Consider the following 57,294-nt stretch of genomic DNA (forward strand, 5'->3'; position numbering starts at 1 on the left):
CTGGACGACGCCACCATCGCCAAGTTCCAGCGCGAGCTGTCGGCCATGGGCTACAAGCACCAGTTCATCACCCTGGCGGGCATCCACAACATGTGGCACGGCATGTTCAACCTGGCGCACGACTACGCCCGCAACGACATGACCGCCTACGTGAAGCTGCAAGAGCAGGAATTCGCTGACGCCAGCAAGGGCTACACCTTCGTGGCGCACCAACAGGAAGTGGGCACCGGTTACTTCGATGACATGACCACCGTGATCCAGGGTGGCGCATCGTCGGTGACTGCGCTGACCGGCTCGACCGAGGAAGAGCAGTTCCACTGATAGTGGGCTGCTGTTGAACGAAGGCCCGGGGCTTGTGAAAGCTCCGGGCTTTCTTTTTGACGTGCCTTTGAAAATGCGCCTGGGCTGAGAGGTGTTCGCCACAGCATCTTCAGCGCCCGTGAGACCGAGCGCCGCCCGCTCGGCGCATCGCGAGCTGCGCTCGCCCCTACGTTTGTTTCGGGCCAATTATTCCTATGGGATTTGCGCGCGAACGCCTTGGGGCATGACTCGATATCGTGCCGTACAAACAAGACGGTCGCGTGCGCCTGCCACAGGCGTTACTGGCCAAAAACAAACGTAGGAGCGAGCGCAGCTCGCGATGCGCCGCGCGGGCGGCGCTCGATCTCACAGGCGCCGCATTGCTTTCGCCAAGCCCATGCCAGCCCTAACCCAATCCAAAGGCATCACCAGCAAAACCCAGGATCACGTCTATGCTTGAGGCAGCACAGCAGCAAGGACCGCCCATGCCTCGTCCAAGCCACCTGATGATTCTGGCCCTGGCCGCCGTCGCCCTCTATATATATGCACTGGCCAGCGACAATACCCTGGTCGCACTGCTGGCCAAACCCGTTCCCGTCCTGGCGCTTGTCGCCTGGCTGCGCGGCGCCCCGGCCACACCTTATCGGAAGTGGATCTCGATCGGCCTGGGCTTTTCGGTAATGGGTGACATACTGCTGGCCATCCCCGCCGACCTGTTCGTATTCGGCCTGGCCGCCTTCCTCTGTGCCCACCTGGCTTACCTGCGCGGCTATTGCGGCATTACCCTGCGCCCCGCCCTGCCCGCACTGATCTTCAGCGCCATCACCGGCATCGCGCTGCTCGGCGTACTGGCCAGCCACGGCCTCGGCCCGTTGCTGATCCCGGTCGCGCTGTACGCCCTGGCCATCAGCGCCATGCTCTGGCGCGCCCTGGCCTGTGGCGGGCTGGCCGCAATCGGCGCCTGCCTGTTCGTGCTCTCCGACAGCCTGATCGGCATCGACCGCTTCGTCAGCCCGTTCGCCGCCGCGCCGTACCTGATCATCCTCACCTACTGGCTCGGGCAGTGGGCGATTGCTGCATCAGCCAGTCACCGCTCAACCGATAAAGTATTGACCCAGAGCGGTGCGCGCAGTATCGGAAGCTGCTAGAACAGGAGTCTTTCGCATTTGCAAGTAGAGGGAATCGCCGGATGAACTTTACAAGGCGCAGAACAGCCAAATTACATAGCATCAGGTCAAATGATATTAATTATCATTACGCAACTTGTGATTCGTTACCAGTCGCAAGAAACATAATTAACAAAACCGCACGCAATGCCCGAATTTCAAGGCTTTCAGCCATTTACGAGTGCCTTTTGTTCTTAATCCTACGAATAAATTTGCGACAGAAATTTTACTTGCACCGGGTTTACCCATAAAATCAGCGCGATTGATTCAGCTGCGACATTTGGTCACTGCACCTGCGACACCACGTCGCCGCTCTACTTATTTCAGACTGCAGAGCTGGGTCTCTGTATAAGGATCTCTAGCATGTCCGATTCGGCGGGACTCATCGCCCACAACTGGGGCTTTGCCATCTTCCTCCTGGGTGTCGTCGGCCTGTGCGCCTTCATGCTCGGCCTGTCCAGCCTGCTCGGTAGCAAGGCCTGGGGTCGCGCCAAGAACGAACCCTTCGAATCCGGCATGCTGCCCGTCGGCAGCGCCCGCCTGCGCCTGTCCGCCAAATTCTATCTGGTCGCGATGCTGTTCGTGATCTTCGATATCGAAGCCCTCTTTCTCTTTGCATGGTCTGTGTCCGTCCGCGAAAGCGGCTGGACCGGGTTCGTCGAAGCTCTCGTTTTCATAGCAATTCTGTTGGCAGGTCTTGTCTACCTATGGCGCGTCGGTGCTCTTGACTGGGCTCCCGAAGGTCGCCGCAAGCGGCAAGCGAAGCTGAAACAATGAGGCTTTGGCAATGCAATACAATCTCACCAGAATCGATCCGGATGCGCCTAACGAGCAGTACCCGGTAGGTGAACGGGAAACCGTCACCGATCAGCTGCTAGAGGACCAGGTCCACAAGAACATCTACATGGGGAAACTCGAAGATGTGCTGCGTGGCGCGGTCAACTGGGGTCGCAAGAACTCCCTCTGGCCGTACAACTTCGGCCTGTCCTGCTGCTACGTGGAAATGACCACGGCCTTCACGGCACCCCACGACATCGCCCGCTTCGGCGCCGAAGTCATCCGGGCCTCGCCGCGTCAGGCCGACTTCATGGTCATCGCCGGTACCTGCTTCATCAAGATGGCGCCGATCATCCAGCGCCTCTACGAGCAGATGCTCGAGCCGAAATGGGTCATCTCCATGGGTTCGTGCGCCAACTCCGGTGGCATGTACGACATCTACTCGGTCGTTCAGGGGGTCGACAAGTTCCTCCCCGTGGACGTCTATGTGCCTGGCTGCCCGCCACGCCCTGAGGCTTTCCTGCAAGGCTTGATGCTGCTGCAGGAGTCGATCGGCCAAGAACGACGCCCGCTTTCCTGGGTTGTTGGTGATCAAGGTATTTACCGTGCCGAGATGCCAGCCCAGAAAGACCTGCGTCGTGAGCAGCGCATTGCAGTAACCAACCTGCGCAGCCCCGACGAAGTCTGATCCAGCGACCTGCCGCCCGCTCCCCCTGGAGCCGGCGGCCTGGCTTCATTCTTAACGTTGACCCAAAGCGACCGAGACCATGACAGCGGACAACGCTATTTTTATTCCGCCCTACAAGGCTGACGACCAGGATGTGGTCGTCGAACTGAACAACCGTTTTGGCGCCGAAGCATTCGTCGCCCAGGAAACCCGCACCGGCATGCCCGTGCTGTGGGTCAAACGCGCCCAGCTCAAAGAGGTGCTCAGCTTCCTGCGCGGTGTCGCCAAGCCTTACAGCATGCTGTACGACCTGCACGGCGTCGACGAACGCCTGCGCACCCAGCGCCGTGGCCTGCCGGCCGCCGACTTCAGCGTGTTCTACCACCTGCTGTCGATCGAGCGTAACAGCGACGTGATGATCAAGGTGTCGCTGAGCGAAGGCGACCTGAACCTGCCGACCGTGACCGGTATCTGGCCAAACGCCAACTGGTACGAGCGCGAAGTGTGGGACATGTTCGGCATCGACTTTGCCGGGCACCCGCACCTCAGCCGCATCATGATGCCGCCCACCTGGGAAGGCCACCCGCTGCGCAAGGACTACCCGGCCCGTGCCACCGAGTTCGACCCCTACAGCCTGACCCTGGCCAAGCAACAACTTGAAGAAGAGTCGGCGCGCTTCAACCCGGAAGCGTGGGGCATGAAGCGTCAGGGCGCCAACGAGGACTACATGTTCCTCAACCTCGGCCCCAACCACCCTTCGGCGCACGGTGCGTTCCGTATCGTCCTGCAGCTGGACGGTGAAGAGATCGTCGACTGCGTCCCGGACATCGGCTACCACCACCGTGGCGCCGAGAAAATGGCCGAGCGCCAGTCCTGGCACAGCTTCATCCCCTACACCGACCGTATCGACTACCTCGGCGGGGTGATGAACAACCTGCCGTACGTACTGGCGGTGGAAAAGCTGGCAGGCATCAAGGTGCCGCAGAAGGTCGACGTAATTCGTGTGATGCTGGCCGAGTTCTTCCGCATCACCAGCCACCTGCTGTTCCTGGGTACCTACATCCAGGACGTGGGCGCCATGACCCCGGTGTTCTTCACCTTCACCGACCGCCAGCGCGCCTACACCGTGATCGAAGCGATCACCGGTTTCCGCCTGCACCCGGCCTGGTACCGCATCGGTGGCGTCGCCCACGACCTGCCGCGCGGCTGGGAGAAACTGGTCAAGGACTTCGTCGACTGGCTGCCAAAGCGCCTGGACGAGTACACCAAGGCTGCCCTGCAGAACAGCATCCTCAAGGGCCGTACCATTGGCGTTGCCGCGTACAACACCAAGGAAGCCCTGGAATGGGGCACCACCGGTGCCGGCCTGCGCTCCACCGGTTGCGATTTCGACCTGCGCAAGGCCCGCCCCTACTCCGGCTACGAGAACTTCGAATTCGAAGTACCGCTGGCCCACAACGGCGATGCCTATGATCGCTGCATGGTCCGTGTCGAGGAGATGCGCCAGAGTATCCGCATCATCGACCAGTGCCTGCGCAACATGCCGGAAGGCCCGTACAAGGCGGATCACCCGCTGACCACGCCGCCACCGAAAGAGCGCACCCTGCAGCACATCGAGACCCTCATCACGCACTTCCTGCAAGTCTCGTGGGGCCCGGTCATGCCGGCCAACGAGTCGTTCCAGATGATCGAGGCGACCAAGGGCATCAACAGTTACTACCTGACGAGCGATGGCGGCACCATGAGCTACCGCACCCGGATCCGTACTCCGAGCTACCCGCACCTGCAGCAGATCCCTTCGGTGATCAAAGGCAGCATGGTTGCCGACCTCATTGCGTACCTGGGCAGTATCGACTTCGTTATGGCTGACGTGGACCGCTAAGCATGAACAGCACGCTTATCCAGACAGACCGTTTCGCCCTGAGCGAAACAGAGCGCTCGGCCATCGAGCACGAGATGCATCACTACGAGGACCCGCGCGCGGCGTCCATCGAAGCCTTGAAGATCGTCCAGAAGGAACGTGGCTGGGTGCCGGACGGCGCCATTCACGCGATCGGCGAAGTGCTGGGCATCCCTGCCAGCGACGTCGAAGGTGTAGCCACCTTCTACAGCCAGATCTTCCGCCAGCAGGTCGGCCGCCACATCATCCGCGTGTGCGACAGCATGGTCTGCTACATCGGCGGCCATGAATCGGTCGTCAGCCAGATCCAGAGCGAGTTGGGTATCGGCCTCGGCCAGACCACCGCCGACGGCCGCTTCACCCTGCTGCCGGTGTGCTGCCTGGGCAACTGCGACAAGGCCCCCGCGCTGATGATCGACGACGACACCTTTGGCGACGTGCAGCCTGCTGGCGTCACCAAACTGCTGGAGGGTTACGTATGACCATTACTTCCTTCGGCCCGGCCAACCGCATTGCGCGCACCGCCGAAACCCACCCGCTGACCTGGCGCCTGCGTGACGACGGCGAGCCAGTGTGGCTTGCCGAGTATCAGGCCAAGAACGGCTACGCCGCTGCCCGCAAGGCACTGGGCGAGATGTCGCAGGACGACATCGTGCAGACCGTGAAGGACTCCGGCCTAAAGGGCCGCGGTGGCGCAGGCTTCCCCACTGGCGTGAAGTGGGGCCTGATGCCCAAAGACGAATCCATGAACATCCGCTACCTGCTGTGCAACGCGGACGAAATGGAGCCGAACACCTGGAAGGACCGCATGCTGATGGAGCAACAGCCCCATCTGCTGGTCGAGGGCATGCTGATCAGCGCCCGCGCGCTGAAGGCCTACCGTGGCTACATCTTCCTGCGTGGCGAATACACCACCGCTGCGAAAAACCTCAACCGCGCCATTGATGAAGCCAAGGCCGCCGGCCTGCTGGGCAAGAACATCCTGGGCTCCGGTTTCGATTTCGAGCTGTTCGTGCACACCGGTGCCGGCCGCTACATCTGCGGTGAAGAAACCGCACTGATCAACTCGCTGGAAGGCCGTCGCGCCAACCCGCGCTCCAAGCCGCCCTTCCCTGCAGCCGTCGGCGTGTGGGGCAAGCCGACTTGCGTGAACAACGTCGAAACCCTGTGCAACGTGCCGGCCATCGTCGCCAACGGCAACGACTGGTACAAGTCGCTGGCCCGCGAAGGCAGCGAAGACCACGGCACCAAGCTGATGGGCTTCTCTGGCAAGGTGAAGAACCCGGGCCTGTGGGAGCTGCCGTTCGGCGTCACCGCCCGCGAGCTGTTCGAAGAATACGCCGGTGGCATGCGCGACGGCTTCAAGCTCAAGTGCTGGCAGCCAGGCGGCGCCGGTACCGGCTTCCTGCTGCCCGAGCACCTCGACGCGCAGATGTACGCCGGTGGCATCGCCAAGGTCGGCACCCGTATGGGCACAGGCCTGGCCATGGCGGTGGACGACAGCGTCAACATGGTCTCGCTGCTGCGCAACATGGAAGAGTTTTTCGCCCGCGAGTCGTGCGGCTGGTGCACGCCATGCCGTGACGGCCTGCCGTGGAGCGTGAAGATGCTGCGTGCACTGGAAAACGGGCAAGGCCGTGCCGAAGACATCGAGACGCTGCTGGGCCTGGTCAACTTCCTCGGCCCAGGCCGTACCTTCTGTGCTCACGCACCGGGTGCCGTCGAGCCACTGGGCAGTGCCATCAAATACTTCCGGTCCGAGTTCGAGGCCGGTGTCGCACCAGCATCCGCGGGTGACACCCTGCGCCCAGACCTGGCCAAGCCAATCCAGGCCGGGCCGATCGTGGTCGGCGCATAACAAGATGATTAGGCGGGTGGTCCGTGCCACTCGCCAGCTTGCCGGCAGGCCCGACTCATTCGCGGCGTGTCGCAAGCTCACCGATTTCCATTAGCCACGCCCGCTCACGCGGGCCAACGAAGAACTTTGAACAATGGCCACTATCCACGTAGACGGCAAAGCGCTCGAAGTCAACGGTGCAGACAACCTGTTACAGGCGTGTCTGTCGCTAGGCCTCGACATCCCTTATTTCTGCTGGCACCCGGCGCTTGGTAGCGTTGGCGCCTGCCGGCAGTGCGCGGTCAAGCAGTACACCGACGAGAACGACACCCGTGGTCGTATCGTCATGTCCTGCATGACCCCTGCCTCCGACGGCACCTGGATTTCCATCGAAGATGACGAGTCCAAGGCGTTTCGCGCCAGCGTCGTCGAATGGCTGATGACCAACCACCCGCACGACTGCCCGGTGTGCGAGGAAGGCGGTCACTGCCACCTGCAAGACATGACGGTAATGACCGGCCACAACGAGCGCCGCTACCGTTTCACCAAGCGTACCCACCAGAACCAGGACCTCGGCCCGTTCATCGCCCATGAGATGAACCGCTGCATTGCCTGCTACCGCTGCGTGCGCTACTACAAGGATTACGCCGGTGGTACCGACCTGGGCGTCTACGGCGCCCACGACAACGTGTACTTTGGCCGCGTCGAAGACGGCGTGCTGGAGAGCGAGTTCTCCGGCAACCTGACCGAGGTCTGCCCGACCGGTGTTTTCACCGACAAGACCCACTCCGAGCGTTACAACCGCAAGTGGGACATGCAGTTCGCCCCAAGCATCTGCCACGGCTGCTCCAGCGGTTGCAACATCAGCCCCGGCGAGCGCTACGGCGAACTGCGTCGTATCGAAAACCGCTTCAACGGCTCGGTCAACCAGTACTTCCTGTGCGACCGCGGCCGCTTCGGCTACGGCTACGTCAACCGCAAGGACCGCCCACGCCAGCCACACCTGGCCGACGGCACCAAGCTGGGCCTGGACGCCGCCCTGGACAAGGCCGCCGACCTGCTGCGCGGCCGTACCATCGTCGGTATCGGCTCGCCACGCGCCAGTCTCGAAAGCAACTACGGCCTGCGTGAGCTTGTCGGTGCCGAGTACTTCTACTCGGGCATGGAAGCTGGCGAACTGGCCCGCGTGCGCCTGGCCCTGAACGTGCTGAACAACAGCCCGCTGCCGGTGCCTACCCTGCGCGACATCGAAGACCACGACGCCGTGTTCGTGCTCGGTGAAGACCTGACCCAGACCGCTGCCCGCGTCGCCCTGGCTGTACGCCAGGCCACCAAAGGCAAGGCCGAGGCCATGGCCGAAGCGATGAAAGTGCAGCCGTGGCTCGACGCCGCGGTGAAGAACATCGGCCAGCACGCGCTGTACCCGCTGTTCATCGCCTCCCTGGCTGAAACCAAGCTGGACGACGTCGCCGAAGAATGCGTGCACGCCGCCCCGGCCGACCTGGCCCGCATCGGTTTCGCCGTGGCCCACGCCATCGACCCGAGTGCACCGGCAGTCGCCGGCCTGGACGACGAAGCCAAGGCCTTGGCCCAACGCATCGCCGATGCCCTGGTCGCCGCCAAGCGCCCACTGGTTGTAGCCGGCACCTCGCTGGCCGACCCGGCGTTGATCGAAGCCGCCGCCAACATCGCCAAAGCCCTGAAGCTGCGCGAGAAAAACGGCTCGCTGAGCCTGGTGGTGCCTGAGGCCAACAGCATCGGCCTGGCCATGCTCGGTGGCGAGTCCATCGATGCCGCGCTGGACGCGGTCATCAGCGGCAAGGCCGACGCCATCGTCGTACTGGAAAACGACCTGTACGCCCGCGTACCGGCCGCCAAGGTCGACGCTGCCCTGGCTGCAGCCAAGGTGGTGATCGTTGCCGACCACTCCAAGACCGCCACTGTCGACCGTGCGCACCTGGTACTGCCAGCGGCCTCGTTCGCCGAGGGCGACGGTACCCTGGTCAGCCAGGAAGGCCGTGCCCAGCGCTTCTTCCAGGTGTTCGACCCGCAATACCTGGACAGCAGCATCCAGATTCACGAAGGCTGGCGCTGGATGCACGCCCTGCGTGCCACCCTGCTGAACAAGCCGGTCGACTGGACCCAGCTGGACCACGTTACCAGCGCCTGTGCCGAAGCCGCCCCGCAACTGGCCGGCATCGTCAACGCCGCGCCAAGCGCCGCGTTCCGCATCAAGGGCATGAAGCTGGCCCGTGAACCGCTGCGTTACTCCGGCCGTACTGCCATGCGCGCCAACATCAGCGTGCACGAGCCGCGCACCCCGCAAGACAAGGACACCGCGTTCGCCTTCTCCATGGAAGGTTACTCGGGCTCCGCCGAACCGCGCCAGCAGGTGCCGTTCGCCTGGTCGCCGGGCTGGAACTCGCCGCAAGCCTGGAACAAGTTCCAGGACGAGGTCGGTGGCCACCTGCGTGCCGGTGACCCTGGCGTACGCCTGATCGAGCCGCAAGGCGACCGCCTGAGCTGGTTCAGCGCCATTCCGGGTGCCTTCAACCCGGCCCGTGGCACCTGGACTGCCGTGCCGTTCTTCCACCTGTTCGGCAGCGAGGAAAGCTCGTCGCGCGCCGCCCCGGTGCAACAGCGCATCCCGGCTGCCTACGTGGCCCTGGCCAAGTCCGAAGCCGACCGTCTGGGTGTCAACGACGGTGCTCTGCTGAGCCTGAACGTTGCCGGTGTGGCCCTGCGCCTGCCGCTGCGCATCAATGAAGAACTGGGCGCTGGCCTGGTCGCGTTGCCGAAAGGCCTGGCCGGCATCCCGCCTGCCATCTTCGGTGCATCCGTCGAAGGTCTGCAGGAGGCAGCACAATGAGCTGGTTCACCCCCGAAGTGATCGACGTGATCATCCAGGTCGTCAAGGCTATCGTGGTGCTGCTGGCCGTGGTGGTCTGCGGCGCCCTGCTCAGCTTCGTCGAACGCCGCTTGCTGGGCTGGTGGCAGGACCGCTACGGCCCGAACCGCGTTGGCCCGTTCGGCATGTTCCAGATCGCTGCCGACATGCTGAAGATGTTCTTCAAGGAAGACTGGAACCCGCCCTTCGTCGACAAGATGATCTTCACCCTGGCGCCGGTCGTGGCCATGAGCGCCCTGCTGATCGGCTTCTCGATCATCCCGATCACACCGGGCTGGGGCGTTGCCGACCTGAACATCGGCCTGCTGTTCTTCTTCGCCATGGCCGGCCTGTCGGTCTACGCTGTGCTGTTCGCCGGCTGGTCGTCGAACAACAAGTACGCCCTGCTGGGCAGCTTGCGTGCTTCGGCACAGACCGTGTCGTACGAAGTGTTCCTGGGCCTGGCGCTGATGGGCGTGGTGGTGCAGGTAGGCTCGTTCAACATGCGCGACATCGTCGAGTACCAGGCGCAGAACCTGTGGTTCATCATTCCGCAGTTCTTCGGCTTCTGCACCTTCTTCATCGCTGGCGTCGCCGTGACTCACCGTCACCCGTTCGACCAGCCGGAAGCGGAACAGGAACTGGCCGACGGCTACCACATCGAGTATGCCGGCATGAAATGGGGCATGTTCTTCGTCGGTGAGTACATCGGCATCATCCTCATCTCGGCGCTGCTGGTAACCCTGTTCTTCGGTGGCTGGCACGGCCCGTTCGGCATCCTGCCGCAAGTGCCGTTCCTGTGGTTCGCCCTGAAGACCGCGTTCTTCATCATGCTGTTCATCCTGCTGCGCGCCTCGATCCCGCGCCCGCGCTATGACCAGGTGATGGACTTCAGCTGGAAGTTCTGCCTGCCGCTGACCCTGATCAATTTGCTGGTGACCGCTGCGATCGTGCTCTACAACACGCCAGCCGTCGCGGCCCAGTGAGGATTTGACCCATGTTCAAGTATATCGGCGACATCGTTAAGGGCACCGGCACTCAGCTGCGCAGCCTGGCAATGGTGTTCTCCCACGGGTTCCGCAAGCGCGACACCCTGCAGTACCCCGAAGAACCCGTGTACCTGCCGCCGCGCTACCGCGGCCGCATCGTCCTCACCCGCGACCCCGATGGCGAGGAGCGCTGCGTAGCGTGCAACCTCTGCGCGGTGGCCTGCCCGGTTGGCTGCATCTCGCTGCAGAAGGCCGAGACCGAGGATGGTCGCTGGTACCCGGAATTCTTCCGCATCAACTTCTCGCGTTGCATTTTCTGCGGCCTGTGTGAAGAAGCGTGCCCGACCACCGCGATCCAGCTGACTCCGGATTTCGAAATGGCCGAGTTCAAGCGTCAGGACCTGGTGTACGAGAAAGAAGATCTGCTGATCTCCGGCCCCGGCAAGAACCCTGACTACAACTTCTACCGTGTTGCGGGTATGGCAATCGCTGGCAAGCCGAAAGGCTCTGCGCAGAACGAAGCCGAACCGATCAACGTGAAGAGCTTGCTCCCATAAGGACAGAAAGATGGAATTCGCTTTCTACTTCGCATCCGGGATTGCCGTGGTCTCCACCCTTCGGGTGGTGACCGGCACAAACCCCGTGCACGCCTTGCTTTACCTGATCATTTCGCTGATTTCCGTGGCCATGATCTTCTTCTCCCTGGGTGCGCCGTTCGCCGGCGCCCTGGAAGTGATCGCCTACGCCGGCGCCATCATGGTGCTGTTCGTGTTCGTGGTGATGATGCTTAACCTGGGGCCGGCTTCGGTCGCCCAGGAGCGCGGTTGGCTCAAGCCCGGCATCTGGGCAGGGCCGGTGATCCTCGGCACCCTGTTGCTGCTGGAACTGCTGTACGTGCTGTTCGTCGCCCCGAGCGGCGCTGGCATCAGCGGCACTACCGTGGGCCCTAAAGAAGTGGGCATCAGCCTGTTCGGGCCGTACCTGCTGGTGGTCGAACTGGCCTCGATGCTGCTGCTGGCTGCAGCCGTCACCGCCTTCCACCTGGGCCGCAACGAGGCGAAGGAGTAAATCATGGGTGCTATCCCTCTCGAGCATGGCCTGGCGGTCGCCGGTATCCTGTTCTGCTTAGGTCTGGTTGGCCTGATGGTCCGCCGCAACATCCTCTTCGTACTCATGAGCCTGGAAGTCATGATGAACGCCTCTGCCCTGGCGTTCGTCGTCGCCGGGGCCCGTTGGGTCCAGCCCGACGGCCAGGTGATGTTCATTCTGGTGATCAGCCTGGCAGCCGCCGAGGCCAGTATTGGCCTGGCCATCCTGCTGCAGCTGTATCGCCGCTTCCACACTCTCGACATCGATGCTGCCAGTGAGATGCGCGGATGAACCTTCTCTTCCTGACTTTCGTCTTCCCCCTCGTCGGCTTCCTGCTGCTGTCGTTCTCGCGCGGGCGGTTCTCGGAGAACCTGTCCGCCCTGATCGGCGTCGGCTCGGTGGGCCTGTCGGCTGCTACCGCCGCCTATGTCATCTGGCAGTTCAATGTCGCGCCACCTGAAGGCGGCGCGTACAGCCAACTGCTGTGGCAGTGGATGTCGGTGGACGGCTTTGCGCCGAACTTCACCCTGTACCTCGACGGCCTGTCGGTCACCATGCTCGGCGTGGTTACCGGTGTCGGCTTCCTGATCCACCTGTTCGCGTCCTGGTACATGCGTGGCGAAGCCGGCTACTCGCGCTTCTTCTCGTACACCAACCTGTTCATCGCCAGCATGCTGTTCCTGATCCTCGGCGATAACCTGCTGTTCATCTACTTCGGCTGGGAAGGTGTAGGCCTGTGCTCGTACCTGCTGATCGGTTTCTACTACAGCAACCGCAACAACGGTAACGCGGCACTCAAGGCGTTCATCGTCACCCGTATCGGCGACGTGTTCCTGGCCATCGGCCTGTTCATCCTGTTTGCCCAGCTGGGTACCCTGAACGTGCAGGAACTGCTGGTGCTGGCACCGCAGAAATTCCAGGCTGGCGACACCTGGATGGTGCTGGCAACGCTGATGCTGCTGGGCGGTGCGGTCGGTAAATCGGCCCAGCTGCCACTGCAGACCTGGCTGGCCGACGCGATGGCTGGCCCGACCCCGGTTTCGGCACTGATCCACGCTGCAACCATGGTGACCGCGGGCGTGTACCTGATCGCCCGTACCAACGGCCTGTTCCTGCTGGCGCCGGACATCCTGCACCTTGTAGGTGTGGTCGGTGGCGTGACCCTGGTACTGGCCGGCTTCGCCGCGCTGGTACAGACCGACATCAAGCGTATCCTCGCCTACTCGACCATGAGCCAGATCGGCTACATGTTCCTGGCCCTGGGCGTTGGCGCCTGGGATGCGGCGATCTTCCACCTGATGACCCACGCCTTCTTCAAGGCCCTGCTGTTCCTTGCCTCCGGTGCAGTGATCGTTGCCTGCCACCACGAGCAGAACATCTTCAAGATGGGCGGCCTGTGGAAGAAACTGCCACTGGCCTACGCCAGCTTCGTGGTCGGTGGTGCTGCCCTGGCCGCCCTGCCGATCGTGACCGTGGGTTTCTACTCCAAGGACGAGATCCTCTGGGAAGCCTTCGCCAGCGGCAACACCGGCCTGCTGTACGCCGGCCTGGTTGGTGCGTTCATGACCTCGCTGTACACCTTCCGCCTGATCTTCATCGCCTTCCACGGCGAAGCCAAGACCGAAGCTCACGCGGGCCACGGCATCAGCCACTGGCTACCGCTGGGCGTGCTGATCGTGTTGTCGACCTTCGTGGGTGCCTGGATCACCCCGCCGCTGGCAGGCGTGCTGCCTGAAAGCGCCGGCCACGCCGGTGGCGAAGCCAAGCATGCGCTGGAGATCACCTCGGGTGCCATCGCCATCGCCGGTATCCTGCTGTCGGCCCTGCTGTTCCTGGGCAAGCGCAGCTTCGTCAGCGCCGTCGCCAACAGCGGCATCGGTCGCGCCCTGTCGGCCTGGTGGTTCGCCGCGTGGGGCTTCGACTGGATCTACGACAAGCTTTTCGTCAAACCGTACCTGCTGATCTGCCACATCCTGCGCAAGGACCCGGTAGACCGCAGTATCGGCCTGATTCCGCGGATGGCGCGTGGCGGTCATGTCGCCATGAGCAAGACCGAGACTGGCCAACTGCGCTGGTACACCGCCTCTATCGCCGTGGGTGCCGTGCTGGTGCTCGGTGCCGTGCTAGTGGCTGCGGTATGACAATGAATCTTGCGACTTTGCCAAAGGAAACCAACCCGTCATGATTTTGCCTTGGCTGATCCTGATCCCCTTCATCGGCGGCTTCCTGTGCTGGCTGGGTGAGCGCTTCGGCGCCACCTTGCCGCGCTGGATCGCGCTGCTGACCATGTCCCTGCTGCTCGGCATCGGCCTGTGGCTGTGGGCGACCGGCGACTACACCCTCGCCCCCGCTCCGGGCGCCGAGCCTGCCTGGGCCCTGGAATACAAACTCCAGTGGATCCAGCGGTTCGGCATCAGCATCCACCTGGCCCTCGACGGCCTGTCGCTGCTGATGATCCTGCTCACCGGCCTGCTCGGTGTGCTGTCGGTACTGTGCTCCTGGAAAGAGATCCAGCGCCACGTCGGCTTCTTCCACCTCAACCTGATGTGGATCCTCGGCGGCGTGGTCGGTGTGTTCCTGGCCCTGGACCTGTTCCTGTTCTTCTTCTTCTGGGAAATGATGCTGGTGCCGATGTACTTCCTCATCGCGCTCTGGGGTCATAGCTCGGCAGACGGCAAGAAGACCCGGATCTACGCGGCGACCAAGTTCTTCATCTTCACCCAGGCCAGCGGCCTGATCATGCTGGTGGCGATCCTGGGCCTGGTGCTGGTCAACTACAACACCACCGGCGTGCTCACCTTCAACTACAGCGACCTGCTCAAGGCCGAGCTGCCAGCCGGTGTCGAGTACGTGCTGATGCTGGGCTTCTTCATCGCCTTTGCGGTGAAGCTGCCGGTAGTACCGTTCCACTCCTGGCTGCCTGATGCGCACGCCCAGGCACCGACCGCAGGCTCCGTCGACCTGGCCGGTATCTTGTTGAAGACCGCGGCCTACGGCCTGCTGCGCTTCGCCTTGCCGCTGTTCCCGAACGCCTCGGCCGAGTTCGCGCCCATCGCCATGACCCTGGGCCTGATCGGTATCTTCTACGGTGCCTTCCTGGCCTTTGCGCAAACCGACATCAAGCGCCTGATCGCCTTCTCCAGCGTCTCGCACATGGGCTTCGTGCTGATCGGTATCTACTCCGGCAGCCAGCAGGCCCTGCAAGGCGCGGTGATCCAGATGCTGGCCCACGGCCTGTCGGCTGCGGCACTGTTCATCCTGTCCGGCCAGCTGTACGAGCGCCTGCACACCCGTGACATGCGTCAGATGGGCGGCCTGTGGCACCGCATCGCCTACCTGCCAGCGATCAGCCTGTTCTTCGCCGCAGCATCGCTGGGGCTGCCGGGTACCGGCAACTTCGTCGGCGAGTTCCTGATCCTGATCGGCAGCTTCGCGCACGTACCATGGATCACCGTGATCGCCACCACCGGCCTGGTATTCGGTTCGGTCTACTCGCTGATCATGATCCACCGCGCCTACTTCGGCCCGGCCAAGGCCGATACCGTGCTGGCCGGCATGGACGGTCGCGAACTGATCATGGTGCTGGGCCTGGCGGTACTGCTGATCCTGCTGGGCGTGTACCCGCAGCCGTTCCTCGACACCTCTGCCGCCACCATGAGTGGTGTGCAGCAGTGGCTCGGTTCCGCTTTCACTCAACTCGCTTCGGCCCGGTAAGAGCGCTATGGAATTCACCACTCAACACTTCATCGCATTGGCGCCGATGCTGATCACCACCATCACCACGGTGGTGGTGATGCTGGCGATCGCCTGGAAGCGCAACCACTCGCAGACCTTCCTGCTGTCCACCGTGGGCCTGAACCTGGCCCTGCTGTCGATCCTGCCGGCGCTGAAAGTAGCGCCGCTGGCGGTCACCCCGTTGATCACCATCGACAAGTTCGCCTGCCTGTACATGGCGATCATCCTGGTGGCGACGCTGGCGTGCGTGACATTGGCCCACGCCTACCTCGGCGAAGGCTCCAAGGGCTTCCCGGGCAACCGTGAAGAACTGTACCTGCTGCTGCTGATGTCGGCCCTCGGTGGCCTGGTGCTGGTCAGCGCCAACCACCTGGCCGGGCTGTTCATCGGCCTGGAGCTGCTGTCGGTACCGGTCTACGGCCTGGTGGCATACGCCTTCTTCAACAAGCGATCACTGGAAGCCGGCATCAAGTACATGGTGCTGTCGGCCGCCGGCTCGGCTTTCCTGCTGTTCGGCATGGCCCTGCTGTACGCGGATGCCGGTAGCCTGAGCTTCGACCAGATCGGCAAAGCCCTGGCAACCACCAGCATGCCAAGCCTGGTGGCCCAGCTGGGCCTGGGCATGATGCTGGTCGGCCTGGCCTTCAAGCTGTCGCTGGTACCGTTCCACCTGTGGACCCCGGACGTATACGAAGGCGCCCCGGCGCCGGTCGCCGCGTTCCTGGCAACCGCCAGCAAGGTTGCAGTATTCGCCGTTGTCGTGCGCCTGTTCATGCTCTCCCCTGCTGCCAGCAGCGGCGTGCTGAGCACCGTACTGGCGGTGATTGCCGTGGCCTCGATCCTGGTCGGTAACCTGCTGGCGCTGACCCAGAGCAACCTCAAGCGCCTGCTGGGTTACTCGTCCATCGCCCACTTCGGCTACCTGGTCATTGCCCTGGTTGCCAGCAAGGGCCTGGCCCTGGAAGCCATGGGCGTGTACCTGGTCACCTACGTGATCACCAGCCTGGGTGCCTTCGGTGTCATTACCCTGATGTCCTCGCCTTATGGCGGGCGTGACGCCGATGCCCTGTACGAGTACCGCGGCCTGTTCTGGCGCCGTCCGTACCTGACCGCGGTACTCACCGTGATGATGCTGTCGCTGGCGGGTATCCCGCTGACCGCTGGCTTCATCGGCAAGTTCTACATCATCGCCACCGGCGTCGAGTCGCACCTGTGGTGGCTGGTCGGTGCCCTGGTGATCGGTAGCGCTATCGGCGTTTACTACTACCTGCGCGTCATGGTCACCCTGTACCTGGTCGAGCCTAACCTGCGTCGCCACGACGCCCCGCTGAAGTGGGAACAGCGCACCGGTGGCGTCATGCTGCTGGCCATCGCCATTGTTGCCTTCGTGCTCGGTGTCTACCCGCAGCCGCTGCTGGAACTGGTTCAGCAAGCCGGCCTGCAACTGATCGGCTGATCGGCGATCGCCTCGGCAATACAAAACACCCCGCGTATGCGGGGTGTTTTTTTATCGGCGCATTTATTTGCCTGCCCCCTATGAAGCCTCACTCACCCCGGCTGGCCTGCCCCAGGCAGGGCGGCCTTGCGCAAATCGCCATTGGCCGAAGGCAGGTACACTTCCGGATTGGGCATCCCGCTGGGGGATAGTTCATGGGTCATTTCGAATTCGGCGCGTACTGACCAGCCGCACGCTTCAGTGGTGCATTGCAAATAAGCGATACGCAAGAAAATATGGCGCCCTTCGCTAGTGCGTATGCGCATCCGGCTATGGCAATGCGGGCAAACCAGCTTGTAAGTACTCACGGCAAGTACCTGCTAGCATTGCCCAGGCCAACCTGTGTGTCAGTATTGGCTGCAACTGTGGGTGTATTCTTCAATTTGATGGTTCTCATTGCAGAAGTGCTCCTTAAAACGCAGGGCTGTATTCATAACGAGTAGTTTAAGCCCATGGAATATCATTAAACCAGTCATGGATATTTGTTATGAGTACTCACGTACTTGCTGAGGTGCTCACGCGCCTTAAGCTTCTTACTGGCGCCAAGACTGATGCCGAGCTGTCTCGTGCGTTGTCGGTCAGCCCGCAGACGCTGAGCAGCTGGAAAGTTCGCGACAGCGTCCCATACTCACTTTGCGTAGATCTAGCCAAACAGCACGCGTGCTCGCTGGACTGGTTGCTGTTGGGCGAAGGGGGCCAACGCCCGGTATGCCAAAGTGAGGCAGCCTGGGAGTTCGACATGCTCGACCGGCTGCGCACGTTGGCGCCAGGTGACCGCCAGGCCATCCTGCTGCTCATCAAGGACAAGCAACGCATCCAGCAGCTGGAACAGCAATTGAGCGAACTGACCAGTCACTTGCCCAAAGCCGCCAGCGGCTAACCTCGGCGCCGCCAGCGCTGCATGAGTTCGCGCGGATCGAGCGTATCCAGCCAGACCATGACCTTTAGGCTGATGGGGATCACCACCACGGCAGCAACGAATGCCGCCATGCCACGGGTCAACAAGGGCGCCAATGACGAAACCAGCGGCTCGAACAGGTGTCCCACACCCACGGTCACGAACACCAGCAACAGCTTCTTGCCCAGCGTCAGGCGACTGGTCGCACTGGTGATCAAGCGGTCGCGCGCCGCGCCCACCAGCAAAGCCCCCAGCAGCGCGGCAAACAACACACTGCCATCCACGCTCAGCAGTTCAATCAGCCCCAGGGCCAAGCGGTCGATAACAGATGCCTCAGGCATGAGCAGCCCTCCGACGCACATTGCTCAAACATGAGCTTGCGCCCAGGCTGTACATGACTGCGGCCTCGACAAAGCGGACGTAGCACACCCGCAAAGCGCGCCCTTGGTCATGCCCGGCCACATCCTCCAGGCGCTTGTAGCCCCGCTCTCGCAACACCGCGCGCCAGCGCGCAAATTCCCGCGCTGCATCGATGGCGGCACAACGTGCGGCGACTTCCAGGGCGGCCTCGCTGACGGGCCATGTCAGGTTCAGGCGCTCACGCAGCCTGCCAAGGTCCACCCGTGGCCAGAACGGGTCATGGCTGTCGGCATAACGCGGTAACCTAGGGTCGTAGCTCATACCTTACCCCCTCATTGCTCGGCCAGCATGCCGTAGCGAATGGCCTTGATCACTGCCGCCACCCGGGTAGGCACATCGAACTTGCGCAGGATGTTGGACACGTGGAAGTTCACCGTCGACTCCTTGCATTCAAGGATCCGGCCGATCTCCCACGAGCTCTTGCCGTAGGCACACCACAACAGCACTTGCCGTTCACGTGGCGTCAGGCGAACCGGGGCGTGCGCCGGGGGTTGCTGTGGGTGTAGTGCGTTGTCAGTCATGCTGGTACTCCACGGGTGATTGAGCGAGGCATCGCTGCCGGTCTGCAACCACCTTACGAAGCCCATGCCGCCTCGCTCCACCGGTGCGGCTTGTAAAGAACTTTCGTACAAAAGCGTCTGACGAAAGCAGTGCAAGATTTGCTGAGTTTCTTCGTGCTCCAAGCGGCATTTCGCTCGTCTCAACGCCGTTGTCCATTCGTCTTTCGCCTGGAGTCGTACAATGCGTTCCGTTTTTTCCCCATCGTCCTGCCTTGGCCTGCTGGCTGCCTTTGTTGCCGCCCAGCCCGCCCTGGCAGCATCCTCGGTCGAATTGGGCCAGGTGCTGATCACCGATGAGGAGCAGAACGACCTGACAGCTGCCAGCGAACGCCTGCGGGAGGTGCAAGGCGCCAGCAACCTGGTGGACATGCAAAGCGTGGGGCAAGGCCGAGTGGCCAGCAACCAGGACGTGCTGGCCTACCAACCCGGCGTATTCGCCCAATCGGCGGGCAACGATGGCATCAAACTGTCGATCCGCGGCTCGGGCATCAACCGCGCGCCGGGGGCCCACGGCTCCGGGGTGTACACGATGTTCGACGGCCTGCCACTGACGGGCCCGGGCGGTACACCCTACGAGTTGTTCGAGCCGCTGTGGCTGAGCCGTGCCGAAGTGCTGCGTGGCGCCAATGGTTTCGACCAGGGTGCCCTGGCGCTGGGCGGCGCGATCAACTACGTCACCCACACCGGCTACGACGCCGCGCCGCTGCAGGTGCGCTACGAGGTCGGCAGCCGCGGTTACCAGCACCGGCACATCAGCTCGGGGCAAGTGCTGGACAATCTCGACTACTACGTGGCCCTGACCGACTCGGAATATGACGGGTATCAGGCGCACAGCAGCGGCAGTGCCAAGGGCATTGCTGCCAATGTCGGCTACCGCTTCAACCCGAACCTGGAAACCCGCTTCTACCTGCGCTACCGGGAGACCGAAAACGAACTGGCCGGGCGCCTGACCAAAGACCAGATCAAGCACCACCCGCGTGCGGCCAACCCGGCTTACCTGGCCCGCGACGACAGCCGCCCGCAACCAGGCAGCACCTGGGTGGGCAACAAGACCACCTTCTACCTCGACGACGATGCGCGCCTGGAAGCCGGCCTGGTCTATCACGACTACCCCATGGACCTGCGTGAAGGTCCGATGCGCCTGAAGGTGGCCTATACCGATGTCAGCGGCACGCTGAACTATTTCCGCCGCGACACGCTGCTCGGTCACGAAAGCAAGACCACCATCGGCTGGCGCACCACCAAGCACCTGCCCAACAGTGGCGCTTCACAATTTACACGCGATGGCGATGTATTCGGCGCGCGCACCCGTGACTTCACCTACCAGGGCTCGGACACCGTGCTGCATGTCGGCAACGACCTGGAACTGGTCCCGGACCTGTGGCTAACCACGGGTCTTGCGATGATCTACACCCGCCGCGAAAGTGCCGTGACCTACCCGGCCGAAGGGGGCAAGGTGAGCATGCATGACTGGGACTACGCACCGCGCTTGGGGCTGCGCTACGACATCCGCCCGGACCTGCAGGTGTACGGCAACCTCAGCCGCTCGGTAGAACCGCCACACCCGTGGTCTCTGATCTGGAGCGCGCCCAGCACAGCCGGCAAACAGATCCAGCCGATCGAGATGCAGAACCAGACTGCCACTACCCTGGAGCTGGGCGCGCGTGGCGACTCGGCGCTTGGCCGCTGGGACCTTGCCTGGTACTACTCGCAAGTGCGCCACGAACTGCTGGCCGTGGAGGTGGTGCCTAACTTCACCTCGGAGTTCAACGCCAGCGCTACCGTGCACCAGGGCGTGGAGGCCGGCCTCGACAGCACCCTGTGGGAAAGCGCCGGCACCGGCAAGCTGAGCTTGCGCCAGGCCTATACGTTCAGCGACTTCCACTACCGTGATGACGACAAGTTTGGCGACAACCGCCTGCCCGGCATCCCCATGCACTACTACCAGGCCGAACTGCGCTATGACTGGCCGAGTGGCTTCTATGCCGGGGTCAACACACAAATGGCGTCGAAGGTGCAGGTGGACTATGCCAACAGCTACCACGCCGATGAATATGCCTTGCTCGGCGCGCGCCTGGGCTGGAATTCACCCAAACACGACTGGCAGACCTGGCTGGACCTGCGCAACCTGACCAACAAGCGCTATGCGGCCACGGTGACACCCACCTACAACGATGCCGGCAAGGACAACGCCCGCTCTACGCCGGGCGAAGGGTTTGGCGTTTATGCCGGCGTTTCCTACAGCTTCCGCTAGAACATGCAGCGCACTGTTTCTGCAGGAGCAGCCTTGTGCTGCGAAAGGGCCGGTACGGATCACGCATCAGTATGCGTCTGTGCCGGCCTCTTCGCAGCGCACTGCTTCTGCAAAGACCGCGTCAAACCGCCCTGTTCAGCTTCACCCACGAAGCAAACTTGTCGACAAACGCCTGCAAGAACGGCCGGGTCTTGTCGTTGAGCTTGCCCGAATCGTCGAACAGGCTTGCGGCACCGCCAATGTAGGCTTCGGGCATCTGCATGCACGGCATGTCCAAAAACACCAGCGACTGGCGCACGGCATGGTTGGCGCCAAAGCCGCCAATGGCCCCGGGCGATACACTCACCACCGCCGTCGGCTTGCCACTCCAGGCACTTTGCCCGTACGGCCGCGAGCCCACATCGATGGCATTTTTCAGGCAGCCCGGCACTGATCGGTTGTATTCTGGCGTGACGAACAACACCGCATCACTGCGACGGATCTCCTCGCGAAACCGCTTCCACGCCTCCGGCGGCGCTTCGGCCTCGACGTCCTCGTTGTACAACGGCAAATCGCCAATCTCGACGATCTTCAGGGCAAGGCTGGACGGCGCCAGCTCCGAAAGTGCGCGGGCGACCTTGCGGTTGTACGACTCCTTGCGCAAGCTACCCACGACAACCGCTACCGAATACACCTGGCTCATGGCAATTTCCAACCTTTGCTGGGTAAAGGGACGTTGTAGTTATAGATGACCGTTCCTCGGCGCTTTGGTTTTTTTTCCGCAGGGTGAAAACTTCCGAGGCTGTTCCACGGTCTATGCCTTCAGACATTTTCTACGTAATTCAGAGGTTTCCACCCAAATGGCAGCAGTAATGGTCGGCCAATTCCACGCCCGTGACGCCGAAGGCCGTATCTACCCCGTGCACGAGTTCCAGGAATCAACCCTGCAACTTGACGGCAGCACGCTGGGCGCCCCCATCACCACCTACCGCCTGGCCATCGGCGACAAGGTCAACCACCTCGGTGAAAACCGTTTCGAACTGGCGCGCAGCGGCGTCGAGATCATTCGCATTCCGTGATGCAGTCCACGGTGTAACGGCCGCTCTCGTTCTGCAGGCCATGCACATCGGCGACAAAACCGGGGAAGCCCTGGTTGAATGCCCGGGCAAAGGCCAGGTAATCGAGTATCGAGCGGGTCGCCTCGGTGAACCGCTCGCCCGGCATGATCAATGGAATACCAGGCGGATACGGCACCAGCATCACCGCTGCCACACGCCCCAGCAGCGCCTCGATCGGCACCGCCTCCACCTCGCCACGCACCATCTGGTCATAGGCCCGGGCCGGGCTCACAGCCACCTCCGGCAAGCGCGTGAACAGCCGCTTCAGTTGCTTGGCCGTGGCATTGGCGCGGTAGCAGTCATGCAATTGCTCACACAGGTCGCGCAGCCCCATCCTCTGGTAGCGTGAAGCATCGGCTGCCACCACACTCGGCAGGCAACTGCTCAGGGCTGTATTGCCATCATAGTGGCGCTTGAACTCCAGCAACTCCGTAAGCAAAGTGCTCCACTTGCCTTTGGTAATGCCCATGGAGAACAGCACCAGGAAGCTGTACAGGCCGGTTTTCTCCACCACCAGCCCCCGCTCCCAGAGAAACTTGCTGACCACCGCCGCCGGGATGCCATGCTCGCCCAGCACACCCCCCGCGCTCAGGCCCGGCATCACCAAGGTCACCTTGAGCGGGTCGAGCAGCACATAGTCGTCCCCCACCTCGCCAAAGCCATGCCACTCCGCCCCCGGTTGCAGCAACCAGTCTTGCGCGGCCAGGCGCTGGGTACCTTCGGTGCGCGGCGGCTGCCAGATACTGAACCACCAGTCCTCCGCAGCAATGTGCTCGCGCAGGTTGGCCAGGGCACGACGAAAACTCAGCGCCTCGTCGAACATCTCTTGCAGCAGCGAATGCCCGGCCGGCCCTTCCATCATGGTCGAGGCCACGTCCAGCGAGGCGAGAATGCTGTACTGCGGCGAGGTCGAGATATGCATCATGAACGCTTCGTTGAAGCGGTCACGGTCCAGCTGACGCCTGGCCCCGTCCTGCACATGGATCATCGAGGCCTGGCTGAAGGCGGCCAGCAGTTTGTGGGTGGAATGGGTACTGAACACCAGCGGGCTGTCTGCCGTGCAGGCAGTGCCCATGGCATAGCGCCCGGTGAAGAAGTCATGAAACGCCGCATAGGCGAACCAGGCCTCGTCGAAATGCAGCACCTCGACACTGGCACCCAGGCTCTGCTTGATCATCCCGGCGTGGTAGCACAGGCCGTCATAAGTGGAGTTGGTCACTACCGCCAGCTTGATGCGCTGCCCACGATCGCGGGCAAGGGGGTTGGCCAGTATCTTCGCCGCGATTGCCTCGGGGCTGAATTCGCTGAGGGGGATCGGGCCGATGATGCCCAGTTCGTTGCGCTCCGGGCACAGGTACAGCGGAATGGCGCCGGTCATGATGATCGCGTGTACTACCGACTTGTGGCAGTTGCGGTCCACCAGCACCAGGTCGTCGCGACCGACCATGGCGTGCCAGACGATCTTGTTGGCGGTGGAAGTACCGTTGATGACGAAGAAGGTGTGGTCAGCGCCGAAGTTGCGCGCCGCCCTGGCTTCGGCTTCTGCCAGCGGCCCGGTGTGGTCGAGCAACGAGCCGAGTTCCGGCACGGAAACAGACAGGTCCGACCGCAGGGTATTTTCCCCGAAGAACTGGTGAAAAGCCTGGCCCACCGGGCTTTTATGGTAGGCCACGCCGCCGCCATGGCCCGGGGTGTGCCAGGAATAGTTGGATTGCGCAGTGTGCTGCACCAGGGCCTTGAAGAACGGCGGCAGCAGGCCGTCGAGGTAGGAGTGTGCGGCGCGCGCCACCTGGCGGGCGAGAAACGGCACGGTATCCTCGAACAGGTAGAGGATTCCTCGAAGCTGGTTAAGCTCGCTCATGGCCTCGGCCGGGGCGTTTTCCAGGGTTACCTGTTCACCCAGGGCGAAAATCGGCAGGCTGGGTGCGCGCAGGCGGGCCAGGCGGATCAGCTCGGCCATGTTCTGCAGCAGGTGGGTGTTCTCGCCAACGCCTTCGGCAGCGATCAGCATGCAGGCCAGGCCGTGGTGGGTGGCGGCAACCAGGCGGGCTTCGGCATGGTCGGCGGCGGCGAGAATGGCGAAGCCATCCTGGCGCAGCTCCTCGGCGATGCCCCGCACGCGCTCGCCGGCAACGCTGTCCGCCTTGATGGCGCGGTGGACGATGAGGATCGGGAACTTGAGGTCCTTGTACATCAGGTGGCTACCTCCTCAGGACATTGCGTCCATTTCAGGGTAGTTGAACCTGTGTTCTCAGGGCCGGCGTCTTCGCGGGCACGCCCGCTCCCACAGGGAACCCCACTGCACTCAAGCCTTGCGCAGTACCTGTGGGAGCGGGCGTGCCCGCGAAGAGGCCGGTACAGGCTAAAAATCAGCCAGCCGCTGCCTCGGTAAGGGCCTGCCACATGGAGGGCCCGCCCGCCGACTTGGCGATAGCGGCCAGCCGCTCGGCATGCGCCTCCAGTTCTTCGGCATTGGCCATGATCACCCGCCCCGGCGTACGCCCGACAATCCGGCGGATCTCGCTGCCGCCAGCGCCCTGCCCATCACCCTCGGCGTCTGCGCCATGGCCCGCCAGTGACAGGCTGGTCTGGCCACCGGTCATCGCCAGGTAGACGTCAGCCAGCAGTTCCGAGTCGAGCAATGCGCCGTGCAGCTCACGGCCAGAGTTGTCGATGTCGTAGCGTTTGCACAGCGCATCCAGGCTGTTGCGCTGCCCTGGGTGGCGCGAGCGCGCCAGCAACAGGGTGTCGAGAATGGTGCAATGCTGCGAAATGTCAGCGCGATGCTGCTGGCCCAACAAGGCGAATTCGTTGTTGATGAAGCCAACGTCAAACGCCGCGTTATGGATGACCAGCGTGGCGCCCTGGATGAATTCGAAGAATTCCTCGGCTACATCACCAAACCGTGGCTTGCCGACCAGGAAGGTGTCGGTGATGCCGTGGACGTTGATAGCGCCCTCGTCACTCTCGCGGTCCGGCTGCAGGTAGACGTGGAAGTGCCGCCCGGTCAGGCGCCGACCGAGCACCTCGACACAGCCGATCTCGATGATCCGGTGGCCTTCGCTGACCGGCATACCCGTGGTTTCGGTATCGAGAATGACGAACCGTTTATCTTGCTGCTGCTCCACGCGGGGCGCTCCAACTTGCATCAGTTACAAAGGCCGCGATTGTACCCCAGCTCAACGCTGGGCGCGCACCTCATCGACCCCACGGTTGGCCAGCTGGTCGGCGCGTTCGTTGCCAGGGTGGCCGATATGACCGCGTACCCACTTCCAGCTCACCTTGTGGCGGTTGACCTGCTCATCGAGCTGCTGCCACAGGTCGGCGTTCTTCACCGGCTCCTTCGCTGCGGTCTTCCAGCCGCGCTTCTTCCAGTTGACCATCCATTCGTTGATGCCCTTCATCACGTACTGCGAGTCGGTGGTCAGCACCACCTCGCATTCGCGCTTCAGCGACATCAGGCCCTGGATCGCCGCCATCAGCTCCATGCGGTTGTTGGTGGTTTCACGCTCGCCGCCCCACAGTTCCTTCTCGACGCCCTTGTAGATCATCAAGACCCCCCAGCCACCTGGGCCAGGATTGCCTTTGCAGGCACCATCGGTAAACATTTCGACGCTATCGCTCATGTACCACTCTTGTATTCAGTGCTTGTCAGTTTCAGGATTGACCGCCGTGCGGTTCACCTTGGCCAGCGGCAGCGGCAGCAACTTGCCCATCGGCTCGCGGCGTTCCGGGCGCAACGGCCGCAGGCCCACCACCATCTTGCGCGCCACCAGCAGGTACACCCCGCCACCGGAGCTCTGCCAGCCGCCGGCCATCCGCTCCCAACCTGCCAGGCGCTGCTGCCAGGCCGGTGAAGCAAGCGGCGGACGATAGCACCCGAAGCGGCGTTTCTCCAGCGCGAAGCCCAGCAGGTTGAGCCAGTCGCCTACCCGCGACGGCGAGATGCAGCGCGCCTTGCGCAAGGCACCATGGCTGAAGAAATGGCGCATGCCCCAACTGCTCCACGGGTTGATCCCGACGATCAGCAGGTGCCCGCCCGGGCGCACGGCGCTGGCGGCCTCGCGCAGCAAGCCGTGGGGCGACAGGCTGAAATCCAGGCCATGCTGCAGCACCACCACATCGGCGGCGTGCTCGCTCAGCGGCCAGGCCTGCTCTTCACAGGCAATTTCCACGCCCGGCAGCGGCGCCCCAAGGCGCACGTTGCGTTGCACCTGGGGGGCACTGGGCGGCGGCTCCGCACAGGGGCCGTAGTGCACAAGGTAGCCCCCGAAGAAGCGGCCGAGCTCTTCTTCCAGCAGCTTTTCCTCTTCCTTGAGCATCAGTTGGCCGATCGGGCCATTGAACCACTCACGGGCCAGGCTGATCAGCTTGACCCAGTCCGGGTCAGCCTGGGCAAAAGCTTGGTCGGTCATTGCGCTCTCCCTCGAAGGTTCTCCCACCGCGCCATCGCGGCTAAGATGCCTTCATGTGCCACGCTAGGCGAATCGGATCCGCACCATGATACAGATCGATGCTCTCCCCGCTTTCTCCGACAACTACATCTGGTTGTTACAGGATACTGCCAAACGCCGCTGCGCGGTGGTCGACCCGGGTGACGCCGGCCCGGTGGAACGCTGGCTGTCGGCCAACCCCGAGTGGGTACTCAGCGACATCCTGATCACCCACCACCACAACGACCATGTCGGCGGCGTGGAACGGCTCAGGCAACTGACCAACGCACGGGTGTGCGGCCCTGCCAACGAGCGGATTCCCTGCCGCGACGTGGCCCTGGACGAAGGCGACCAGGTGACGGTGCTGGGCGTGACGTTTCAGGTACTGGCGGTGCCTGGCCACACCCTCGGGCACATCGCATTTTTCACTGAGCAACTGGCAACGCCAGTTCTGTTCAGTGGCGACACCCTGTTCGCCGCCGGCTGCGGGCGCATGTTCGAGGGTACACCCGAACAGATGCAACCGGCCCTCGCCCGCCTGGCGGCACTGCCGGCCCACACCGAAGTGTACTGCGCCCACGAATACACCCTCAGCAACCTGCGCTTTGCCAAGGCGGTGGAACCCACCAACCAGCACGTTCTAAAGCGGTTCGAGGACGTTACCCGTTTACGCGCCGACAATCGCATCACCTTGCCATCAACGATTGGCCTGGAACGCCTGACCAACCCCTTCCTGCGTACCTCTGAAACATTAGTTAAACAAAAAGCAGACGAATGGAAGGGACATCCAAACGACTCGCAGGTCACTGTTTTTGCTGCCTTGAGGTCTTGGAAGGACACCTTCTGATAACCTCAAGATATATCGCAATCGATGGTCAAAGGTTGACCAGGCCCGGAGCGGTTTCTAGAATCGCCGAAATTTTTCGCCCGGATACCTGTCTCAGCCGATGTCTTCCCGTAGCCGCAGAACCTCTCATTCCGTCGCCCTGACGCGCCTGGCCCAAATCAGTGCGCTGGCCCTGGCCGCCACCCTGGTGGGCTGCCAGAGCACCCGTCAGCTTGACGAATCCGAAAGCGTTCGCGCGCACAACTATCAGGCGCGGATCAAGCACAAGCCTGCACCGCTGCTGGTCAAGCCGGCCGAGCAGGCGCCGCAGGATGTCTGGGAGCGCATGCGCCAGGGCTTTGCCCTGCAGGACAGCATCGACGTCAATCCGCGCATCGAGCAGCAGCGCCTGTGGTTCGCCAGCAACCCCACCTTCATCGAAAGTGCCGGCGAGCGCGGCAGCCTCTACCTGCACTACATCGTCGAGCGTCTTGAAGAGCGCGACATGCCGCTGGAGCTGGCCCTGCTGCCCGCCATCGAAAGTGCCTACAACCCGATGGCCTATTCACGCGCCAGTGCTGCCGGCATGTGGCAGTTCATGCCAGCGACAGGCCGCCACTTCAACCTGCGCCAGACCAATTTCTACGATGGCCGCCGCGATATCACCGCGTCGACCAACGCCGCACTGGACTACCTGACCCGCCTGCACGACATGTTCAACGGTGACTGGCTGCTCGCCCTGGCCGCCTACAACGCCGGCGAGGGCACGGTGAGCCGCGCCATTGAGCGCAACGAACGGCTCGGCCTGCCAACCGACTACTGGAACCTGCCGCTGCCTCAGGAAACCCGCGACTATGTGCCCAAGCTGCTGGCCCTGTCGCAGGTGGTGCTCACGCCTGAAGCCTATGGCGTGAACCTGAACCCGATTGCCAACGAGCCCTACTTCGAAGCGGTCGCCATCAATGATCGCCTGGACCTGTCGCGGGTGGCGGCCTTTGCCAACATCGACGAGGACGAGCTGATCCAGCTCAACCCGGCCTTCAAGAAGCGCATGACCGTGGACGGCCCGCAACAACTGCTGGTGCCGACGGCCAAGGCGCAGTTGCTGAGCGACAGCCTGTCCAACCTCAAGCCCGAGCAACTGGTCAGCCTGCAACCGAACAAGGCCGTGTTCGCCCGCGCCGTGGCCGAAGCCAAGGCACCGGTGGCGGCGCGCAGCTACCGGGTCAAACGCGGCGACAACCTGGGCGCGATCGCCAAGGCCAATCGCGTCTCGGTCAGTGACATCAAGCGCTGGAACCGTTTGTCCGGCAACAGCCTGCGGGCCGGCCAGGTGCTGGCCCTGCGCGGTGGCAAAGGGCCAAGCGCCGCCGGTAACCGGGTAGCGGCATCCGGCAAGCGCTCCACCCAGTACAAGGTGCGCAAGGGCGACTCGCTGTACCTGGTGGCCAAACGCTTCAACGTGGAAATGCAGCACCTCAAGCGCTGGAACCCACGCAGCGGCCACGCCCTCAAGCCAGGTCAGACCCTGACCGTCTACCTCTCGCATTGATCTAGTACGCGGAGCTATGGGAGCGGCCTTGCGTCGCGAAAGGGCTGCGAAGCAGCCCCGGCGATACGCGCTGCGAAGCTGAAATTCTGGGGCCGCTCCGCGCCCCTTTCGCGACACAAGGCCGCTCCCACAGGTACAGTGTCTCCCCCAACAGCATGCACCGGACCGCGCCGCCACTTCCTCCTTCAAAACCTCTCTTTTTCCAACCCCACCAAGCTGTTACTGTACCCGATCAAAGCCCAACGCCTCTGGATCGGATGCCGACTTGATACGTCCCCTCCTGCTGTCAATCAGCCTGGCCTTGAGCTTCCCCGTAGCCGCGATGGTGAGCGAAAGCCACGGATACGCGCAGTTCGGCACGCTCAAGTACCCAGCCACATTCACCCATTTCGACTGGGTCAACCCGCAAGCGCCCAAGGGCGGTACCTTGCGCGCCATGGCTTTTGGCACCTTCGATACCCTCAACCCCTACACCTTCAAGGGGTCGAGCCCGATCACCACGCCCAATTTCCAGCAGTACGGCATCAGCGAGCTGAACGAGCCGCTGATGGTCGGCACCGGTCAGTACGACCCGTCGGGTGACGAGCCGACCTCCAGCTACGGCCTGATCGCCCGTTCGGTCGAATACAGCGAGGACCGCAGCTGGGTGGTGTTCAACCTGCGCCCGGAAGCCCGCTGGCACGACGGCCAGCCGATCACCTCGGCAGACGTGGCCTTTTCCTACCGCACGCTGCTCAAGGACGGCCACCCGATCTACCGCACCAACCTGCAGGAAGTGCAACGGGTAGACATCCTCGGCCCGCTGCGCATCCGTTTCGTGTTCAAGCGCGCGGGCAACCCCCTGCTGATACTGCGCCTGGGCGAGATGCCGGTGCTGCCCAAGCACTATTGGCAAAAGCGCGACTTCAAGGCCACTACCTTCGAGCCACCCCTGGGCAGCGGCCCCTACCGCATCACCGAAGTACAACCCGGGCGCCGGCTGGTGTTCGAACGGGTGAAGAACTACTGGGGCAAGGACCTGGCGGTCAACCGTGGCAAGTACAACTTCAAGCGCGTGGAATACGAGTTCTACCGCGACGCCACGGTGGCCTTCGAAGCGTTCAAGGCTGGCGAATTCGACATCTACATCGAGCACCAGGCGAAGAACTGGGCCAACGGCTACAACTTCCCGGCCGTGCGCCGTGGCGAAGTGATCAAGGCGCAGATCCCCCACCAGATCCCTACGCAAACCCAGGGCCTGTTCATGAACAGCCGTCGGGCCACCTTAAGCGACCCGCGGGTACGCCAGGCGTTGGGGCTGATGCTCGACTTCGAGTGGACCAACCGCGCCCTGTTCAGCAGCGCCTACCGCCGCTCGACCAGTTACTACCCCAACAGCGAGTTCGCTGCCAGTGGCCTGCCCACCGGCAAGGAGTGGCTGTTGCTGGCGCCGTTCCGTGACCAGTTACCGGCCAAACTGTACAGCGAACCGTACAAGGTCAGCCACACCGATGGCCGCGGCATCAGCCGCCAGACCCTGCGCCAGGCCTTGGGCCTGCTTGCCGAGGCTGGCTGGAAGCTGAACGGCCAGCGCCTGGTCGACAGCAAGGGCCAGCAACTGCGCATGGAACTGCTGTTGGTAAACCCCAACCTTGAACGCATCCTGCAACCTTATGTCGAAAATCTGTCCAGCATCGGCATCGATGCACGCTTGCGCACCGTGGACCGTGCCCAGTACAAACAACGTCTGGACCAGTTCGATTTCGACATGATTCTGATGACCCTGAACCAGACCCTGAGCCCGGGCCTTGAACAGTGGCTGTACTTCCATTCCAGCCAGGCCGCCACCAAGGGCAGCAAGAACTATGCTGGGGTCAAGGACCCGGTGGTCGACCACCTGCTCGACACCCTGCTTGCCGCACGCACCCGCGACGACCAGGTCGCCGCCGCCCGCGCCCTGGACCGCGTGCTCTCATGGCAGTACTACATGATCCCCAACTGGTACCTCGACAACCATCGCCTGGCCTACCGCAACCGGTTCGCCTTCGTCACCACACCGCCCTACACCCTTGGGCTGAACAGCTGGTGGATCAAGACTTCGGAGAAAGCCCAATGACGCCAACGCACCGTCTGCGCCGGCTGGCATGCAGCCTGTTGCTCGCCTGCCTGAGCCTTCCCACCCTGGCCGCACCGCAGCACGCGCTCACTCTGTACGACGAGCCACCCAAGTACCCTGCCGATTTCAAGCACTTCGACTACGTCAACCCCGACGCCCCCAAGGGCGGCACCTTCCGCCAGTCCAGCTTCGGCGGCTTCGACAGCCTCAACCCGTTCATCAACAAAGGCGTGTCGGCCGAGAACATCGGCAGCATCTACGACACCCTGATGCGCCAGAGCCAGGACGAGCCGTTCACCGAGTACGGCCTGGTGGCCGGCAAGATCGAGAAAGCCCCGGACAACAGCTGGGTGCGCTTCTACCTGCGCCCCGAAGCCCGCTTCCACGACGGCCACCCGATGCGTGCCGAAGACGTGGTGTTCACCTTCAATGCCCTGATCAAGGACGGTGCGCCGCTGTACCGCCAGTACTACGCCGACGTCGCCGAAGTGGTCGCCGAAGACCCGCTGAGGGTGCTGTTCAGGTTCAAGCACAAGGGCAACCGCGAGCTGCCGCTGATTCTCGGCCAGTTGCCCGTACTGCCCAAGCACTGGTACGCAAACCGCGACTTCAACCGCGGCAACCTGGAAATCCCCTTGGGCAGCGGCCCGTACAAGGTTGCCGAGGTCAAGGCCGGGCGCTCGGTGCGCTACGAGCGGGTCAAGGACTACTGGGCCAAGGACCTGCCGATCAATCGCGGGTTCTATAACTTCGATGCCATGACCTTCGACTCCTACCGTGACACCACCGTTGCCCTGGAGGCGCTCAAGGCCGGGGCGTTCGACTATGCGCTGGAAGTCAGCGCGAAGAACTGGGCCACCGCCTACAACGTGCCCGCCGTGCGGGAAGGCCGCCTGATCAAGGAAGAGCTGCCCAACGGCAACCCCACCGGCATGCAGGGTTTCATCTTCAACATCCGCCGCCCGGTGTTCCAGGACGTGCGTGTGCGCCAGGCGCTGAGCCTGCTGCTGGACTATGAGTGGACCAACAAGCAGCTGTTCAACGGTGCCTACACCCGCACCGGCAGCTACTTCGACAACTCGGAAATGGCCGCTCACGGCCTGCCCAGCCCCAACGAGCTGAAAATCCTCGAGCCGCTGCGTGGCAAAGTCCCTGACCAGGTATTCTCCGAGGCCTTCAAGAACCCTGTCAGCGACGGCAGCGGGATGATCCGCGAGCAGCAGCGCCAGGCCTACAAGCTGCTGCAGGAAGCCGGCTGGAAAATCGTCGACGACAAGATGGTCGACGCCCAAGGCAAGCCGGTAAGCATCGAGTTCCTGCTGGCGCAGACCGAATTCGAACGCATTCTGCTGCCGTTCAAGCGCAACCTCGCCGACCTGGGCATCGACCTGAGCATCCGCCGGGTCGACGTTTCCCAGTACATCACCCGCCTGCGTTCACGGGACTACGACATGATCGTCGGCGGCTACCCGCAGTCCAACTCGCCGGGCAACGAGCAGCGCGAATTCTGGTCCAGTGCCGCCGCCGACAACCCCGGCAGCCGCAACTTCATCGGCCTGCGCGACCCGGTCATCGACCAGTTGGTGGAAGAGCTGATCAACGCCGACTCTCGCCAGAGCCTGATCGACCACTGCCGCGCCCTCGACCGCGTGTTGCTATGGGGCTACTACGTGATCCCCAACTGGCACATCAAGACCTGGCGCGTGGCCTACTGGAACCACATCGGCCACCCGAAAGTGTCGCCCAAGTACGACATCGGCATCGACACCTGGTGGATCAAGCCTGGGGTAACCCCGGCGGTGAACGACGCCCCTGCGGACGAGGCCAACTAACATGCTGGCGTATATCCTGCGGCGCCTGCTGCTGATCATCCCGACCCTGTTCGGTATCCTTGTCATCAACTTCATCATCGTCCAGGCCGCCCCCGGTGGCCCGGTAGAGCAGATGATCGCCAAGCTCGAAGGCTTCGAGGGCGCCACCAGCCGCATTGCCGGTGGAGGCGCCGAGGTTTCCGTGGCCGGCTCCAACTACCGCGGCGCCCAGGGCCTGGACCCGGCGCTGATCGCCGAAATCGAGCGCATGTACGGCTTCGACAAGTCGCCGCCCGAGCGCCTGTGGATCATGATCAAGAATTACGCCCAGCTGGACTTCGGCGACAGCTTCTTCCGCGATGCCAAGGTGATCGACCTGATTGTCGAGAAGATGCCGGTGTCGATCTCGCTGGGGCTGTGGAGCACGCTGATCATGTACCTGGTGTCGATCCCGCTGGGGATCGCCAAGGCGGTGCGCCACGGCAGCCACTTCGACGTGTGGACCAGCTCGGCGATCATTGTCGGCTACGCCATCCCGGCGTTCCTGTTCGCCATCCTGTTGATCGTGCTGTTCGCCGGAGGCAGCTACTTCGACTGGTTCCCGCTGCGTGGCCTCACCTCCAACAACTTCGACGAGCTGAGCACCACCGGCAAGGTGCTGGACTACTTCTGGCACCTGGTGCTGCCGATCACCGCGCTGGTCATCGGCAACTTCGCCACCATGACCCTGCTGACCAAGAACAGCTTCCTCGACGAGATCAACAAGCAATATGTGGTCACCGCCAAGGCCAAGGGCCTCAGCCGGCCACGGGTGCTGTACGGCCACGTGTTCCGCAACGCCATGCTGCTGGTGATAGCCGGCTTCCCGTCGGCGTTCATCGGCATCTTCTTCACCGGGTCCTTGCTGATCGAGGTCATCTTCAGCCTTGACGGCCTGGGCCTGATGAGTTTCGAAGCGGCTATCAACCGCGACTACCCGGTGGTCTTCGGCACCCTGTTCATCTTCACCCTGCTGGGGCTGGTGGTGAAACTGATCGGCGACCTGACCTACACCCTGGTCGATCCACGCATCGACTTCGCGAGCCGGGAGCACTGACATGGCCTTGTCCCCCCTCAACCGCCGGCGCTTCGAGCGCTTCAAGGCCAACCGCCGTGGCTGGTGGTCGCTGTGGCTGTTCCTGATCCTGTTCGGCCTGAGCCTCGGCGCGGAGCTGATCGCCAACGACAAGCCCGTTGCCGTGCGTTACGACGGCGAATGGTACTTCCCGGCGTTCAAGCGCTACCCGGAAACCACCTTCGGCGGCGAATTCCCGCTGGAGGCCAACTACAAGAGCCCGTACATCCGCGAACTGCTGGCCAAGAAAGACAGCTTTGTGCTGTGGGCGCCAATCCCGTTCAGCTACCAGAGCATCAATTACGACCTGCGCGTGCCCGCCCCGGCGCCACCCTCCACGGACAACTGGCTGGGCACCGACGACCAGGGCCGCGACGTGCTGGCGCGGGTGATCTACGGCTTCCGCATTTCGGTGCTCTTCGCCCTTACCCTGACCGTGGCCAGCTCCATCGTCGGCGTCATCGCCGGTGCCTTGCAAGGTTTCTATGGCGGCTGGGTCGACCTGGCCGGGCAGCGCTTTCTGGAAATCTGGTCGGGCCTGCCGGTGCTGTACCTGCTGATCATCCTGGCCAGCTTCGTGCAGCCCAACTTCTGGTGGCTGCTGGGTATCATGCTGCTGTTCTCGTGGATGAGCCTGGTGGACGTGGTACGCGCCGAATTCCTGCGTGGGCGTAACCTGGAATACGTGCGCGCCGCCCGTGCGTTGGGCATGCGCAACGGCGCGATCATGTACCGGCACATCCTGCCCAACGCCATGATCTCGACCATGACCTTCATGCCATTCATTCTCACCGGCGCGATCGGCACCCTCACCGCCCTGGACTTTCTCGGCTTCGGCCTGCCTGCCGGTTCGCCATCGCTGGGCGAGCTGGTGGCGCAGGGCAAGTCCAACTTGCAAGCGCCGTGGCTGGGCATCAGCGCTTTCGCCGTGCTGGCGCTGATGCTGAGCCTGCTGGTGTTCATCGGCGAATCCGCCCGCGATGCCTTCGACCCGAGGAAGTGACATGAGTGAACAGAACCTGATCGAAGTGCGGGACCTGGCCGTGGAGTTCGTGACCGGGGACCAGGTCAACCGGGTGGTGGATGGCATCAGCTTTGACATCCGCAAAGGCGAGACGCTGGCGCTGGTGGGCGAAAGTGGCTCGGGCAAATCGGTCACCGCCCACTCGATCCTGCGCCTGCTGCCCTACCCCCTGGCCCGCCACCCCAGCGGCAGCATCCGCTACGAAGGCAAGGACCTGCTGCAGCAGAACGAGAAGACCCTGCAGCGCATTCGCGGCAACCGCATTGCGATGATCTTTCAGGAGCCGATGACCTCGCTCAACCCGCTGCACTGCATCGAGAAGCAGATCAACGAAATCCTTCTGCTGCACAAGGGCCTGACCGGCAAGGAAGCGACCGCACGTACCCTGGAGCTACTGGACCTGGTCGGCATTCCCGAGCCGCACAAACGCTTGAAGGCCCTGCCCCACGAACTGTCGGGCGGGCAGCGCCAACGGGTAATGATCGCCATGGCACTGGCCAACGAGCCGGAACTGCTGATTGCAGATGAACCGACCACGGCGCTGGACGTGACCGTGCAGCTGAAGATTCTCGACCTGCTCAAGGAACTGCAGGCGCGCTTGGGCATGGCGCTGCTGCTGATCAGCCATGACCTGAACCTGGTGCGTCGCATCGCCCACCGCGTGTGCGTGATGCAGCGCGGGCAAATTGTAGAGCAAGCCGAATGCGCCACGCTGTTCAGCTCGCCACAGCACCACTACACCCGAATGCTCATAAATGCCGAGCCCAGCGGGCTGCCGGCGCACAACCCGGTAGGCGCGCCGCTACTGGAAGTGGATGACCTCAAGGTGTGGTTCCCGATCAAGAAGGGGCTGCTGCGGCGCACGGTTGACCATGTAAAGGCCGTGGACGGGGTCAACTTCAGCTTGCCGCAAGGGCAGACGCTGGGGATTGTCGGGGAATCAGGGTCGGGCAAGTCGACGCTCGGCCTGGCGATCCTGCGGCTGATTTCCAGCCAGGGCGGCATCCGCTTCCATGGGCAGAACCTGCAAGGGCTGAACCAGAAGGCCGTACGGCCGCTGCGGCGGGAAATGCAGGTGGTGTTCCAGGACCCGTTTGGCAGCCTGAGCCCGCGCATGTGCGTGGCGGACATTGTGGGTGAAGGGCTGCGCATTCACGGCATTGGCACCGCGCAGGAACAGGAAGCGGCGATTATCGCGGCCCTGGAGGAAGTAGGCCTGGACCCGCGCACGCGCCATCGCTACCCCCATGAGTTTTCCGGCGGGCAACGCCAGCGCATCGCCATTGCCCGGGCGCTGGTGCTGAAGCCCGCACTGATCCTGCTAGACGAACCCACCTCCGCGCTGGACCGCACCGTACAGCGGCAAGTGGTGGAATTGCTGCGTAACCTGCAGCAAAAGTACAACCTGACGTACCTGTTCATCAGCCATGACCTGGCGGTGGTCAAGGCGCTGAGTCACCAGTTGATGGTGATCAAGCATGGGCAGGTGGTGGAGCAAGGGGATGCGCAGGCGATCTTCCATGCGCCGCAGCATCCGTATACACGGCAGTTGCTGGAGGCGGCGTTTTTAGAGGTGAATGCCGTTGGTTAGCTTTGGGGGGCTGCTGCTTCGGCCAAAATCCCCGGCTTCGATCCTGGTGATGACCTCAATGCATGAGCTGGAGGCGCTGCGGGTTTTGCTTGAGTCGACATTGATCAAGGTACAGATGCCCGCTGAGCCCAGAACTTCGCCCTAAGGCTGATCAACGTGCTGCAAAGGCCGGCCCCTTCGCGGGCATGCCCGCTCCCACAGGATCATCCCAGGTTTCGAGACTTGCACAGTACCTGTGGGAGCGGCCTTGTGTCGCGATAGGGCCGCAAAGCGGCCCCATTGATTTTCTATAACTCAGCCTAGTTATCAATTTTTCTGACAACAATCGTCTTCCATCATCAATCGATTCGGGCATAAATTCTTCACCGTCAACCCCAAGTACCAACGGTAGAGCCATGTCCAGCCCACAACACCCGCCCGCTTCCCCTGCCCTGGCCACGCTGATACAGCGCTCCGGCCGGCCCAGCCCAACGCTGAGCGAAACCCAGGCCCACGCCGTGCTTCAGGCCCACTACGGCGTTGCCGGCAACCTTTCGGTACTGGGCAGCCAGCAAGACCTGAACTTTCGCGTGACCACGCCCCAGGGTGGCTATGTGCTGAAGGCCTGCCACGGCAGCTATGCCCAGCTGGAACTTGAAGCGCAGCACGCCGCCTTGGCCTTCCTGCGCGAGCAGGGTTTGCCGGTACCCGCCGTACGCTTTGCCCACAACGGCATGGGGTTGCTGGAACTGGACATCGACGAACAACCACTGCGCCTGCGGCTGCTCGATTACATCGAAGGCCAGCCGCTGACCCGTCTCAAGCACATGGAGCCACACCTGATGGCTGAGCTGGGCGGGCTCTGTGCGAAGCTGGACAAGGCCCTGGCCGGCTTCGACCACCCAGGCCTTGCGCGCACCCTGCAATGGGACCCGCAGCATGCCCAGGCGTTGATCGATCATCTGCTGCCGGTACTGCAGCACAGCGGGCAGCGCGCCCGCATCGAACACGCCACCCGCCAGGCCCGAGAGCGCCTGATGCCGCTGGTTGATCACTTGCCAAGCCAGGCCGTGCACCTGGACATCACCGACGACAACACCGTGTGGGCCCGTGATGCCCAGCGCCAGTGGCAACTGCAAGGCGTGATCGATTTCGGCGACCTGCTGCGCACCTGGCGCATCGCCGACCTGTCGGTAACCTGCGCTGCGCTGTTGCACCACGCCGAGGGCGACCCACTGCGCATCCTGCCAGCCGTGCGGGCCTACCAGGCGCTCAACCCGTTGACCGAGGCCGAACTGCGCGCGCTGTGGCCATTGGTGCTGAACCGCGCTGCCGTACTGGTGCTGAGCAGTGAAAAGCAGCTCGCCGTCGACCCGGGCAACCAGTACACCCGCGACAACATTGCCCACGAATGGGAAATTTTCGACACTGCCACCGCCGTGCCCATCGCCCTGATGGAGGCGGCCATCCTGCAGGCTGCGGGCCTGCAACCCAAGGCGCCGGACTTCAACGGTTGCGCACCCCTGCTCCCCGAGCTGGCCGGGCAGGCCGTAACACGGGTGGACCTGGGGGTACTCAGCACACACTGCGAGGCCGGCAACTGGGAGCAGCCCGGTTTCGACCAGCGTCTGCTGGCTTCGCAGGCCGCTCCGGCCTGCAGCCTGCACGGGCAATATCGCCTGTCGCAAACCCACATCGACCGCCCCGAAGAGCCCGCCACCTGCGCCCTCGGCGTTGAGCTGCACCTGCCCAACGGTACCCTGGTGCAAGCGCCAGCACCCGGCACCTGGCAGCGACACGGCGACGGCCGTGGCTGCCTGCGCACCGCGCATTGGGCTTTGTGGCTGCAGGGCCTGGAAAACGTACCGGCAGACGGCCAGGCCGTGGAAAAAGGCCAGCCCCTGGGCAACAGCTGTGGTTTCCTCAGCATACAGCTGTGCCTGGACAACGGCATCCAGCCGCCATTCTTCGCCACCCTGTCACACGCTGACGCCTGGCTGGCCCTGTGCCCGTCGCCAGCCGCGCTGCTGGGCTTCGATTGCGATGCCGAGCCGCTACCCGATCCGCAAGCCCTGCTGGCCCGCCGCGACGCCAGCTTCGCCCGTTCGCAGAAGCACTACTACGCGCAGCCGCCACACATCGAACGCGGCTGGCGCAACTACCTGATCGACATGCGGGGCCGTTCATACCTGGACATGCTCAACAACGTCGCGGTGCTAGGGCATGGCCACCCGCGCATGGTCGCCGAGTCGGCGCGGCAGTGGTCGCTGCTGAACACCAACTCGCGCTTCCACTACGCCGCCATCACCGAGTTCTCCGAGCGCCTGCTGGCGCTGGCACCCGAAGGTTTCGACCGGGTGTTCATGGTCAACAGCGGCACCGAAGCCAACGACCTGGCGATTCGCCTGGCCTGGGCCTACAGCGGCGGGCGTGACCTGCTCAGCGTGCTGGAGGCCTACCACGGCTGGTCAGTGGCCACCGATGCCATCTCCACGTCCATCGCCGACAACCCGCAAGCCCTGGAAACCCGCCCGGACTGGGTGCACCCGGTCGAGGCACCGAACACCTTCCGGGGGCGTTTCCGCGGTGCCGACAGCGCCGCGGACTACCTGCAGGACGTCGACGCCAAACTGGCTGACCTGGATGCCCGTGACCGCCAGCTGGCGGGCATCATCTGCGAGCCGGTGTACGGTAATGCTGGCGGCATCTCGTTGCCAGCCGGCTACCTGAGCGATGCCTATGCCAAGGTCCGCGCCCGTGGCGGGGTATGCATCGCCGACGAAGTGCAGGTGGGTTATGGCCGCCTGGGCGAATACTTCTGGGGTTTCGAGGAGCAGGGCGTGGTGCCCGACATCATCACCATGGCCAAGGGCATGGGCAACGGCCAGCCGCTGGGCGTGGTCATCACCCGCCGCGAAATCGCCGAGGCGCTGGAGGCCGAGGGTTACTTCTTCTCCTCGGCCGGTGGCAGCCCGGTCAGCTGCCGCATCGGTATGGCGGTGCTGGACGTGATGCAGGAAGAAGGCCTGTGGGACAACGCCCGCGACACCGGGCGCTACTTCAAGGCCCGCCTGCAGGCGCTGGTCGACAAGCACCCACTGGCCGGGGCGGCACATGGCTCGGGCTTCTACCTGGGGCTGGAGCTGGTTCGCGACCGCGCAACCCTGGAGCCGGCCACCGAAGAGACCATGACGCTGTGCAATCGCCTGCGTGACCTGGGCATCTTCATGCAGCCGACCGGGGACTACCTGAATATCCTCAAGATCAAGCCACCGATGTGCACCACCCGGGCGAGCGTGGACTACTTTGTCGACTGCATTGACCGAGTGCTGGGCGAAGGGCTGTAAGTATTATGGCGTGGGCCCGATGGCTGTGGCCCACGCCTGCAATGTCCCCGTTGCTGCCATGGCGATCTGTTCATCCGTGCGCCCGCTGAACTGGCGCTCGATCGCATCGGCGGCAATCAGCCCGGCAATGGTGGGCTTGCCTACGGCATCAGTCAGGTCCAGCCACTCACCCCAACTGGCAGGCACGTCATACCAGCGCAGGTAGCCGGAAGGTGAACACGGCCACCAGCGCTCATCGAACTGCAGAATCACCTTCTCCAGCTTGCCCATGCCCAGATGTACCAGCGCTTGTTGCTGTGTTTCAGGTAACGCCGGGGTGAAGTGCAACATCTTCAACGCCCCCACAGGGACAGTGCAAATGCAGAAATCGCACACCTCTTCATTCACCTTGACGCGGGCGCTCGACCAGTCGATGTGGGTTACCGGAGTGTTCAGGTGGATATCCAGGTCCTTTGCCAGCAAGTCGACAAGCTCGCTGTAGCCGCCTGGCAGCATGCTATCGCCATGCCCGACACCCTCTTCGTCCAGCGCACTGAGCGACAGTTGCTCCACTGGCAAACACGCTTCCAGGACAAGATTGGCGTCGATGGCAAACTGTGTGGCGCGCCTGCGCGCAGGGTCGAGTGTGGCCATGTAGCGGTTGATCGCCTCAGACAAGGGCTGCCGCCGGTCGATACTTTTGGTCAAGGCAGCCCAGGCGCCGTCGACATCGGGCAGTACCCCGCCCCTTGCAGCTGCAAGCGGGCGGCTGAAGTCGGTCTCGACGCAAGCCAAGCCGTGCTGCTGCGCAACGGTGGCCAATGGGTTCTCAGCGAAATGCTGCAGCCATGCAGCGCCTTCATCCGCCTTTATGCCGCCCAGGTCGACAGAATGCGTGCGGCCACCTGTTCGCCCCCGTGCCTCCAGCACAGTGCAATCGACACCCTGCGCCCGCAGGCGTTGTGCTGCAGCCAGGCCTGCACAGCCCGCGCCGATCACGATCACCCTTCGCGCGCCGGCACTCAAGGCTGCCTCGGCGGCACGCAGCCCGTCATTCCAGGCGCCATGAGTCATTGCCGGGGCGCTGGCGTCACAGGCTTCCCCGGCGATGACCAAACGCTCATGCAGCACCTGGCCCAGGTCACTTCGATGCTGCGGCGTCCCTCCAGGCAACAGCGCGCTGTAGGCACCGAGGCTGAACGGGTCTGTACTCCAGTGAGTGACATGCCACGCGGTTGGTCTATGCACGCTCTTCTCCATCGGGGGGGGGACTGTCCTGTACGCGCATTAGTGTTCATAATTTCTAGCAATAAAAGATGATCATCATCAGGTTTACTGACAATGGCCTTTACCAGCGACTCCTTGGCAATTTTCCTCGCGGTGCTGGATGCCGGCTCGTTCTCCGCCGCCGCGCGCAAGCTGGGCCGCGTGCCTTCGGCCGTAAGCATGGCAATCGCCCAACTGGAAGCGGAGCTGGACCTGCCGCTGTTCGACCGGGCCACGCGCAAAGCCTTGCCCACCAGCGCCGCCCTGGCGCTTGAGCCCCAGGCCAGGCAGGTGATCTGCCAGCTCAACCTGCTGGATGCCCAGGCCCTGCAACTGCACAAGGGCCTGGAAAAACGCCTGACCATCGCCGTGGCGCCCGAGCTACAGACTGGCCGCTGGAGCCAGCCACTGGAAACCCTCGCCCAGGAATTTCCCAGCCTGGAAATCGAAGTGCGCTCCGCCACCCAGACCGAAGCCATTCGCCTGTTGCATGACGGCAGTGTGCAACTGGCACTGGTGTTCGAACGGCCCGGCATCGACGAACGTGAGTCGTTCCTCGAAGCCGGCAGCCAACTGCTGGTGGCCGTCGCCTCACCGCGCCATCCGGCCGGGCAGAACAGCGGCACGCCACTGCCTGAAGAGGCCTTTGCCGAACAACGGCAGATCATCGTGGCCTCGGGCAAGGCCACCGGGTCGGACCCGCGCATGGTGCTGTCGCGGCGCATCTGGCTGACCGACAGCTACCTGGCCACGCTGGACCTGGTGCAGTCCGGGCTGGGCTGGGCCTATCTGCCGCAGCCGCTGGTTGAACCGCTGATTGCTTCCGGTGCACTGGCCGAGGTGCGCTTTGACAACATGGCCAGCCGCCTGCGCCTGTGGGTAGACATCATCTGGATCAAGTCACGCCCGTTGGGCCTGGGCGCTCGACGCTACCTGGAGGTAATGCGCCAGCTGTTCGAGAAGGAGCCACCCAGGGCGTGAAGCCCCTTGCAGGCGTCGCTGCCCTTTTGGAGATTGCCCAGGCCTTTAGGCTGCGCTGTCACGTATAGAACAGCGGCAATGAGCTCGTTGCTGTGGCAGCGGGTCAGGCTATCGGCGCCACCAATCTGTACCCCACCCCTGCCTCGGTGATGATGAACCGTGGCGCCGTGGGGTCATCGCCCAGCTTCTGCCGCAGATGCCCGACCACGATCCGAAGGTAGTGGGTATTCTCTACATGGGTAGGCCCCCAGACATCCTTGAGCAGTTGCTGCTGGGTAATCACCCGTCCTGGGTGCCCGGCCAATAGCGCCAGCAAGGCATACTCCTTGCGCGTCAACGCCACCTCCACACCGTCCAGGGTCACCCGGCGAAAGGCAAAATCCACGGTCAGCGGCCCAAAGCTGGCTGCCACTTCCGAGCCCCCGGCCTGTGGCACCTGGCGTAGCAAGGCCCGCACCCGCGCCAGAAATTCCTGGATGCCAAACGGCTTGGTCACGTAGTCGTTGGCCCCGCCGTCCAGCGCATCCACCTTCTGCACTTCACTGGCGCGCACCGACAGCACCATCACCGGCACCGCGCTCCATTCGCGCAGTTCACGCAGCACCTGCTGGCCGTCCATGTCCGGCAGGCCCAGGTCGAGCACCACCAGGTCCGGCTTGCCCAGTGCAGCCTGGGCCAGCCCTTCCTGGCCGGTAGCGGCTTCGAGCACCTTGTAGCCCTGCGAGGCCAGGCTGATGCGCAGGAACTTGCGGATCTGCGGTTCATCGTCGATGACCAACAGGGTAGCGGACTGGCTCATGGGGTTTCGCTTTCGGCTTCAGGTTGAGGGGGGAGCGGCAAGCATAAAGTGATGCCGGTGCCCTGGCCATCAATGCCTTCGCCCACCAGAATCTGCCCGCCATGGGCGCCGATCATGCCCTGGCAGATTGCCAGGCCCAGGCCTGTGCCCTGCCCGCCGCGGTCACCACGGGCAGCGGTATAGAACATGTCGAAAATCTTCTCGCGGTCGGCGACTGGAATGCCCGGGCCCTGATCGCTGACGGTAAAGCGCAACTGGTCTTCATGCACGGCCACTTGCAGCTCCAGCCGACCATTGGCCGGGGAGAAGCGTGCGGCGTTTTCCAGCACGTTGACCAGCGCCTGTTCGATCAGCGCCGCATGCACGAACAGCAACGGCAACTCGGCCGGTACGTCGGTGTGCACCCGCAGCGGCGCCAGCACGACGCGCAGGCGGTTCAGCGCACTGCCAACTATGTCGCCCGGGGCTACCCAGTCGCGGGCAAGCTTGAGGCCACCATGACCCAGGCGGGTCATGTCCAGCAGGTTCTGGATATAGCGATCGAGGCGTTCGGCCTCGTTGCGGGTGCCCTCCAACAGCTCGCGGCGGTCTTCAGGCGGGATCGCTTCGCCCAACGCCAGCAGGCTGTCGATACTGCCGCGCATGGCGGTCAACGGCGTGCGCAGGTCGTGGGAGACGGACGCCAGCAAGGCGCTGCGCAGCTGCTCGGTTTCGCCATGCAGGCGCGCAGCCTCCAACTGCTCGGCCAGACGGGCGCGGGCCAGGGCCTGAGCCAGTGGCTGGCCCAAGGCCGTCAGCAGACGCCGGCGTGGGTCGTTGAGCGGCTGCCCGTTGCGCGGGCGCACACCCAGCAGTGCCAAAGGCTGTTCGTCCACCGCCAGCGGCCACCACCACCAGCGGCCATTGGGCAAGGTGTCGCTGCCATGGCCAGCGGCCTGGCCGTGCTGCCAGGCCCAATCGGCGGCAGCTCGTTCGGTGTCGCTGAAGGCGTAGGCTTCGCCGCTGGTCACCTGCAGCTGGCCTTCAGCGTTGCGCTCCAGCAGGCACACCTGCATGTCTTGCCAGCCGTCCAGATGCTGGCCGGCGGCATTGAACACGGCCTGGCGGTCGGTGGCCACGGTCAGTCGGCGCGACAGGTCGAGCAACTGGCTGGTCTGCGCCTGGGTTTCGCGCAGCGCCTGCAACTGGCGGCGCTGGCGCGCGGCCAGGTTGCCGGTAAGCGCGGCCATCAGCAGGAAGAACACCAAGGTCAGCACGTCTTCTTCGCGCTGGATGCTGAACGAGAAATTGGGTGGAATGAACAGAAAATCGTAAGTCAGGAACGATAACGCGGCGCACGCCAGCGCAGGCCCCAGGCTGCTGCGCACCGCCACCAGCAACACCGCAGCCAGAAACACCAGCGAGATGTTGGGCAGCGCCAGCACACTCGACACCACCCAGGCCAGCCCCGCCGCCATGACCGTGGCCAGCAGCGCCAGCAGGTAGTGGCGCCACACCCACACCCGCCGCACCGCCGACCGCGGTGCGTGCGGCTGCACGTCGCGGTCCAGCACGTTGATTTCCAGCCCATGGCTTTCGCGCAGCAGCCGCGCAGCCACACCGGCACCGAACAGGCGACGACGCAGGCGGTCACGGGACTGCCCCACCAGCACCAGGCTGGCCCGCCGTTCGGCGGCATGCTGGATCAACGTGCGCGCCACTTCGCCAGCCCTTAGCAGCACCACCTCACCGCCCAGGCGCTCGGCCAGCTGCTGCGCGGCCTGCAAGCGGTGACGCGCGGTTTCGTCGCGCAGGCGGCCGTTGTCCACATGCACGAGGCTCCAGGGCAGGTGGCGGCGTTGCGCCACGCGGCTGGCATGGCGCACCAGGCGTTCGGCCTGGTCGTCGCCGTCCACGCCTACCAGGAGCCGCCCGCGCAAGGCCGGGGCCTCTTGGCCACGTTGGCGATAGCCGTCGGCGAGGTCGGCATCGACCTGCGCGGCGGCAGTTTGCATGGCCAGTTCGCGCAAGGCGGTGAGGTTGGTTTGCGAGAAGTAAGCATCGATGGCCGCCCGCGCCTGCTCGGGCACGTAAACCTTGCCTTCACGCAGGCGTTCGAGCAGTTCACGGGGTGGCAGGTCGATCAGCACCAGTTCGAAGGCTTCCTGCAGCACCCAGTCCGGCAGGGTTTCACGCACTTGTACGCCCGTGATGTCGCGCACCTTGTCGTTGAGGCTTTCCAGGTGCTGGACGTTGACCGTGGTGTACACGTCGATGCCGGCGGCCAGCAGCTCCTGCACGTCCTGCCAGCGCTTGGCGTGGCGGCTGCCGGGGGCGTTGGTGTGGGCCAGTTCGTCGACCAGAGCCAAGGCCGGCGCAGCCTTGAGCAGGCCGTCGAGGTCCATTTCCTCAAGGGTGACGCCACGGTACTGGCTGCGCAGCAACGGCTGCTGCTGAAGGCCGGCGAGCAGCGCTTCGGTTTCAGCACGGCCGTGGGTTTCCACCACCCCGGCCAGTACCTGCACACCCTGACGTTGCTGGCCGTGGGCGGCCTGGAGCATGGCGAAGGTCTTGCCGACGCCGGGGGCGGCGCCAAGGAACACCTTCAGCCGACCCCGGCCGGTGCGCGGTAGGTTAGCCAACAGCGCATCTGCGCGGGCGGAATCACTCATGTTTCATCCTTTGCTATTTCAGGGGCAAGCACCGTAACTGTGGGAGCGGGTTCACCCGCGAATGCGTTGCTGGCAGCACTATCGCATTCGCGGGTGACCCGCTCCCACAGGGTCCCTGCTACCGCTTCAATTTCATTTGGTAATTGCGAGCTTTTCCAAGGCCTTGTTCAACGCCAGTACATTGACCACCGGTGGGCCGATCAATGGGTGGAGGGTGGCCTCTTCCTGCAAGGCTTGCAAGCGCTCCACCGGCAGTTTCCGCGCCGCCGCCACACGTGGGATCTGATAGGTAACCGCCTCCGGTGGCAGGTGTGGGTCGAGGCCGCTGCCCGAGGTGGTCAGCAACGCCTGCGGCACCGGCCCCTGCTGCACCTGATACAGCGCAGCCGCCTCCCCCTTGACCCGCTCGGCCAGCGCCGGGTTGCTTGGCGAAAGGTTGCTGGCCCCGCTGGCCACCGTGGCGTAAGCGCCTGCCGACGGCCGTGCATGGAACCAGCCATCACCCTTGAATTCCTGGGCGATCAGTGCCGAACCGCGCACCTGGCCCTGGTCATCCCGCACCAGGCTGCCATTGGCCTGGTCCGGAAAAACAACCTGGGCGATGCCGGTCACTGCCAGCGGATACAGTGCGCCGGTCACCAGCGTCATCAACAGGGCCAGGCTCAACGCCGGGCGTACATAAGCATTCATGGCGGCCTCCTCAGACCAGGTTCAGGGCATTGAGCAGCAGGTCGATCAGCTTGATCCCGGCGAACGGCACCAGAATGCCGCCCAGGCCGTAGATCAGCAGGTTGCGCCGCAACAGGTGCGCCGCACTGGCCGCCTGCACCCGCACGCCACGCAACGCCAGCGGGATCAGCACGATGATGATCAGCGCGTTGAACACGATGGCCGACAGGATCGCGCTCTGTGGGCTGGCCAGGTGCATCAGGTTGAGTACGCCCAGCTGCGGGTAGATGGCCGCAAACAGTGCCGGCAGGATGGCGAAGTACTTGGCCACGTCGTTGGCAATGGAGAACGTGGTCAACGCACCGCGGGTCACCAGCAACTCCTTGCCGACCTGTACTACATCCAGCAGCTTGGTCGGGTCGCTGTCCAGGTCGACCATGTTGGCCGCCTCGCGCGCGGCCTGGGTGCCGTCGTTCATGGCCATGCCCACATCGGCCTGGGCCAGTGCCGGGGCGTCGTTGGCGCCGTCGCCGCACATGGCCACCAGGCGGCCGTCGTTCTGCTCCTGGCGGATACGCGCCAGCTTCTTCTCGGGGGTGGCCTCGGCCAGTACGTCATCCACGCCCGCCTCTGCGGCGATGGCGGCGGCAGTCAACGGGTTGTCGCCGGTCACCATCACGGTGCGGATGCCCAGTTTGCGCAGCTCGGCGAAGCGCTCGCGGATGCCGGGCTTTACCACATCCTTGAGGTGGATCACGCCAAGCAGGCGCTTGTCGACACACACCAGCAGCGGCGTACCACCGCTCTGGGCAATACGTTCCACTTCGCGGGCCAGCGCCGGGGGCATTTCCAGGCGTTGCATGCCGACGAATGCCAGCACGGCATCTACCGCGCCCTTGCGGTAGCGGTGCTGCTGGTAGTCGATGCCCGACAGGCGCGTTTCGGCGCTGAAGGCCACGGCTTCGAACTGACCGGCGGGAGGCTCGACGAAGTCGTGCAACTGGCGCAGGTACTCGACAATCGACTTGCCCTCGGCGGTATCGTCAGCCAGCGAGGCCAGCAAGGCGCCCTCCCCCAGTTCCTTGACAGCGATGCCCGGTGCTGCATGCAGCGCGCTGCAGCGGCGGTTGCCGAAGGTGATCGTACCGGTCTTGTCGAGCATCAGCGTATGCACGTCACCAGCGGCCTCGACTGCGCGGCCCGAGCGGGCAATGACGTTCAGCCGCACCAGCCGGTCCATGCCGGCGATGCCGATGGCCGACAGCAGCCCGCCGATGGTGGTGGGGATCAGCGTCACCAGCAATGCAGCCAGGAAGATCAGCGGCAGGCTGCCCCCCACGAAGTGGGCGAACGGCTGCAAGGTCACCACCACGATCAGGAAGATCAGGGTCAGGCCGATCAGCAGGATGTCGAGGGCGATCTCGTTGGGAGTCTTCTGTCTCTTGGCACCTTCGACCAAGGCAATCATGCGGTCCAGGGTCGACTCGCCCGGATTGCTGGTAATACGGATCAGCAGCCAGTCGGAGACCAACCGGGTGTTGCCGGTGACCGCCGAGCGGTCGCCGCCGGACTCGCGGATCACGGGTGCAGACTCGCCGGTAATGGCGGCCTCGTTGACCGCCGCGATACCTTCAAGCACCTCGCCGTCACCGGGGATCATCTCGCCGGCTATCACGCGTACCACGTCATCCTTGCGCAGCGCGCTGGCAGCAACCGTCTCGTAACTGCCATCACGCTGGCGACGCTGGGCAGTCAGGCCTTGGCTACCGGCCTTGAGGCTGTCGGCGCGGGCCTTGCCACGGCCTTCGGCGAGGGCTTCGGCGAAGTTGGCGAACAGCACGGTAAACCACAGCCACAGGGCGATTTGCACGGCAACACCCGTGCTCACGCCATTACCGGGGGCGAAGCACAGCACGGTGGTGAGCACTGCGGTCAGGGCCACCACCAGCATCACCGGCGAGCGTTTGAGCTGACGCGGGTCAAGCTTGACGAACGCCTGCACCAGCGCCGGGCGCCACAGCGCGGCGAAGCGGGTCTGGTCCTTGGCAGTGTGCCGGGTATTCACTTCAGGAATGGGCATGTTCATGATCGGTCCTCAAAAACCCAGGCTCAGGTGTTCGGCGATTGGCCCAAGGGCCAGGGTCGGCAGGAAGGTCAGGCCACCGACCAGCAAAATGGTCACCAGCAGCAGGCCGGTGAACAGCGGGCCGTGGGTGGGGAAGCTGTTCTGCCCCTGTGGCGCGCTTTTCTTCGCCGCCAGGCTGCCGGCCAAGGCCAGGATCGGCAGGATGTAGCCAAAGCGGCCGATGAGCATGGCCAGGCCGATCATCAGGTTGTGGTACACCGTGTTGGCGCCAAAACCGGCGAACGCCGAGCCGTTGTTGGCCGTGCCCGAGGTATAGGCGTACAGCAGCTGGCTGAAACCATGCGCCCCAGGGTTGGTGACCGCCCCCGCCGGGCCTGGCAGGCTGGCAGCAATGGCGCCAAGCACCAGCACGCCCACCGGCATCACCAGCAGGGTCGCCACCAGCAACTGCACCTCACGGGCCTGGAGTTTCTTGCCCAGGTATTCCGGGGTGCGGCCAATCATCAGCCCGGCCAGGAACACCGCGATCAGGACGAACAACAGCATGCCGTAGAGGCCCGCCCCGACGCCGCCGAAGATCACCTCGCCGACCATCATGTTGACCATCGCCACCATGCCGGTCAGCGGGTTCAGGCTGTCGTGCATGGCGTTGACCGAGCCGTTCGAGGCCGCGGTGGTAGTGACCGTCCACAGCACCGAACCGGTGGTGCCGAAGCGGCTTTCCTTGCCCTCCAGGGGGCCGGTCTGCTGCACCTGTGGGCTCTGCAGGGCCGGGTTGGGTTGATGCTCGGACCACAACGCCGTGCTGCCACCGATCAGGAACAGGGCAAGCATGCAGGCGAGGATGGCGCGGCTCTGGCGCAGGTCCCTCACGTAGTGGCCGAAGGTGAACACCAAGGCCACCGGAATGAGGATGATCGAAGCCACCTCGAACAGGTTGCTCCAGGCCGTGGGGTTTTCGAACGGGTGCGCCGAGTTGACGCCGAAGAAGCCGCCACCATTGGTACCCAATTGCTTGATAGCGATCTGGCTGGCAGCCGGCCCCAGTGGAATGGTCTGGTCAGCACCTTGCAAGGTCAGCGCATGGGCATAGTCGGCAAAGGTCTGCGGCACGCCCTGCCATACCAGCAACAGCGCCAACAGCAAGCACAGCGGCAGCAAGCAGTAGAGGGTGGCACGGGTCATGTCGACCCAGAAGTTGCCCAGCGTCGAGGTGCTGCGCCGGGCAATGCCACGGCACAGCGCAACCAGCACGGCCAGGCCGGTGGCAGCACTGACAAAGTTCTGCACGGTCAGGCCGAGCATCTGGCTCAAATAGCTGACCGAGGCCTCACCGCTGTAGGCCTGCCAGTTGGTGTTGGTCACGAAACTGACGGCGGTATTGAACGCCAGCGACCATTCCTGGCCCGGCAGGTGCTGCGGGTTGAGCGGCAGGTAGCCCTGCAATAACAGCACGGCGAACAGCAGCAGGAACCCGACCAGGTTGAAGGCCAGCAGGGCCAGGGTGTACTGCCGCCAGTTCTGCTCCTGGCTGGCGTTCACCCCCGCCAGCCGGTAGCAAGCTTGCTCGACCGGGCCGAGTAGTGGCGACAGCCAGGTGCGCTGGCCTTCCATGACCTTGAAGTAGAACCGCCCAAGCCAGGGTGCCGGTAGCAGCACGATGGCAAAGAACGCCAGGAGCAAGGCGAAATCGTAACTGTGCATGGTCGCTCCCTAGCTGCGATCGGCGCGCAGCAGCGCCACCAGCAGATAAAACGCCAAGGCCACTGCCAGCAGCAGTGACAGCCCGTCGAGCATGTTCATGAGTGGTTCTCCCCGTGTTACGGCTTGGGCCGCTTTGGGGAAATTGTCTTAGGGAGGGGCGTAAAGGGGCGAGACCGGGGGATGGGGGGAGGTATAAAGAATGCGTAAAGATCAGCTTGTTGGGCTGCCTGTACTGGCCTCTTCGCGGGTGAATCCACCGTATGAAGACTGTGCAGTACCTGTGGGAGCGGGCGTGCCCGCGAAGAGCCCGTTACAGGCTTATTGCTGTGGCGGCTGCTGTGCGGCGTTACGGCTCCAGTCCAGCAGCAGACTGTAACCGACCGCCAGCAAGGTCGGCCCGATGAACAGGCCAATGAAGCCAAAGGCAAGCAAGCCACCGAATACACCCAGCAGCACGATCACCAGCGGCAGGTTGCCGCCACGGCTGATCAGGTACGGCTTGAGCACGTTGTCCACGCCACTGATGACGAAAGTGCCCCAGATACCCAGGAACACCGCCATGCCGTACTCGCCCTTCCACACCAGCCAGGCAGTGGCCGGGATCCAGGCCAGTGGCGGGCCCATGGGGATCAGGCTGAGCATGAAGGTCACCAGGCCCAGCACGATCGCCCCGGGCACCCCGGCAATCAGGAAGCCGATCAGCGCCAGCAGCGCCTGCGCGGCCGCCGTGCCGATCACCCCGTTGACCACCCGCTGCACGGTACCGGCTACCAGCTCCAGGTAATACTCGGCGCGCTCGCCCATCAGGCGGTGCAGCAAGCGCAACACGAAAGCTGCCAGACGCGGCCCGTCGCGGTAGAAGAAGAACACGAACACCAGGCTCAGGGTCAGTTCCAGCACACCGCTGCCGATCTGCGCACTGCGCGCCAGCAACCAGTTGCCCACCTGCCCGAAGTAGGGCTTGGCCGAGGCCAGCAAGGCCGCGCCTTGCTGGTCCAGCGATTGCCACCCGTTGACCAGGCGCTCGCCCACGAATGGAATGCCACCCAGCCAGGCCGGCGCATCCGGAAGGCCATCGACCTGCACGTCACGTACAAACGCCGTGGCATCGCGAATGTGATCGGCCAGGTTGAACCCCAGCCACACCAGCGGCAGTGCCACGATCAGGATCCAGGCCGTGGTCAGCAGGCTTGCCGCGAGGGTTTCACGCCCGCCCAGCACACGGGTCAGCAAGCGCATCAACGGCCAACTGGCAAAGGCCAGGATGGCCCCCCACAGCAATGCCGAAATGAACGGTGCCATCACCCACAGGCCGGCGCCCAGTAACGCCAGCAGCAGAATCTGGACCAGCAGGCGATCATTGTTAACCATGGTGGCGCTCGTTCAACGGATCAGTTCAAGGTGCAGGCCGTCTGTGGGCGCACTGCCGACCTCAAGGCGGCCATTGCGCACACCGGCCTTGACCAGCGCCTCGCGCCAGGCTTCGGCCTGGGCGCCACTGAGGCTGGCGCGCAAGGTGCTGTCGAGGTTCAGGCTGCGGGCCAGCAGGTTCACCCAGGTGTCTTGCGGTGCAGCAAGGTCAGGGTAGTCGAGCTTGCCGGTATCACGCATTTCGCGCAGCACCGTGGCGGCGGTTGGCAGCAGCTCGCCCAGCGGGCTGGCGGCGACGAACTCCTCCACATGCAGGTAGGCGCGGCGGTTGCCACGTGTGACGCTGTAGAGCGCGACCAAGGTGTCGGCCTCTTCTGCCGAGCGGCGCAGCAAGATGAACGCCTGCTGCTCGTCGCCACCGTTGAGGCGGGCATTGGCGAACACATCGTTGGCCCACAGGCTGGCCTCGCCGCAATCGCGGCCCTGGCACCAGAACAACGGGTAACCGCCGTCACGCTGCAGCTCTTCGCGGGCACTGGTGAAGGCTTCACGGGCAGTCCGTTCGACTGGCAGTTCGTAGGTTACCGAGCTGACCTGGCCGCGGCTCTCGACCTTGTTTTCGACCCGCAGGCGGCCGCTGATCTTGCGCAGCGGGCCCATGGGGTAGACGCGCTCCTGCTCCACGGCCGGGCGCTGGTCAACGACCTTGCCGTCCACCGGCACCGGCAGGCTGCCGGCCCACAACACAGGGCTGGCCAGCGCCAGGCAGGCGGCGACAGCAGTACGGATAGCAACAGGCGCGCTCATTGGCGAACCAGGCGGCGCGCGGCGCCGAAGTGAAGCTCCAGGATGTCTGGCAGTTGCATGGTTGTCTCCCTGTTCAACCCGCCAAGCCTCGACACTTGTCCGGTGCAAGTCAAGCAAAGCCAAAGAAGCTATTGATACAGTCTGCGACAAGGGCCGCGCCCTGCTCATCATTCAGGTGCAGGTGATGGCCACCGGGCAGCGTTACCTGCTCAAAGGGTAGCTGCTCCAGCAACGCGGCGTGGCGCGCCAGCATGCCGTCGGCGGCCACCACCAACAGCGCCGGGCAACTCACCCGGCGCACATGGGCCATGGCCTGGGCTTCACTCAGGCGCACCGGCGATGGCAGGGTGAGGCGGCTGTCACTGCGCCAGCTGTAGCCACCGGGTACCGGCATCAGGCCACGTTGCGCCAGCAATTCTGCAGCCTCGCGGCTGACCGCGACCATGCCTTTCATCCGCGCATGCACGCCTTCTTCCAGCGTTGCGTACACCGACTTGCGTTTGCCATCCAGCCGCAACTGGGCTTGCAGTGCCATCCCCAAGCGCTCGCCTGCGTCCTGCTCGGCACCGGTCGGCGGGATGACGCCGTCGATCAACGCCAGGTGGCTGACCCGGTCGGGCAAGGCGCCGGCCAGTTGTACCGAAATGATTGCGCCCAGCGAGTGGCCCAACAGGGCGAAACGCTGCCAACCCAGCTGCTCGGCAACCCGCAGCACGTCGTGGGCGTAGTCGGCCAGGGCATAGCCGGCACCAGGCGGACGGTGTTCCGAGTAACCGTGCCCGGCCAGGTCCAGGGCGACGATGCGCAGGCCCTTCAGTTGCGGCGCCAGGCGGGCGTAACTGTTGGCGTTATCCAACCAGCCATGCAGGGCAATTACCGGCAGCCCGTCCTCGGGGCCGAACAGGTGAGCCGCCAGTTCGATATGGCCCAGGCTCAGGCGCACTTCCTGCACCTGCGCGCTCATGCCTGGCTCCAGCGGTCGAACAGGCCCTTGATCAGGCTGGCGGTGTCGGTCGGGCGCTCCAGCGGGAACATGTGGCCGCCGGGCACACTGTGGTATTCGCCTTTGGGCATACCGCGCACCGCCAGGGTGTGGTGACGGCGAATGACGTTGCTGCGCTCGCCGCGCACCATGGCCAGCGGCACCTGCAACTGCCGTGCGGGCGCGGGGCTGGTGTGCGGGATGCTGCGGTAGATACTGATTTCGGTGGCCGGATCGAAGCGCAGTTGCAGCCCCTGCTCCATCGCCTGCAGGCCATGTTCTACATAGGCTTCGAGGCAGTCGGGGTCAAAATGGCGAAACAGTGACTTGCCAGCAAAATAGTCCCGGGCACTGTCGCGGTCATTGAAAACTTCGCGGCGCCCCAACGTGCGGCCGGCCGGAGTAATGCGGTCAATGAAACCGAAACGCTTGGCGGTGCGCAGCAGCCACTGGTCGGCACGGGTGAGCACCGGCGAGTCCAGCATCACTACCCCGCGGTAGTACTCGGGGCGACGCAAGGCAGCATGCAGGTGCAACACTCCTCCCAGCGAATGCCCGACACCCCAGATGGGCTGGTCCTGCTGCGCCAGGTGATGCAGCAGCTCATCGACCAGGCTCTGCCAGTTGTCGTCTACCGGAAAGCGCGGATCGTGGCCGTGCTGGGCCAGGTGCCGCACCTGGTAGTCCGGCGCCAGGGCAGCGAACAGCTTGCCATACGTGGCCGAAGGGAAACCGTTGGCATGAGCGAAGAAGATCTGCTGCGACATGGCGCCTGGTCCGGACGGAAGATGATGGCTCATTGTCGGCATCGGGGCGCGATTCAGCAACATTCGGAAAGGTCATCAACGAGGGCTATCAGGTCACGCCGAGCGGTCGAAGCTGGCCAAAGACCGGCGCAAGCAGGCCTGCATGTAGGCCAACTGGCTTTCCAGCGCCTCACGGGCCAGGCGCTGGTCCTGAAAGTCGAGTTGCAGACGGCGCAAGGCCAGGCAACTGGTTTGTAGCAGGTGGGAGACTCGCAGGCAGGCGTCCTGCAGCGTGCGCAGGTCCCGCTCGCTTTGCTGCCTGGTAGCAGGCTCCAGGTTGCCGTTGCGGTTGACCTTGTGCAGCAACTGGTAGAGCTTGGCGTCGGCCGAATCGCGCAGCAGGCTGTACTGGGCAAAGTCCAGCGTAACGCCTTCCTCCACCTTGTCTACGGTGGGTTGCAGGTCCAGGGAACTCAACAGCTCCCGCATTTCACCGCTCATCCGCTGCTCCCTGCCTGATTGCTTTGAGGCAACGCTAGCAAGGGGCCATCAAGTGCGGCAACTGACAAAAATGCCAGTTGCCTTATCGATTTGCCGGGGAATCACACCGGTGGGCTGATCGCTCGGAGGGTCATCAGCCCAGCCAAGGGCCACTCCCCTTCCAGCTCCGCCAGGCTGGCGGTGCTCATGGCGGCTGGTTGCTGTTGGTGACCATGCTCCAGCGCACCGATCAGATTCCCCACCAGCGGCTGGTGGCTGACTAGCAGTACATGCTCCAGCCCCAGGCGCTCGATTTCGCCGATGACCTGCTGCACATCACTCTCTGGCGTCAACCAGGGCACGGTACGCACCGGCTCCCTGAAACCCAGCGTGTCATGCACCAGCGCCGCCGTTTGCTGGGCGCGCACGTAGGGGCTGGCGATAATCGCCTGCAGCGGCTGCCCCAGCAGGCGGGCAGCGCTGTGCAGCACCTGCTCGCGACCATGGCCAGTCAGGCGGCGCTCGGCGTCGGTATTGGCCCGCGGCTCCGCCTCACCGTGGCGCAGCACCCACAGCTTCACAGCTTGGGTTCCTCGTCCCGCACCGGGTGCGGGGCAGGTGCCACGGCATGCGGCGCCTCGCCTTCCGGGGCACGCGGTGCTGGCCAGTCGGCAAATGGCCAGGGCTTCTGCTCAGTGTGGAAGCTGCCATAGCGGCCGATCTGCGCCAGGTACTGGCTCAGGCTGTCGCCGAAGTTCATCAGGCTGGCGCTGGGCGCGCCATACACCAGGCGGTAGATGAGTTGCACCAGCACCAGGCCGCCGAGCAGCAATTCGGCCAGTTGCCAGACCACCAGGAACACCAGCATCCACAGCACCCGCAGGATGATCGACTCGCGCTGGGCGCGTTCGGGCGTATCGTTCATGTGTTGCTCCTTGCTCGTGTCAGAGCCGCCAAGGGCTCAGTTGAAACCGCTGATGGAAATGAAATCGACATCGGTCTTGGGCTCGGCGCGCATCAGGTGCTCGATCACCTGGTTCAGTGTGCGGCCTTCGAACAGGATGGCATGCAAGCCCGCCACCAGCGGCATGTACACCTGTACCTCCTGCGCCTTGGCCTTGAGCACCTTGAGGGTGTTGACGCCTTCAGCCACCTCGCCCAGGCGGCTGACAGCCTGTTCCAGGCTCAACCCCTGGCCCAGCGCATGGCCCACCTGGTAGTTGCGGCTCTTGGGCGAGGAGCAGGTGACGATCAGGTCACCGACACCGGCCAGGCCAAGGAAGGTCATGGGGTTGGCACCCTGGCTGACGGCAAAGCGGGTCATCTCGGCCAGGGCCCGGGTAATCAGCATGCTCTTGGTGTTCTCGCCCATGCCCAAGGCCACGGCCATGCCAGCGATAATGGCGTAGACGTTTTTCAGCGCCCCACCCAGTTCGACGCCGAAGCGGTCGGCGCTGGCGTAGACCCGGAAGGTGCGCCCGTGCAGTACATCCTGCACTTGCTGGCAGAGTTGTTCGTCCTCGCTGGCGACCACTGTGGCGGTCAGCGCATGTTCGGCGATCTCGCGGGCCAGGTTGGGGCCCGACAGCACCCCGATGCGGGCGTCAGGGGCGATTTCTTCAAGGATCTGGCTCATCAGCTTGAAGCTCTGCGCCTCGATACCCTTGGTCAGGCTGACCAGGCCCTTGCCCCGCAACAGCTCGGCGTGGGGCGCCAGGACACTGCGCAAGGCACTTGATGGCAGCGCGACGAAGATCAACTCGCTCGCCTGCAAGGTGGCCAGCAGATCGTTGACCGGCTCCACGCCATCCTGCAGGCGGATGCCCTTGAGGTAGCGCGGATTCTCGCGATTGACGCGCATGGCCTCGGCCTGCGCCGGGTCGCGCATCCATTGGCGCACCGGCACACCGTTTTCCGCCAGCAGGTTCGCCACGGCGGTGCCGAAGCTGCCGCCTCCCAGAACTGCAACAGGTTGCTGTTCAGTCATATCCAATCCGTTAAAGCCAAAAATTAAGTGGCGACCCCGCCATTATACGGCTCGCCTGCTACAGAACCAGTGTCAGTACTGGCCTCTTCGCGGGCAAGGCCGCCCCCACAGGTACACACAGCGTTCAGCCGCTGTGAAAGCGGGCTCATCCAGGAAAGGGCCAGAACAGCCGACGCAGATCACTGGAAAATACGCCAAGGTCAGTTACCATGCCTGTTTCAATCCTGATACAAGGCTGCCCCGTGTTCCCTGGCTCGCCCCCGTTCCCGCGCCTGCTGATACTGACTGCCCTGCTCGGTGGCCCGGCCATGGCCGACGACCTGTTCATCGACAACAGCGACCTGCCGCAGGTTCTGACCGCCACGCGCCTGAAACAATCCCCGGCGGCCGTCCCGGGCAGCATGACCGTGCTCGACAGCGAGCTGATCCGCGCCAGCGGCGCCCGCGACATTCCCGAACTGCTGCGCCTGGTACCGGGCATGATGATTGGCTACGGCGCCGGCAACCAGCCGACGGTCAACTACCACGGCAGCAACGCCAGCGAAGCGCGGCGCATGCAGGTGCTGATCGATGGCCGCTCGGTGTACCGGGCTGGCCTGGCCACGGTGGACTGGAGCGACATCCCCCTGGCCATGGAAGACATCGAGCGCATCGAGGTGTTCCGCGGCCCCAACACGGTCAGCTACGGTGCCAATGCGCTGATGGCGGTGGTCAACATCCTCACCCGTAACCCCGCCGATAGCCATGGCACACGATTGAAAGTGACCCGCGGCGAGGACGGCATCAACGACTTCTATGCCAGCCACGGTTTCGGCTGGGATGGCGGCGACATGCGCCTGTCGTTGTCGGGCCAGCAGGACGACGGCTTCGACCACGACCAGTTCGGCCAGGACTACCGGGACAGCCGCCGGCTGACCCGTTTCAACCTCAGTGCCAGCCACAA

The 57,294-nt window shown here is 63.8% G+C and carries 51 protein-coding genes and 1 pseudogene (1 of these 52 only partly in view); 28 read left to right on the forward strand and 24 right to left on the reverse strand.

The genetic code is table 11. From position 1 onward, the window contains the following. The 15 genes and pseudogenes from E8E78_RS25985 to nuoN all read left to right on the forward strand — a co-directional run. Nucleotides 1-321: pseudogene (locus E8E78_RS25985) on the forward strand (isocitrate lyase); the annotation flags it as partial. A 464-nt stretch (nt 322-785) separates the two neighbouring features. Then, on the forward strand, nt 786-1,448 hold the full coding sequence (locus E8E78_RS25990; RefSeq protein ID WP_280313699.1) for a lysoplasmalogenase: 663 nt from the start codon (nt 786-788) through the stop codon (nt 1,446-1,448). 381 nt (nt 1,449-1,829) lie between these two features. Beyond that, complete coding sequence (locus E8E78_RS25995) at nt 1,830-2,243, forward strand: NADH-quinone oxidoreductase subunit A (protein ID WP_003251427.1); 414 nt, start codon at nt 1,830-1,832, stop codon at nt 2,241-2,243. A gap of 10 nt (nt 2,244-2,253) precedes the next feature. Next, nucleotides 2,254-2,931, forward strand: coding sequence for an NADH-quinone oxidoreductase subunit B (locus tag E8E78_RS26000; RefSeq protein ID WP_012313769.1), 678 nt, complete (start codon nt 2,254-2,256; stop codon nt 2,929-2,931). A gap of 79 nt (nt 2,932-3,010) precedes the next feature. After that, complete coding sequence (gene nuoC / locus E8E78_RS26005; protein WP_016498752.1) at nt 3,011-4,792, forward strand: NADH-quinone oxidoreductase subunit C/D; 1,782 nt, start codon at nt 3,011-3,013, stop codon at nt 4,790-4,792. A gap of 2 nt (nt 4,793-4,794) precedes the next feature. Beyond that, nucleotides 4,795-5,292, forward strand: a complete 498-nt coding sequence (gene nuoE / locus E8E78_RS26010; protein ID WP_049276692.1) for an NADH-quinone oxidoreductase subunit NuoE — start codon at nt 4,795-4,797, stop codon at nt 5,290-5,292. After that, nucleotides 5,289-6,668 carry an NADH-quinone oxidoreductase subunit NuoF gene (gene nuoF, locus E8E78_RS26015; protein ID WP_049276691.1) on the forward strand — a complete coding sequence of 460 codons (1,380 nt, stop codon included), beginning with the start codon at nt 5,289-5,291 and terminating at the stop codon, nt 6,666-6,668. The genes nuoE and nuoF overlap by 4 nt, the downstream gene beginning before the upstream one ends. A gap of 133 nt (nt 6,669-6,801) precedes the next feature. Beyond that, a complete protein-coding gene (nuoG, locus tag E8E78_RS26020) occupies nt 6,802-9,516 on the forward strand; it encodes an NADH-quinone oxidoreductase subunit NuoG (RefSeq protein ID WP_049276690.1) in 2,715 nt (904 codons plus the stop codon). Next, nucleotides 9,513-10,520, forward strand: coding sequence for an NADH-quinone oxidoreductase subunit NuoH (nuoH, locus tag E8E78_RS26025; RefSeq protein WP_012273297.1), 1,008 nt, complete (start codon nt 9,513-9,515; stop codon nt 10,518-10,520). The genes nuoG and nuoH overlap by 4 nt, the downstream gene beginning before the upstream one ends. An 11-nt stretch (nt 10,521-10,531) precedes the next feature. Further along, nucleotides 10,532-11,080, forward strand: coding sequence for an NADH-quinone oxidoreductase subunit NuoI (nuoI, locus tag E8E78_RS26030; RefSeq protein ID WP_003251442.1), 549 nt, complete (start codon nt 10,532-10,534; stop codon nt 11,078-11,080). Between the two features lie 10 nt (nt 11,081-11,090). Continuing rightward, nucleotides 11,091-11,591, forward strand: coding sequence for an NADH-quinone oxidoreductase subunit J (nuoJ, locus tag E8E78_RS26035; RefSeq protein ID WP_016488224.1), 501 nt, complete (start codon nt 11,091-11,093; stop codon nt 11,589-11,591). A gap of 3 nt (nt 11,592-11,594) precedes the next feature. Further along, complete coding sequence (gene nuoK, locus E8E78_RS26040; protein ID WP_003251446.1) at nt 11,595-11,903, forward strand: NADH-quinone oxidoreductase subunit NuoK; 309 nt, start codon at nt 11,595-11,597, stop codon at nt 11,901-11,903. Beyond that, complete coding sequence (gene nuoL / locus E8E78_RS26045; protein WP_016498749.1) at nt 11,900-13,753, forward strand: NADH-quinone oxidoreductase subunit L; 1,854 nt, start codon at nt 11,900-11,902, stop codon at nt 13,751-13,753. Before nuoK ends, nuoL begins: the two co-directional genes overlap by 4 nt. A 40-nt stretch (nt 13,754-13,793) precedes the next feature. Next, the gene (nuoM, locus tag E8E78_RS26050; RefSeq protein WP_016498748.1) at nt 13,794-15,326 is read left to right on the forward strand and encodes an NADH-quinone oxidoreductase subunit M; all 1,533 of its coding nucleotides are present in this window, start codon (nt 13,794-13,796) and stop codon (nt 15,324-15,326) included. A gap of 7 nt (nt 15,327-15,333) precedes the next feature. Next, nucleotides 15,334-16,803, forward strand: coding sequence for an NADH-quinone oxidoreductase subunit NuoN (nuoN, locus tag E8E78_RS26055; RefSeq protein WP_016498747.1), 1,470 nt, complete (start codon nt 15,334-15,336; stop codon nt 16,801-16,803). A gap of 92 nt (nt 16,804-16,895) precedes the next feature. Here nuoN and E8E78_RS26060 read toward each other — a convergent pair whose 3' ends face one another. Continuing rightward, nucleotides 16,896-17,150, reverse strand: coding sequence for an ogr/Delta-like zinc finger family protein (locus tag E8E78_RS26060; RefSeq protein ID WP_049276689.1), 255 nt, complete (start codon nt 17,148-17,150; stop codon nt 16,896-16,898). A gap of 179 nt (nt 17,151-17,329) precedes the next feature. On the opposite strand from E8E78_RS26060, the gene E8E78_RS26065 reads away from it, so the two are divergent. Next, nucleotides 17,330-17,722: a helix-turn-helix domain-containing protein gene (locus tag E8E78_RS26065; RefSeq protein WP_049276688.1), complete on the forward strand. Its 393-nt coding sequence runs from the start codon at nt 17,330-17,332 to the stop codon at nt 17,720-17,722. On the opposite strand, the gene E8E78_RS26070 is transcribed toward E8E78_RS26065, so the two are convergent. Genes E8E78_RS26070 through E8E78_RS26080 form a run of 3 tightly spaced genes read right to left on the reverse strand, consistent with a single transcriptional unit; the run spans nt 17,719 to nt 18,681 of the window. Then, nucleotides 17,719-18,081 carry a hypothetical protein gene (locus tag E8E78_RS26070; RefSeq protein WP_016498744.1) on the reverse strand — a complete coding sequence of 121 codons (363 nt, stop codon included), beginning with the start codon at nt 18,079-18,081 and terminating at the stop codon, nt 17,719-17,721. The two genes, E8E78_RS26065 and E8E78_RS26070, sit on opposite strands and share 4 nt — an antisense overlap. Then, nucleotides 18,074-18,421, reverse strand: coding sequence for a head completion/stabilization protein (locus tag E8E78_RS26075; protein WP_049276687.1), 348 nt, complete (start codon nt 18,419-18,421; stop codon nt 18,074-18,076). The genes E8E78_RS26070 and E8E78_RS26075 overlap by 8 nt, the downstream gene beginning before the upstream one ends. An 11-nt stretch (nt 18,422-18,432) precedes the next feature. Then, complete coding sequence (locus E8E78_RS26080; RefSeq protein WP_041167982.1) at nt 18,433-18,681, reverse strand: helix-turn-helix domain-containing protein; 249 nt, start codon at nt 18,679-18,681, stop codon at nt 18,433-18,435. A 220-nt stretch (nt 18,682-18,901) separates the two neighbouring features. On the opposite strand from E8E78_RS26080, the gene E8E78_RS26085 reads away from it, so the two are divergent. After that, on the forward strand, nt 18,902-20,974 hold the full coding sequence (locus E8E78_RS26085; protein WP_049276686.1) for a TonB-dependent receptor: 2,073 nt from the start codon (nt 18,902-18,904) through the stop codon (nt 20,972-20,974). A gap of 121 nt (nt 20,975-21,095) precedes the next feature. Here the strand turns inward: E8E78_RS26085 and chrR are convergent, their stop codons facing one another. Next, nucleotides 21,096-21,656 (reverse strand): class I chromate reductase ChrR, encoded by a 561-nt coding sequence (chrR, locus tag E8E78_RS26090; RefSeq protein ID WP_016498740.1) that lies wholly within the window; start codon nt 21,654-21,656, stop codon nt 21,096-21,098. Nucleotides 21,657-21,813: 157 nt separating this feature from the next. On the opposite strand from chrR, the gene E8E78_RS26095 reads away from it, so the two are divergent. Then, on the forward strand, nt 21,814-22,032 hold the full coding sequence (locus E8E78_RS26095) for a hypothetical protein (protein WP_016488235.1): 219 nt from the start codon (nt 21,814-21,816) through the stop codon (nt 22,030-22,032). Here E8E78_RS26095 and E8E78_RS26100 read toward each other — a convergent pair. The 4 genes from E8E78_RS26100 to E8E78_RS26115 form a co-directional block, all read right to left on the reverse strand. After that, entirely contained in the window at nt 22,016-24,265 is a 2,250-nt protein-coding gene (locus E8E78_RS26100; protein WP_049276685.1) for an Orn/Lys/Arg decarboxylase N-terminal domain-containing protein, read from the reverse strand. The genes E8E78_RS26095 and E8E78_RS26100 overlap by 17 nt on opposite strands. Nucleotides 24,266-24,440: 175 nt before the next feature. Continuing rightward, nucleotides 24,441-25,199 carry a DNA polymerase III subunit epsilon gene (dnaQ, locus tag E8E78_RS26105; protein ID WP_049276684.1) on the reverse strand — a complete coding sequence of 253 codons (759 nt, stop codon included), beginning with the start codon at nt 25,197-25,199 and terminating at the stop codon, nt 24,441-24,443. A gap of 51 nt (nt 25,200-25,250) precedes the next feature. Continuing rightward, the gene (rnhA, locus tag E8E78_RS26110) at nt 25,251-25,697 is read right to left on the reverse strand and encodes a ribonuclease HI (protein WP_016498736.1); all 447 of its coding nucleotides are present in this window, start codon (nt 25,695-25,697) and stop codon (nt 25,251-25,253) included. A gap of 15 nt (nt 25,698-25,712) precedes the next feature. Next, complete coding sequence (locus E8E78_RS26115) at nt 25,713-26,486, reverse strand: methyltransferase domain-containing protein (protein WP_016498735.1); 774 nt, start codon at nt 26,484-26,486, stop codon at nt 25,713-25,715. Nucleotides 26,487-26,571: 85 nt separating this feature from the next. Between E8E78_RS26115 and gloB the strand changes: the two genes are divergently transcribed. The 8 genes from gloB (at nt 26,572) to E8E78_RS26155 (ending at nt 39,843) form a co-directional block, all read left to right on the forward strand. Then, entirely contained in the window at nt 26,572-27,351 is a 780-nt protein-coding gene (gene gloB / locus E8E78_RS26120; RefSeq protein WP_049276683.1) for a hydroxyacylglutathione hydrolase, read from the forward strand. 100 nt (nt 27,352-27,451) lie between these two features. Then, on the forward strand, nt 27,452-28,882 hold the full coding sequence (locus tag E8E78_RS26125; protein ID WP_049276682.1) for a lytic transglycosylase domain-containing protein: 1,431 nt from the start codon (nt 27,452-27,454) through the stop codon (nt 28,880-28,882). A gap of 265 nt (nt 28,883-29,147) precedes the next feature. Continuing rightward, nucleotides 29,148-30,977: an extracellular solute-binding protein gene (locus tag E8E78_RS26130; RefSeq protein ID WP_205350776.1), complete on the forward strand. Its 1,830-nt coding sequence runs from the start codon at nt 29,148-29,150 to the stop codon at nt 30,975-30,977. Further along, nucleotides 30,974-32,809 carry an extracellular solute-binding protein gene (locus tag E8E78_RS26135; protein WP_049276680.1) on the forward strand — a complete coding sequence of 612 codons (1,836 nt, stop codon included), beginning with the start codon at nt 30,974-30,976 and terminating at the stop codon, nt 32,807-32,809. The genes E8E78_RS26130 and E8E78_RS26135 overlap by 4 nt, the downstream gene beginning before the upstream one ends. 1 nt (nt 32,810) lies before the next feature. Then, the gene (locus E8E78_RS26140) at nt 32,811-33,884 is read left to right on the forward strand and encodes a microcin C ABC transporter permease YejB (RefSeq protein ID WP_016498730.1); all 1,074 of its coding nucleotides are present in this window, start codon (nt 32,811-32,813) and stop codon (nt 33,882-33,884) included. A 1-nt stretch (nt 33,885) separates the two neighbouring features. Next, the gene (locus tag E8E78_RS26145) at nt 33,886-34,905 is read left to right on the forward strand and encodes an ABC transporter permease (protein ID WP_016488246.1); all 1,020 of its coding nucleotides are present in this window, start codon (nt 33,886-33,888) and stop codon (nt 34,903-34,905) included. A gap of 1 nt (nt 34,906) precedes the next feature. After that, on the forward strand, nt 34,907-36,517 hold the full coding sequence (locus tag E8E78_RS26150) for an ABC transporter ATP-binding protein (protein WP_049277290.1): 1,611 nt from the start codon (nt 34,907-34,909) through the stop codon (nt 36,515-36,517). Between the two features lie 395 nt (nt 36,518-36,912). Then, nucleotides 36,913-39,843: an aminotransferase gene (locus E8E78_RS26155; RefSeq protein ID WP_049277293.1), complete on the forward strand. Its 2,931-nt coding sequence runs from the start codon at nt 36,913-36,915 to the stop codon at nt 39,841-39,843. Between the two features lie 3 nt (nt 39,844-39,846). Here E8E78_RS26155 and E8E78_RS26160 read toward each other — a convergent pair whose 3' ends face one another. Next, nucleotides 39,847-41,082, reverse strand: coding sequence for an NAD(P)/FAD-dependent oxidoreductase (locus E8E78_RS26160; protein ID WP_059395952.1), 1,236 nt, complete (start codon nt 41,080-41,082; stop codon nt 39,847-39,849). A gap of 81 nt (nt 41,083-41,163) precedes the next feature. Between E8E78_RS26160 and E8E78_RS26165 the strand changes: the two genes are divergently transcribed. After that, a complete protein-coding gene (locus E8E78_RS26165; protein ID WP_016498723.1) occupies nt 41,164-42,069 on the forward strand; it encodes a LysR family transcriptional regulator in 906 nt (301 codons plus the stop codon). A gap of 103 nt (nt 42,070-42,172) precedes the next feature. On the opposite strand, the gene E8E78_RS26170 is transcribed toward E8E78_RS26165, so the two are convergent. The 14 genes from E8E78_RS26170 to E8E78_RS26235 all read right to left on the reverse strand — a co-directional run bounded on the left by E8E78_RS26170 (nt 42,173) and on the right by E8E78_RS26235 (nt 56,351). After that, on the reverse strand, nt 42,173-42,868 hold the full coding sequence (locus tag E8E78_RS26170; RefSeq protein WP_049277298.1) for a response regulator: 696 nt from the start codon (nt 42,866-42,868) through the stop codon (nt 42,173-42,175). Then, nucleotides 42,865-45,519, reverse strand: a complete 2,655-nt coding sequence (locus tag E8E78_RS26175; protein WP_280313706.1) for a sensor histidine kinase KdpD — start codon at nt 45,517-45,519, stop codon at nt 42,865-42,867. The genes E8E78_RS26170 and E8E78_RS26175 overlap by 4 nt, the downstream gene beginning before the upstream one ends. Before the next feature lie 132 nt (nt 45,520-45,651). Continuing rightward, nucleotides 45,652-46,209, reverse strand: coding sequence for a potassium-transporting ATPase subunit KdpC (kdpC, locus tag E8E78_RS26180; RefSeq protein ID WP_059395950.1), 558 nt, complete (start codon nt 46,207-46,209; stop codon nt 45,652-45,654). A 10-nt stretch (nt 46,210-46,219) separates the two neighbouring features. Continuing rightward, the gene (kdpB, locus tag E8E78_RS26185) at nt 46,220-48,274 is read right to left on the reverse strand and encodes a potassium-transporting ATPase subunit KdpB (protein WP_280313708.1); all 2,055 of its coding nucleotides are present in this window, start codon (nt 48,272-48,274) and stop codon (nt 46,220-46,222) included. Nucleotides 48,275-48,283: 9 nt separating this feature from the next. After that, the gene (gene kdpA / locus E8E78_RS26190; protein ID WP_280313709.1) at nt 48,284-49,978 is read right to left on the reverse strand and encodes a potassium-transporting ATPase subunit KdpA; all 1,695 of its coding nucleotides are present in this window, start codon (nt 49,976-49,978) and stop codon (nt 48,284-48,286) included. Nucleotides 49,979-49,987: 9 nt separating this feature from the next. After that, nucleotides 49,988-50,077 carry a K(+)-transporting ATPase subunit F gene (kdpF, locus tag E8E78_RS26195; protein ID WP_003251485.1) on the reverse strand — a complete coding sequence of 30 codons (90 nt, stop codon included), beginning with the start codon at nt 50,075-50,077 and terminating at the stop codon, nt 49,988-49,990. A 219-nt stretch (nt 50,078-50,296) separates the two neighbouring features. Further along, on the reverse strand, nt 50,297-51,349 hold the full coding sequence (locus E8E78_RS26200; RefSeq protein ID WP_016498717.1) for an AI-2E family transporter: 1,053 nt from the start codon (nt 51,347-51,349) through the stop codon (nt 50,297-50,299). Between the two features lie 12 nt (nt 51,350-51,361). Further along, nucleotides 51,362-52,156, reverse strand: coding sequence for a DUF4892 domain-containing protein (locus tag E8E78_RS26205; protein ID WP_280313710.1), 795 nt, complete (start codon nt 52,154-52,156; stop codon nt 51,362-51,364). Nucleotides 52,157-52,265: 109 nt separating this feature from the next. Beyond that, entirely contained in the window at nt 52,266-53,120 is an 855-nt protein-coding gene (locus tag E8E78_RS26210; RefSeq protein WP_059395948.1) for an alpha/beta hydrolase, read from the reverse strand. Then, complete coding sequence (locus E8E78_RS26215) at nt 53,117-53,905, reverse strand: alpha/beta hydrolase (RefSeq protein WP_016498714.1); 789 nt, start codon at nt 53,903-53,905, stop codon at nt 53,117-53,119. The genes E8E78_RS26210 and E8E78_RS26215 overlap by 4 nt, the downstream gene beginning before the upstream one ends. Before the next feature lie 93 nt (nt 53,906-53,998). Beyond that, nucleotides 53,999-54,385, reverse strand: a complete 387-nt coding sequence (locus tag E8E78_RS26220) for a hypothetical protein (protein ID WP_080889270.1) — start codon at nt 54,383-54,385, stop codon at nt 53,999-54,001. 101 nt (nt 54,386-54,486) lie between these two features. After that, the gene (gene sixA, locus E8E78_RS26225) at nt 54,487-54,945 is read right to left on the reverse strand and encodes a phosphohistidine phosphatase SixA (protein WP_016498712.1); all 459 of its coding nucleotides are present in this window, start codon (nt 54,943-54,945) and stop codon (nt 54,487-54,489) included. Continuing rightward, a complete protein-coding gene (locus E8E78_RS26230) occupies nt 54,942-55,289 on the reverse strand; it encodes a DUF4389 domain-containing protein (RefSeq protein ID WP_016498711.1) in 348 nt (115 codons plus the stop codon). The genes sixA and E8E78_RS26230 overlap by 4 nt, the downstream gene beginning before the upstream one ends. A 36-nt stretch (nt 55,290-55,325) precedes the next feature. Further along, nucleotides 55,326-56,351 (reverse strand): NAD(P)H-dependent glycerol-3-phosphate dehydrogenase, encoded by a 1,026-nt coding sequence (locus E8E78_RS26235; RefSeq protein ID WP_049276011.1) that lies wholly within the window; start codon nt 56,349-56,351, stop codon nt 55,326-55,328. 209 nt (nt 56,352-56,560) lie between these two features. Here E8E78_RS26235 and E8E78_RS26240 point away from each other — a divergent pair, with 209 nt between their 5' ends. Then, nucleotides 56,561-57,294, forward strand: the beginning of a protein-coding gene (locus E8E78_RS26240) for a TonB-dependent receptor (protein WP_172488771.1). 1,414 nt of this gene lie beyond the right edge of the window; 734 of the gene's 2,148 nt are visible here — the first part of the coding sequence; it begins with the start codon at nt 56,561-56,563; the stop codon falls past the right edge of the window.

It is taken from the genome of Pseudomonas sp. BN505 (genome assembly GCF_029873175.1).
Lineage (GTDB): Bacteria > Pseudomonadota > Gammaproteobacteria > Pseudomonadales > Pseudomonadaceae > Aquipseudomonas > Aquipseudomonas putida.

Bases quoted from the DNA above. Each gene is read 5' to 3' on its own strand.
- E8E78_RS25990 (WP_280313699.1), top strand. From the start codon at position 786: ATGCCTCGTCCAAGCCACCTGATGATTCTGGCCCTGGCCGCCGTCGCC.
- E8E78_RS25995 (WP_003251427.1), top strand. From the start codon at position 1,830: ATGTCCGATTCGGCGGGACTCATCGCCCACAACTGGGGCTTTGCCATC.
- E8E78_RS26000 (WP_012313769.1), top strand. From the start codon at position 2,254: ATGCAATACAATCTCACCAGAATCGATCCGGATGCGCCTAACGAGCAG.
- nuoC (WP_016498752.1), top strand. From the start codon at position 3,011: ATGACAGCGGACAACGCTATTTTTATTCCGCCCTACAAGGCTGACGAC.
- nuoE (WP_049276692.1), top strand. From the start codon at position 4,795: ATGAACAGCACGCTTATCCAGACAGACCGTTTCGCCCTGAGCGAAACA.
- nuoF (WP_049276691.1), top strand. From the start codon at position 5,289: ATGACCATTACTTCCTTCGGCCCGGCCAACCGCATTGCGCGCACCGCC.
- nuoG (WP_049276690.1), top strand. From the start codon at position 6,802: ATGGCCACTATCCACGTAGACGGCAAAGCGCTCGAAGTCAACGGTGCA.
- nuoH (WP_012273297.1), top strand. From the start codon at position 9,513: ATGAGCTGGTTCACCCCCGAAGTGATCGACGTGATCATCCAGGTCGTC.
- nuoI (WP_003251442.1), top strand. From the start codon at position 10,532: ATGTTCAAGTATATCGGCGACATCGTTAAGGGCACCGGCACTCAGCTG.
- nuoJ (WP_016488224.1), top strand. From the start codon at position 11,091: ATGGAATTCGCTTTCTACTTCGCATCCGGGATTGCCGTGGTCTCCACC.
- nuoK (WP_003251446.1), top strand. From the start codon at position 11,595: ATGGGTGCTATCCCTCTCGAGCATGGCCTGGCGGTCGCCGGTATCCTG.
- nuoL (WP_016498749.1), top strand. From the start codon at position 11,900: ATGAACCTTCTCTTCCTGACTTTCGTCTTCCCCCTCGTCGGCTTCCTG.
- nuoM (WP_016498748.1), top strand. From the start codon at position 13,794: ATGATTTTGCCTTGGCTGATCCTGATCCCCTTCATCGGCGGCTTCCTG.
- nuoN (WP_016498747.1), top strand. From the start codon at position 15,334: ATGGAATTCACCACTCAACACTTCATCGCATTGGCGCCGATGCTGATC.
- E8E78_RS26065 (WP_049276688.1), top strand. From the start codon at position 17,330: ATGAGTACTCACGTACTTGCTGAGGTGCTCACGCGCCTTAAGCTTCTT.
- E8E78_RS26070 (WP_016498744.1), bottom strand. From the start codon at position 18,081: ATGCCTGAGGCATCTGTTATCGACCGCTTGGCCCTGGGGCTGATTGAA.
- E8E78_RS26075 (WP_049276687.1), bottom strand. From the start codon at position 18,421: ATGAGCTACGACCCTAGGTTACCGCGTTATGCCGACAGCCATGACCCG.
- E8E78_RS26080 (WP_041167982.1), bottom strand. From the start codon at position 18,681: ATGACTGACAACGCACTACACCCACAGCAACCCCCGGCGCACGCCCCG.
- E8E78_RS26085 (WP_049276686.1), top strand. From the start codon at position 18,902: ATGCGTTCCGTTTTTTCCCCATCGTCCTGCCTTGGCCTGCTGGCTGCC.
- chrR (WP_016498740.1), bottom strand. From the start codon at position 21,656: ATGAGCCAGGTGTATTCGGTAGCGGTTGTCGTGGGTAGCTTGCGCAAG.
- E8E78_RS26095 (WP_016488235.1), top strand. From the start codon at position 21,814: ATGGCAGCAGTAATGGTCGGCCAATTCCACGCCCGTGACGCCGAAGGC.
- E8E78_RS26100 (WP_049276685.1), bottom strand. From the start codon at position 24,265: ATGTACAAGGACCTCAAGTTCCCGATCCTCATCGTCCACCGCGCCATC.
- rnhA (WP_016498736.1), bottom strand. From the start codon at position 25,697: ATGAGCGATAGCGTCGAAATGTTTACCGATGGTGCCTGCAAAGGCAAT.
- E8E78_RS26115 (WP_016498735.1), bottom strand. From the start codon at position 26,486: ATGACCGACCAAGCTTTTGCCCAGGCTGACCCGGACTGGGTCAAGCTG.
- gloB (WP_049276683.1), top strand. From the start codon at position 26,572: ATGATACAGATCGATGCTCTCCCCGCTTTCTCCGACAACTACATCTGG.
- E8E78_RS26125 (WP_049276682.1), top strand. From the start codon at position 27,452: ATGTCTTCCCGTAGCCGCAGAACCTCTCATTCCGTCGCCCTGACGCGC.
- E8E78_RS26135 (WP_049276680.1), top strand. From the start codon at position 30,974: ATGACGCCAACGCACCGTCTGCGCCGGCTGGCATGCAGCCTGTTGCTC.
- E8E78_RS26140 (WP_016498730.1), top strand. From the start codon at position 32,811: ATGCTGGCGTATATCCTGCGGCGCCTGCTGCTGATCATCCCGACCCTG.
- E8E78_RS26145 (WP_016488246.1), top strand. From the start codon at position 33,886: ATGGCCTTGTCCCCCCTCAACCGCCGGCGCTTCGAGCGCTTCAAGGCC.
- E8E78_RS26150 (WP_049277290.1), top strand. From the start codon at position 34,907: ATGAGTGAACAGAACCTGATCGAAGTGCGGGACCTGGCCGTGGAGTTC.
- E8E78_RS26155 (WP_049277293.1), top strand. From the start codon at position 36,913: ATGTCCAGCCCACAACACCCGCCCGCTTCCCCTGCCCTGGCCACGCTG.
- E8E78_RS26160 (WP_059395952.1), bottom strand. From the start codon at position 41,082: ATGGAGAAGAGCGTGCATAGACCAACCGCGTGGCATGTCACTCACTGG.
- E8E78_RS26165 (WP_016498723.1), top strand. From the start codon at position 41,164: ATGGCCTTTACCAGCGACTCCTTGGCAATTTTCCTCGCGGTGCTGGAT.
- E8E78_RS26170 (WP_049277298.1), bottom strand. From the start codon at position 42,868: ATGAGCCAGTCCGCTACCCTGTTGGTCATCGACGATGAACCGCAGATC.
- E8E78_RS26175 (WP_280313706.1), bottom strand. From the start codon at position 45,519: ATGAGTGATTCCGCCCGCGCAGATGCGCTGTTGGCTAACCTACCGCGC.
- kdpC (WP_059395950.1), bottom strand. From the start codon at position 46,209: ATGAATGCTTATGTACGCCCGGCGTTGAGCCTGGCCCTGTTGATGACG.
- kdpB (WP_280313708.1), bottom strand. From the start codon at position 48,274: ATGAACATGCCCATTCCTGAAGTGAATACCCGGCACACTGCCAAGGAC.
- kdpA (WP_280313709.1), bottom strand. From the start codon at position 49,978: ATGCACAGTTACGATTTCGCCTTGCTCCTGGCGTTCTTTGCCATCGTG.
- kdpF (WP_003251485.1), bottom strand. From the start codon at position 50,077: ATGAACATGCTCGACGGGCTGTCACTGCTGCTGGCAGTGGCCTTGGCG.
- E8E78_RS26200 (WP_016498717.1), bottom strand. From the start codon at position 51,349: ATGGTTAACAATGATCGCCTGCTGGTCCAGATTCTGCTGCTGGCGTTA.
- E8E78_RS26205 (WP_280313710.1), bottom strand. From the start codon at position 52,156: ATGAGCGCGCCTGTTGCTATCCGTACTGCTGTCGCCGCCTGCCTGGCG.
- E8E78_RS26210 (WP_059395948.1), bottom strand. From the start codon at position 53,120: ATGAGCGCGCAGGTGCAGGAAGTGCGCCTGAGCCTGGGCCATATCGAA.
- E8E78_RS26215 (WP_016498714.1), bottom strand. From the start codon at position 53,905: ATGTCGCAGCAGATCTTCTTCGCTCATGCCAACGGTTTCCCTTCGGCC.
- E8E78_RS26220 (WP_080889270.1), bottom strand. From the start codon at position 54,385: ATGAGCGGTGAAATGCGGGAGCTGTTGAGTTCCCTGGACCTGCAACCC.
- E8E78_RS26230 (WP_016498711.1), bottom strand. From the start codon at position 55,289: ATGAACGATACGCCCGAACGCGCCCAGCGCGAGTCGATCATCCTGCGG.
- E8E78_RS26235 (WP_049276011.1), bottom strand. From the start codon at position 56,351: ATGACTGAACAGCAACCTGTTGCAGTTCTGGGAGGCGGCAGCTTCGGC.